Source organism: Bacillus massiliigorillae, from assembly GCF_000380245.2.
Classification (GTDB): domain Bacteria; phylum Bacillota; class Bacilli; order Bacillales; family DSM-1321; genus Bacillus_AD; species Bacillus_AD massiliigorillae.
In genome coordinates this window covers 216,252-273,737 of sequence record NZ_HG428743.1, presented here as the reverse complement: position 1 = coordinate 273,737, position 57,486 = coordinate 216,252, and the positions used below count along the sequence as shown (strand labels likewise).

Sequence of the window (57,486 nt, the reverse complement as noted above, 5' to 3'; positions counted from 1 at the left end):
GACCAACCCTAATAATCCTGACCTCCTTGAATTATCAGACCTACCTCATCCAGTGTTAGAAAAACTCATTCAAATTCTTCTTTTGGATAGATATTTATTGATATCGATCAAAGAAGAGAAGGAAACGAAGATTTATCCAATTTATCTCTTGCACCTTTATCATGAAAAAGGCTATTGGTTGATTGAGGGATTTGACTTAAAGGATAATAAGAGACAGATTTTCTCTGTCGATCATTTAACGGATGTCAAACCATACCTTACGGATAAAAGATTAAGTAAGAAACAAATTTTAGAGAAACTTAGTAAGCAGGAAGAAGTAATTAACCTCGTCATTGAACTTGGTCCGAAGGCGATAAATCAGTTCAAAAAATACCATCCGTTAAAACTATCAATTGCCTATACGAATCCTTACCAAACAACAGGTATTTTAAGGACTTATATTAATGTTACTAATCCTGAAGAATTGACCGAAATTATAAATTGGCTCCTTTTCCTAGGTCAAGATATCAAGTTTAAGGAAGTACCAAAAGAAGTCTTAGAAGGGATACAAGAGAGAGTATGTTTATCTTACCCATAAGGATTACTAATTATAGAGTGAATCAGTTTTGTTTGCCGGTTGCTAGTTACCCTTTTAAACATGTTTATTGTAATTAAAGGACTGCTATTTTACAGTCTTTTTTTGTTGCTAAAGGTTAGACTATTCAATTTGTATCATTTTGGGGAATGTAAGAGGGAGAAACACCATATAAAACTATGAAAGGAGGTTGGGTATAAAATGCAAATAATCAATGAACCTTTCCGTGTGAAGGCGAGTATGGTTTACATGATGACCAATAATGAAGTAATGAATCAAATCATTACTTTTTACAGGGATATGAATGGGCTGCTTACATTTGTTGGTTCCTACCCAACTTATGATAGAGGTACTGGCACAAAGGAGGTCTCCACCGCAACGACAAACGATGGTATTGATCCACTTACATCACAAGGGGCCTTAACTTTATCCCGTGATGGACGTTGGCTGCTTGCGGTGAATGCGGGTAACCATAGTATCAGCAGTTTTATCATTACTGATACCGGTGTACCCGTTCTTGCGGATGTGAAGCCATCGGGAGGTGCTCAGCCTAATACCGTAGATGTATTTGGTAATCTTGTCTATGTTGCTAATGTAGGCAATGAGGCTAATAATTTCTCCTCTAATATTACAGCTTTTCGTATAGATAATAATGGACGCCTTACTCAAATTCCTGGATCTACCCATTCTCTTAGTACTTTTAATGCTCAGCCTGCTCAAGTTCTCTTCACTCGTGATGGTAGAAAACTCCTTGTATCCGAGTTTACATCAAACTATCTCAGTGTATTCCGTGTAAATGAAGATGGTAAGGTTACAGAACCAATCGTTAATGACTCTTATGGTCAAGGACCATTGGGCGCTTATTTTGTATCCCCTGAAATCCTCTTAGTGACTGAAGCAAAATCAAATGCCCTTTCATCTTATTCAATGAGTGACAACGGGAGCCTTCATGTGATCAGTGGCTCTGTACCAAACGGATATCAAACCGCATGTTGGGTTGTAGCAACAAGGGATAAGCGCTTTGCATACATTACCAATACCTTAAGTGGCACCATTTCCGCCTATCAAATCACTCCCAATGGAGAACTGTCGGTAGTAGGGCATATTACCAGTACACCGCCAGGAACGGCTCCAGGACTGCCGATGGATGTTAGAGTGAGTAAAGATGGACGGCATTTTTACACCCTTAACGGAAACCAGGGTACGGTCTCTGTTTTTTCTATTCAAGATGATGGGAGTCTAGTTAGATTGCAGGTAGCTGCTTGGACTAACCTTTCTTACCTTGGATCGCAAGGGCTTGCTATTCTTTGATTTAAAGTAGAAGCAATCAAAGAGGATTTCTCTATTGAAGATTATCAATGTTAAACATATGGATTATTATAGAGAAGAAGGTAGTTGGATATTTATGTTAAAATATAATAATTGTGAAGGGAAGCTCCTAAAAAGAAGGGATCTAAAGTGTACTTATTACTTTGGTTAACTATTGGTTTCATCATAACCGGATTTGTGGTTCTCATTTTTATAAAAAGAAATATGGAAAGTAAGAAAAGTGCAACTACTCAATCTATAGTTTGGTGGATAATAGGAAATATAGCTTGGGGGGTAGTGAGTATCATTCTTATTGTGTGGTGCTTTAATACCATTTACTGAGTTTTTGCCAATGGTCTAAGAGGGACGTAGCTTGTTAGTGTGAATAAATGAATTTAACAAACAGGTGTTTTAGTAGAGGAGTAAGGCTGTCATTTAGACAGCTTTTTCTTATGCAACAAACGGCGCAGAATAGTGAAAGAAGATTTTAGGACATATTCTGAGGAAACAAGGGCTAAATATGAAACTTAAATTTCGTATGTAGGACTTAGAAGGATTGAAACTTATCAATTGTAAAAAAAGATGCTCCTTAGAAAAGGAGCATAGGAAAAGTTATAAATCTAAATTAAGGTAATGTTTCATATATATTTCATCGAATTCTTCAAGTGTAACACCGTATTTCTCTTGAATGGCATCTAGTATAATTGGTGTATCTCTTTCATAATCGTAATATTTCCCATTGCTAGTGATGAGATTATAAATATATTTTGCATAATCTATAATTTCAAGTTCATGTGCACTGTTAGGATCTTTAGCTATCTCATTGTGTATAGCCATCCTTAATAAACGGCTTGTTTTATTATATTTACCATTAATAAAAAATGTACTTTCACTCGCCTCGTATGCTTTTTTATATGGAACCTCATTCATAACTTGAAATTCATTATTCTTTGTGATTGTTTCAATAGTGATTTTTACATTTTGTGAAGATATAGTATCCATTCCAATATGGATAAAATAACGTAGTTGCTTAGCAAAGTATTCGAGTAAAATAAGTTTTTCATTTAAATCTAGATTTTCAAAAGAACCATTACTTTCTAGATTTATATGTATTGTATTTTCTTTGAACTTGTAAACACTTTTTGCACTATTTATGTACTCTTCAAATGATATTGATTTAGTGAGTCGATTAGTTATATTATCTACATTTTTAATATCTTTTCCTTTGTTAAAAATGTAGATTACGATTACCAAGACAAGAGATAATAAAATAAATAGCAGAGAAATTTTTAATTTCAAATAAACTCACCTCATTATGTTTTATCAATTTGCAATCAATTTTTAATTATATCAATGTGAAAAGTTATTAAAAATAGGTGAAGTATGCAAATATAAAAAAACAGCCACATAAATGGCTGCAAAATTTAGAATGAATATCTATCGGTGATTTACCAAATGAAGTTACAGCAACGTCTTCTACAACAGCATCTTCTTCTACAACAACGTCTTCTACAACAGCATCCATCAAAGCCAAACATAAACAACACCACCATTCGTTAGTATACTTTAGGGTATGTTGTTTTAATAGAAGGTGCATAGGTCTCTTTAATAGATAAAGAAAATGTACTTTTGTAATATGAACTTTCTGACAAACAAAATCTTTTTTGTCAGTAGAGATAAAATCTACGAAACACAAGATTTACTGGGTTGATTCACAAAGAAACTCCATTTTGATTTTTTTTCAAAATGGAGTTTCTCTTTTTTAGTATTTATCATGTTGTTTTGCTTGACGGATAATAGATTCAATCTCTTCTTTCGATCTATTCTCTGCCAACATTTGTTCCCTAGCCATTTGTTCCCACTGTGTTTTAAGATTTTCATTATTATACATTTTTGTTCCCCCTTGACGTATTAAGTAGTATTTATATTTATGTTCTAGATTAATTTCTGTTTGTTCTTGTTTTATTGGTTCGTTCTATCCTAAATATGCTTGAAGCATCCACATGTTTTTCTCTAGTGTAGCTTTAATGCCTAAGAATAAATCACCAGTTTCTTCATCTTGCGCTTCTTCAGCTGCTTCTAATAACGTTTCAATATCTTTAGCGATAATTTTAAAATCATCAAGAATGATTTGAACCATTTCATCTGCTTTTTCTGAGCCGTTTGCTTCTTGAATTGTTGCCATTTTTAATGTTTCTTTTAATGTACCAACTGGCTGTCCACCAATTGTTAATAAGCGTTCTGCAATATCATCAACATAAGTAGCTGTCTCTGTGTAGAACTCTTCAAATTTTTCATGTAGTGTAAAGAAATGTGGTCCTTTTACATACCAATGGAAGTTATGAAGCTTTGTGTAAAGCACCGTCCAGTTTGTTAGTTGTGTATTCATTAATGAGTGTAATTGATTTGACATAGTAATTCCTCCTAGATTTGGTTGTTCTGATAGGTTTTTAAATGAGTATATACAAGACGATATTAGATTTTCCCAACAAGGTCTAAACTTGGTTCAAGTGTCTCTTCACCTGGCGTCCATTTTGCTGGGCATACTTTATCACCGTGTTCTGCTACGAATTGTGCAGCTTGCACTTTACGAACTAGCTCTTCAGCATTACGGCCTATTCCCATATCATTAACCTCATAAGCCTTAATCATACCCTCAGGGTTCACAATAAAAGTTCCACGAAGTGCTACACCTTCATCTTCTACTAATACCCCAAATTGTTTTGAAAGAGTTTGGCTAGGATCAGCTAGCATTGGGTATTCGATTCTTTTGATTGTATCAGTCGCATCTGCCCATGCTTTATGAACATAGTGTGTATCTGTTGATACTGAATAGATTTCACAATTCATCTCTTTAAATGTTTCGTAATGATCTTGAACATCTACTAATTCTGTCGGACAAACGAATGAAAAATCAGCTGGGTAGAAAAAGTATACCGCCCATTTTCCTTTTGTATCTTCTAGAGTAACCTCTTTAAATTCACCTGCGTGATATGCTTGAACAGTAAAATTTTCTACTTGTTTATTTATATATGACATTATGTAAATTCCTCCTGATGTTGAAGTAATATTTATTACTTCTTTATAATAATTATAATTTAGTAATTAGTCAATAGTGTTTTTAAAAATAATGATCATTTTTTCACAAATGAATATGAGAGCTGAATGAAGCATTTATTTAGTTATAATAAGCAAAAAACGACTTCGGATGTATATATTCCCATTTCGATAAAATTTAATTCAAAAGTAAAAGTACATTTTACTTCCTATATAAATTCTCATGTAAAAATTATAATTGATAATTTTGCATTATACTTCAAAACAATATTACTCTCTCTACAGAGAATATACGCGTATTAATACAACAAAGAAACTATTGAACAAAAGAGAGAGAGTAAGACTACGAGAATTATTAAATTCTTGATGTTTGTTTTTAGTAAGGATAAGCGATGCTTTGATATAATGTATAAATGGAAGAGGAAGTAGATCGAAGGAATGCTTCTAGTGATTTTATACTTAAAGTGTAGGGGGATTGAACAAGTTGGGGAATGAACAAGAAATGAGTCCAGCTAAATTAATGTGGAAAATGACGCGCCCACATACATTAACGGCGACGTTTGCTCCTGTAATATTAGGGACAGTTGCATCACTATATGAAGCCGAAATTAATTGGCTTTTATTTATTGCGATGATGCTTGCATGTTTAGCATTGCAAATTGCAACGAACTTATTCAATGAATATTATGATTTCAAGCGTGGACTAGATACAGCTGATTCAGTAGGAATTGGTGGAGGAATCGTCCGTCATGGATTGAAGCCAAAAAACGTTTTAACGGTTGCGATTTTATTGTATATTGTAGCAGCATTTATTGGCATTTATATTTGCATGAATAGTAGCTGGTGGTTAGTGGTCATTGGGTTATTTGGAATGGCGGTTGGCTATCTATATACAGGTGGTCCACTACCAATTGCGTACACTCCATTTGGTGAATTAGTTTCCGGATTGTTAATGGGGACATGTTTTGTACTAATTGCTTTCTTTATTCAAACGAATACTTTAACAGTTGAAAGTATCTTAATTTCAATTCCAATTGGCTTTTTAGTAGGGGCCATCAACATGTCGAATAACATTCGAGATATTGATGAAGATATTAAAGGTGGAAGAAAAACATTGCCGATCCTCCTTGGAAGAGATAAAGCAGTTGCAACTCTAGCTACCATATTTTTAATTGCTTACTTATGGATTGCTGTGATTGTATTGATGGGTTATGTAAGCCCTTGGGCATTGATTATGTTCTTAGGTATGAAAAAGCCAATCTCAGCTATTCAAGGTTTTAAAAAAGGTGCAAAAGAACCTCAATATATGCGAGTAGCAATGAAATCAACAGCGATGACAAATACTGTTTTCGGCTTCTTGTTATCTGCAGGACTTTTAATTAATTACATGATTTAAATAAAAAGCATTCCCGATGGTAGAAGGGAATGCTTTTTTTATTTATCGATTCCCAGTCTCAAGGAAGTATGAGAGTTAATTGATGAAGGAATGTGAAATCCAATCGAGAGTTTAAACCCAAAAAATGCTGTCATTTAGGCAGCTTTTTCTTATGCTGCATGGAGGTTTCTTCAATAAGAAAAGATTGAATTTAGTAATGATCATTCCAAATTACCGTACTTTTTTAAATAAAGAAACCAGTCATTAGTTGACTGGTTTCTAAGAGAGAGAGTTATATGAAGAAGTTTTACCTTGTTTTAAATAATAAAGTATAAATCGTAAGAAAATATTAATGTTTCATAAACAAGCTGTTAAACTTTTTGCTCAATTTTATGAAGTAATTTCGTAGTTTATTCATAGGAAACACAAGGTTGAGAGAGTCGATTATAGTTAGAATCCTTATTAAATGGGGATTAATAAAGTAGATATTATCAATTTGAGGGGGATAATATTTTCCTTTCGTAGTTAAAGTAGAGAAAAAAGGTTACATTACCCGTGAACCTTCAGAAGATGATCGTCGCATAATGTCCATTGAGCTTACTGAAGCTGGCCTAGAAATTGCTAATGAAAATGAGAAGCAGGTTAGTAAATATACGGTTTTTGATGTTCTTACAGATGAAGAGAAGACACTTTATTCTGAGATGACTCAGAAGCTAATTGATGCTCTGGATCAGGATTTACCTCAAGACGAAGAGGCGTTTGTTAAACTTATTAAAAAACTGAGAAACCATCGTGGAGGGCATGGTCGTGGCTCCCGTGGTTTCGGACCTGGTCGAGGATTTGGGCGAGATCCTCGTAGTTTTGGCCATGAACGTGACTTTAGAGGATTTGGACCAGGTCAAGGCTTCCGAGGATTCGAAGGTGGTCACGATTTTGATGAACGTGGATTTGAACATGAAACTGATCATCGTCATTTCAAACAAGGTCAAAACAATTCAGCGACAAATTCACCTCAAAATGAAGATGGAGAAAAATAATATAATACATGATGTAAGGGAAATAGTTTAAATAATAGCTATTTCTCTTTTTATTTTCCACAAACAGAGCAGGTAATTCTGAAAATAATATGGAATTTTATTTTAGTATATATGCATAAAATGAATACATTTCAATGTTTATTGAAGGGGTGATAGAATGTTTCCAATGCTTGAAACGAAGCGATTAGTGTTAAGGGAATTAGTTGAAAATGATGCTCAAGATATATTAAAGTGTTTTTCGAATGATGATGTATTGCGTTATTACGGTCAGAAACCTCTAACAAGTATAGGGCAGGTAAAACAAATCATTAAAAATTTCGCAGGACAAGTTAAAGAGAAAAGTGGAGTGAAATGGGGCATTGAGCTAAAAGAAACAGGTACAATCATTGGAACAATTGGGTTGCAAGACTGGTCTATTGAACATAAAAGAGCGAACATAAGCTATGCATTTCTCCCAGAACAATGGGGTAAGGGATATGCTAGTGAAGCTGTTGATAAAGTGATTTCTTATGGGTTTCAAGAACTTGGATTAGAGCGTATAGGTGCAATTGTTTTTATTGAAAATAAAGCTTCGAGTCAGTTATTAATTAAATTGGGTTTTACAAAGGAAGGTACGTTAAAAAAGTATATGTATCAAAATGACATATCATATGATACGGATGTTTATTCACTATTAAAGTTGTAGTGAAATTAAATACAGCAAAAGCAAAAAAAAGATAATCGAGCAAATAATTATAGTTATATATAATTCTTGTTTAATAAAGTGTGTACCCGCCCCAAATCTGATATGAGTTAATCCAGATAACCAGAATCGAATATGAGAATTCTTTCTTTTTTGATTTTATATGTCCGCATTTGATTTTGTGGTATGAAGACCCACTCAAACCTCATTAGATTTCCATATAAGTATTTAAGAAGGCAGTAGTTCCATGTAAGGGGAAGATTCTATGGAGGAATATCAGAATGAAAATAAATGCTTGAAAACAATATTAGAAGAAATATTAAATAAACAAAGAGAAATGAGTAAAAAAAAGTGTGAATTAAATCTTTTAGGGATGCAATTAAACAATACACTCCCAATTATCCTTTATTGTGATATAGAACCATTTAAAGTTGAAGGTGTTACAACGTATTTTGATATTTGTTTAAAAAGGGAAAGGTTTGTTTGTTTTACAACATTTCTTTTTCAAGTTGTTAATTTAGAGGACGATTGTGTTGTTTTGAAATTACTAAAATTTAAAAATCATCATAAATGTGCTCAAGATTGCAATGATCATAAATGTTCTCCTTTTTGTCAGTTAAATAATGAATTTGTAGATGAAATAATTTCGACAAGTGTGTGTATTAAGGCCAAAATTTCTAGTTTTAGTTCAATTCAATGCTTACCCGCCGTTTGTTTATAAAACAAAATAAAGGTATTAATGGAGATAATCAACAGGGTACAAAAAGTCCAAGCAGTTTTCGATATTATACATTTAATAAAAGTAATCATAGGAAATTAGAGGTGAATTACTTTTATGTGTCAAAATTTTAATGGAAACAGTGGGAGTGGCTTTAGTTGTTGTGACCCCAAAAATTTTGTACAAGATAAAATTTGTAATGAATTTACAGTTGCTGGTGATACGGTAGCAACTGCAGAGGTTATTTTTGCTACAAACTCAAATGATGTTATTTATGCGTCAGGGTATATAAAAAATACGGGGAATTTCCCTATTACAGTACAATTCGTAAAGGGAGCCGATCCTATTGATGGGACAGGCGGTACTGTCATAAGACAATCAGTTGTTCCAATTGAAGGGACATTTAACTTTACTATTTCTCGATTTGATACAATTCGAGTATTTGCTACTGGGGCTACAGCAACTCTTCCAGCAGCAGGCGAAATTTGTATTTCTCCTCGTTATAGAATTCAATAAATCATACGAATACAATATACAAATCTAGTGAACAAATATTTTATAGAATTAATGGGGCGGCATTCCTGTAATGAATGAGCTGATTAGTTATTCAAAGTCAACTAAATTTGCGAAAAAATACTCTTAAACTATCAGGTGCTTTAGTAGAATAGTAAGGCTGTCTTTCAGGCAGTCTTTTTTATGCTGTTATTCGAAGTAATTAGTAGAATCCTTTTCTCTTTGTAGATAGGATAGAAAACATGAAATGACTAGCTCTTATATATATTCATGAATAGTATTTATCCTCTAATAAAAAAGACAGTATATTGACTAATTATCGAAATTTTCGTATTATTGATTTAGACAATGTACTGTCTAAATGGGAGGTGTGTATTTATGGATATATACAGAGATTTGTTTTTAATGCAGCAAGCTTATGGCACATTGTTTTCTCTTGCTAATAAGATTCAAATAAAAGGTGATAAAGACCTTGAGTTTTTAACATCTAGACAGTATATGGCAATGGTGGCAATTACTCATTTACCCGAGGATGAAACAACTTTAAATAATATTGCAAGAAAGCTAGGTGCCACGAAACAAAGCGTGAAACAGTTAATAAACATTATTGAAGCTAAGGGGTACGTAACGACAGTACCTAGCCAGAAAGATAAACGTGCAATCAATGTGAAAATTACGGAGTCTGGAAAACAAGCCTTACTAGTAGATGCTGAAAAAGGAACATTCTTTTTGGAAGACCTTTTTAAAAACTTCTCGCCAGAAGATCTTGAAACGATGTGGAGTTTATTAAAGAAACTATATCATTTTGATGGTGAGGAACAAGATGGATTTGAGGCAGATAGTAATTTAGAAATGAGTGAGATTGATAACCAAAATGAAACTCAAAAGAGAGTATTAAAGGAATTTGAAAGAAGAAGAACTGCAAGAAAAGGGGACTGGGAGTTATGAAAAATAAGTTTAAAAGACCCATTTATCTTGAAGAATATATTCCGATTAATGGTATTAAACAATTTTTGTTTCATTTAGGAACAAGTCATGATAACCCCGTATTGCTATTTTTGCATGGAGGACCTGGTTCAGTAACTTCTTTATTTACACGTGCCTTTCAGGAGAAATGGGAGGAAATCTATACGGTTGTGCATTGGGACCAGCGTGGGGCTGGAAAAACACTGACTGAAAACCCTAATGATCTCCCAACAATTGATTTGGCACTGCAAGATTTATTTGAGGTAATCCAATATTTAAAGAAAAAATATAATAAGCAAAAAATCGTTCTACTTGGTCATTCATGGGGAAGTGTTTTAGGTTCTGAGTTTATCAGAAAACATCCCAATGAGATTGCTTATTATATAGGCGTAGGACAGGTTGTCAATATGCTTGAAAATGAACAAGTTGGTTATCAAAAAGTAAAAGAACTGATTGAAGAAGCAGGGGATAAAAAATCGCTGAAAAAGCTTGAGATATTAGGAGAATATCCGGGCGAGAAAATCGTTTTCAACAAAGAATTCTTAAAGAAATGTGATGAGATTAGAAAGCTTCAAGGGAAATATAAATTAGGAATAAAGATTGATTTCAGAATATGGCTAACTGTATTTCAAAGCCCAATCTTTAAGTTTTCGGATATTATCGCCTTTATGAAGATTTTTAAAACAAATTCCAACCTTCATCGTTTTCTAGGTGACTTCAATCTACGTAATGAATCACCAGTATATGAAGTTCCCATGTATTATATTTTAGGTAAAGAAGACTGGCAGGTTCCATATGTGATTGCCGAAGAATACTTTGAAGAAATTAATGCCCCTCATAAAAAAATGTATGTCATTCCCAATGCAGGGCATATGACAATGATGGAAGAGCCAGATCTTTTCTTCGCGGCATTATCGGATATACATACGCATGAAGAGGTCAATCAATAACAAGGAGGTGTCTAGAAAGTCAGTGGAAATTGGCTTTCTAGACATCTCTTTATTTCTGTTCAAATAGAAATATTTTTATTCTCATTTCTTAAGCTATGATTAACTCTCTTGTTAAGTTTATTTAATATAAACATCGGAATAACACCCAATAATGGGCCTACGCTAAGGAATATAAAGACGAGTTGCCATCCTAGTATAGGTTCTAAGAAGGAAATGAGATAAATAGAGAATATAGTCAGGAGAAAACCGATTGCCATTTGAAATGTTAACGCAGTCCCAATATATTTCACTTTTGCATACTCACTAACCATTGCCGAGAATTGACCCGAATCAGCTATTATTGAGGCTCCCCATATGCATGCAACAATAATGGTTAGCCCTATATTTATATGGAACGTAAAGCCAATTGCTAGGGCAGAAAGGCCACTTAACGTCATGGCGATTATGGAGAAATTCTCTTTTCCAATTTTACTTGCCCAAATTCCTCCTACAATACAACCTATAGCTCCTGATACACCTATTGCCAAAAAGGCAACAATTGAGCTATATGACTCTATTCCATACTGACTAAAGCTGTAGTATAAAAATGTTGGTAACCAAGTCCACATTGCGTAAAGCTCCCACATATGGAACCAATATCCGTAGTTAGCGAGCATTACTTTCTTATCTTTCAAGACAGATTTTAAAGAATCTAAAGAGAGCTTGGTTTTACTTGTATTGTTTTCTTTGTTGGGGAGGAAAAGAAAGATTAATAATGATGAAATGAAAGCCAATGTTGAACTGAAAATGATGACAGTTTTCCAATTGAGTGAGGTTTCTAAGGATGCAATCATATGTGGTAATGCCGATCCTAATGTTAATCCAGCAATTAAGATGCCTACGCTAATACTCCGACTACCTTTAAACCATAAAGTAACTAGTTTAATAGCGATAGGGTAAACTCCTGCTAGTGAAACGCCTGTAAGAAAGCGTAAGAGAAGTGTCACTTCAATACTAGGAGAAAAAATGATAAAACAATTGAAGAAGCCTGCTAGAAAGCTAGATATGATAAAAATTTTCTTCGTATTAAAATGGTCTGGAATCCCAAATAACGAGGACAGAACAGCTCCAAAAATAAAACCAGCTTGCACAGCTACCGTAATAAAGGATTTCTGAGTAAGGTTTAAATGCCATTCAGCTTGTAATTGAGATATGACTGCAGATGCACTGAACCAAACACTTAAAGCAAATAATTCTGCAATTACAATCAGAAACAAAGCGACCCATTGGTTTAAGTTCTTTACCATAATATAACTCCTGTCGAAAAGAGATTTTTTTAGGGTTTTTATATGTGCTTTCAACGCTAGTCCTTAAAAATAAACAGTATTCCTCCTAACTAATTTGGTTTATTGTCTAATATTTTTAGAATGTACCTACCGTTTGGTACAGAAATTTTAACATAATCTTTTGTTCCATTTCAATAAATTTCCTAATTTTAAATCAATTTATAACGGCGTTGTATTTCTTCAGTAATATTCATCAAATATGTAATGTCCTCTTGATTTTTCATTAAAAGAATTCCGCCTTCAATCATGGAGACAATTAGTTGAGCTTCTGTCCTTGGGCATATAAATGGCGGTTCAATATCGTTATTTAGCTCTTTAATAGTCAATTCTAGATGGTTTATCCATTCATTAAAGATATATTGAATTTTCTCCTTAAAAATATCATCATGTTCACTCATCTCAATAGCCAAGTTTCCAATTGGACAGCCTGAACTATTTTTAGTTTTTTCATGGAACATAATTGTTCGATCAATCATTTTTTGTATTTTTTCCTTAGGCGTGTACTCTGCTTGAAATATTTCTTGAAATAATTCTTGCTCCCATTCACTTGATATATCTTCTACTACAGCTAAACCTAAATCATATTTTGAAGAAAAGTAATGATAGAATTGCCCTTTACCAATATTAGCAGCAGTTAATATATCGCTGATTGAAGTTGCTTGATACCCATTTTTATAGATTAATTCTTTTGCAGCTGAAATTATTTCTTCTTTTTTTGACATGTATATCACCTCTTGTACATTATAGCTTTGAATAGATTTTTGGGCCTAGGCTGTTTTATATCTTAATGTTTAATTAGAATTTTATATATGTCAATTTATTTTCAGTCAACTCTTAAGAATTTCTTTATACTTTTCTAAGTTTTTCTTCAAATATTATGGATATGATAGAAGTATTGATTACTAGAAGAAGTGCATTCATTTGATAGAGTGTGAGGAGAAAACAGCATGAAACGGGGAAATATCACACGTAGAAAAAAGATACGTGTACGAAAAATTATATTGATAGCTGCATTATTTTATGTCGCTTTTATTATTTGTAAATGGTCGGTAGGTTTTCTATTTACTGATAAGAAAATCAGTGAGTTAGAAAAGGTGTCAGCACCTGAATGGGTTGATGTTCAACTCCTTGATATTGGCGGTGTTGCTAGACGTGGCGAGAAATTAGACGATGTCAAAGATATCGTGATTCATTATGTTGGAAATCCAGGGACTACCGCACAGCAGAATCGTGATTTTTATAATAGCCCGCAATCGGAAGTTAGCTCTCACTTTGTTATAGGTCTTGAGGGAGAAATTATTCAGGCTATTCCACTTAGTGAAAAATCATCTGCGACGAACTGGCGCAATAATGATACGATTTCGATTGAGGTCTGTCACCCTGATGAAACTGGACAATTTACGCAAGCGAGCTATAATTCTTTAGTTAAGCTTACGGCGTGGTTAAGAGAGCAGTGCAATCTTGATGTGAATCATATTATTCGCCATTATGACGTGACCGGCAAGTTATGTCCACTGTATTTCGTTGAGCATGAAGATAAATGGGAGCAATTTAAGGAGGATGTTCGAGGTAACTCTCAATCGTAAATGTTGGTAAAGGATTGAGAATTCATTTTTGACCGTTAATCGTGGTCGGAGGTGCGTAAAGGGATTGTTAGCGCAGTTCCTTTTTTTTCTGGTATTGGGGAGGTAGTAGAAGAGGGAAACAGTAAAAAGATGGTTATTGTTCAAGCCTAAAGTAATATCTCCGAGTGAAGCTGTAATATTTTCAATATTCTGTAAAATATATATAATATAGTTGAGCAAACGTTCAATCATCATAGTAAAGTCATGGAGTATAAGGAGGGAAAGCTTATGAAACAATCCAGTTTCATTTTCTTCGAGAGGAAATTTCCAAGTGCAAATATGGTTCTGATTAAGGACCAGCTTCCAATTCTTATTGATACGGGCTTCGGAAGTGATGTGAAAGAAACAGAGCGATTCATAAAAGATGCAGGCGTTTCACCAGAAGAACTACATCTTATTGTGAATACACACTATCATAGTGACCATGTAGGCGGTAATTTTCACTTCCAAAGTAACTATGATATTCAGATTGCGGCACATAAATGGGATGCTGATTTAATTAATGGTTGTGACTCTGAAGCCTGTAGTGCAGAGTGGTTAGATCAGCCTGTAGAACCTTATCGAGTTGATACAAAGCTCTCAGATAATGATGAAATTATTACCGGAAGTAGAACCTTGAAAGTCTTGCACACACCAGGGCATACGTTAGGGCATATTTCCTTTTATGAGCCTGAAGAAGAGATATTAATCTGTGGTGATCTATTTCACAGCAATGATATAGGCTGGCTGAATATTTTTCGAGAGGGTGTGACATCTATCCAACGCTCGCTAGAAAGTTTGGATCGGTTGTCCAAGCTTCGGATTCAAAAGGTTTATTCAGGGCATGGACCTGCCGCAGAGAATCCTATGGCTTCCCTTGATGCAGCAAGGAAACGCTTTGAAAAGTGGCTTACAGCACCTGAAAAGGTTTCTTGGCATGCTTGTAAGAGGATTTTTTCATTCACTTTAATTATTAAAAACGGATTGGCAAAAGAAGAAATCGATCACTATCTACTAAATTGTGGCTGGTTTCAAGATTTTGCACGTTATTCCTTTCAACTTCAACCAGAAGAATTTATTCAAATTCTACTCGATGAAATGATTCGTTCCAAAGCAGCAAGCTGGCAAAATAATCATTTAATCGCCACCGCCCCATACGTAGCTCCACAGAAGGAATGGATAGGACAGAATATAAAGCCGAAAGATTGGGTATCCCAAGGTTTTATTGCCTATTGAAACTTCATAATGAACAAAGATTGTAAAATGCCTTTGAACATTTCTTTAGTGTTTGTTAGAAATGTCAAAGGCATTTTCTTTACCCGTCATAATTTAATTAAATAAAAAATAGTTAAAGAAATCGTTATTTTTTTGATACCTTCAATAACGGTGGAACTACTGCCATTGTTACAACTCCAGCAAGGGCTGCTTCAGCTAGTCCATTTGTAAAGAAAACAGTTAAAACAGCTTTATAAATCGCACTCGTGCTGCCAGCATTAATGGCTTCAGCATAGGCGTCTTGAAACAAGAAAGAAATAGAGCCCATGACTAAAAATGTATGAATAAAAGTTGTAAGTATACCAGTTATAAATAAAGCAGGTTTTTGATTGTCTTTTTTCTTAGATATCACTTTACGAATAGCCTTGAAAACATAGTAAGGAATAAAGCCAATGATTACTCTTGGAACAATGGCAATAAATAGCGCCCAAAAGCTTCCTTGACTTGATCCTAAAACAGGAATCGCTGGTGAAAAAGCAAATGATAGCAATGTTGGACTAATCGTATTTACAGCAATACTAGTGAATCCAAACACAAGCCCTAGGAAAGCACCAATTCTTGGCCCTAGAATAATAGAAGCTATAATGATGGGAATATGAATGATAGTCGCTTTTACTACACCTAAATGTATAAATCCAAATGGCGTGAAAGCACATAATAAAATAATAGATAAAAAAATTGCAGTTAAAGTAAAGTCTTTTATTTTCAACTTCTTACTCCTTTAGTAATCTGATTTCTTTAATTCACCCAAAGACTACCGATATAGCTTTTTCATTTAATCAAATTATATTGACAGAATAATCCGAAAGTAAAGGTGTCTACTTTGATGATTATACATCCTGTAATTCATAAAAATAAAGACTTATTCTTCAGATATTAAGAATTACTGCGTGGTAATATTCTTATTATTTTGGAATATTTAGTGTATATTACTATATATGGCATAATTTCTTTACATACAGACTGGGGTGACTGATATTTTTTTACTTAAAATCGTATTGGCTTTTGGTGCTGTGGTGTTGATTTCAAGTCTAATTGAACGGATTGTTAGAAGACGATTGGGGTTAGAAAAAAAGAAATGGCGAAAAAAATTTTATACAAAGTATGAAAGATGGGTAACTGTTAGTGTTTCTGTAATCTATTCGGTAATCATAGCTCTAGTAGGTTTTACATCGTTTTATAGTTATTTTCTTTTTCTAGGCTACTGTATATTTTCGTTCGGATTAGAAGCATGGTTTCAAAAGAAATATAGTGAACGCTCAAGAGAATATCTTGCGACAATTATAATGGGGTTTGTTATGAGTGGCTTATTGATTGCTCTTATTGCTTCTTTTAACTACTATGAATATCTTTAATTTCTTTTACAGCCGATTAGTTTCATGAAACTAATCGGCTTTTTAATATTTTGTAATTTATCAGGTTAATAGTTAAGGGGTGCGATTCCTTAGAAAGTATAAGCGTGCTTGATATTATAGAATTCATAGGGGGGAGATTAGATGAAGGACTTATTAGAAAGAGCAATTGAGTTAGCTGTCATCCACCATAAAGGTGGTAATCCATACATTCTGCATCCTCTTGCGGTTATGCAAAGGGTAAATACATTGGAAGAGAAGATTGTTGGGGTGTGCCATGATTTAGTGGAGGATACTCCTATCACATTTGATGACCTGCGTAAGGAAGGATTCCCCGAACATATTATAGAAGGTATTGCTGCCGTAACACGAGTGGATGGAGAGGACCATAATATCAAGATTTAATTCTTTATTCTGTCATTAATTTGTTAAGATTTGCACTTAAATTAACAGGGCAGGAAAATTGAATAAGATAATTTGTTCATTGAAAATTCAGTTTATTTCACTCGTGCAAGGGTATTAATCGATTATAAGACTTAAAAAGGTAGGAGATAATGGATACACATCAGAATGAACGTCTAGGTGTTAAATTAGGTGCTGTTGGTGTCATAACGATTCTAATTTAAGATGAAACGGAAAAAAGAGGTTCGATGGCGTATACGTCTTGTGCCTTATCAATAGCATCTTGTTGGATAAATACATAGAGATTGGAGCGAGAAGATTATGGAAAATATTATGGAAAACAAAAAGACAAACACATTTGCTCTTGTTGGTTTCGTATTAGGACTTTGCTCTTTTTTCATTTTTCTTTGGGGGATTGTTCCAATAGCAGGGATTGTATTTTCAGGACTGGCATTAAAAAATATTGATATAGAAAAGGGATATTATCTTGCTGTGATTGGCTTAATTTGTTCAATTACAAACTTCCTTATGATAATTATTGCTTTTATTCGATAATTATCCCTACATTTCCATAATGATAGGCTGTTTTCGTAAGAATTATGGCTTATGAAGTATGTGAGTAATCAATTTACTTTTGTTTTACTATACTAAGTCTTGAAAGGTGAGAATTATTTATGATTAAGGATGCGTTAAAGGATTTGTTAAAGAAGTCAATGGAAATTCCTTATGATGATATCTCTGTGTATCCTACCGTCAATATCGCAAAAAATGCAATAGTCAAGTATTGTGGCGAACAAGGACTGGATTATAAATTTCTTGATTCAAAAGAAGAAGGAAATATTATAGTTCAAATTGATGGTACTATTTATGAAATTTATCGTGGAGTAGTTGGAAGAGGTTATTATGGAATCAAATGTAGAGTATTGTAATGAAGCTAACGAATCATTTCGAGTGTTTTTATGAAATATTACATTGAAGCTAACAGGTGCTAGAGCTGAAGATCAAGGCTGTCATTTAGACAGTTTTTCTTATGCAACAAACGGTGCAGAATAGTTTAATAAGGATAATAGCTATTTATGGTAAAGGTTAAAGGGATGCTTGTTTATTTTACAGGGGGTGTTTATATGCAAGACAACAAAGAAACTTCTGAACAAAAAAGAGAGAGATTAAGACAACAAGAATTAAGAGGTAATCCGACAGGGAATATGAACGACGCTTTTAATAGAGCAAATAGTGGAAGCCTTTCGGATTTGGTAGGTAGTTTAGGTTGGAAAGGTACAGGGATACTCATTCTTGTTATTATAATTGGTGTTGTAATAGCTTCGATTTTTTTAAAGTAATGGATGCAATATTATTAGAAAGAGCTGTCATGTAGACGGCTTTTTCTTATGGAACAAGATAGTAGAAGAAAAATATTAAAAATCTCTTCACTCTGTACTAAGGTACAGGGTTTATACTTGATATGAGGTGGATTAGAGAATGTATCTTATTAGTGAACTTGCTAAAAAATGTGGTGTCAATAAAGAAACGATAAGATATTACGAAAGAAAAGGTTTATTAAATGAACCTTCTCGGACAAATGCTGGTTATAGAGTTTACTCAGAAGAAAGTGCTGATCGTATAAAGTTTATTAAACGAATGCAAGATTTAGGCTTTACTTTGTCAGAAATTATAAAGTTACTTGGAATAGTTGATAAGGACGCTGAGCGTTGTAAAGATATGAATGATTTTGTTAGTAATAAAATCGATGAAGTACAAATGAAAATTAAAGATTTAATGCGGATTGAAAAAATGCTTATTCATCTGCGAGAGAAATGCCCCACTGATAAATCTATGTATGAATGTCCAATTATCGAAACTTTAGTTTCTAAGAATGAATTGTAAAGGCGGAAGAATAATGTCAAATTGTTGTAGCAGTGAACATCAGGTAAATAGTGAACATAATAGTGTTTGTTCATCTTGTAACAAAAAAGCGAAAAGTGTAAAGTTAATAACTTTAAAATCAATGCTAGTTCCATCTGCATTAGAAACTTTAAATGCTGAGGAAAATTACTTTTTTTGCTCAACTAAAGATTGTGATGTCGTTTATTTTAATACGAATGATAAGAAGTATCTTACATCTGATATAAAAGAGGTTGTTCATCAAAAGGATGATTCATTAAGTACTCCAATCTGTTATTGTTTCGGTTGGACAAAAGAAAACATAAAATACTATTTAGAAAATGAACTTTCTCCTAATCCATTAGCTCATATTCGAGAGAATATACAAGAAAAAAGATGTGGTTGTGAAGTAAACAATCCTCAAGGAAGTTGTTGTTTAGGGAATGTTACGAAATATATAAAAGAATTATCCTGATTTTCTTAATGAACTTTCATATTAAATCTTTTTTGTGATCATAAACAAAGTAAATACATATTGCTATTAATAATAGTCGGGAGAGTGCATATAATTGCACTCTCTTTTTGTTTAATTATTTAGTTTAGGTATGTAATCTCTAGACAATCATCTATGCCATTTAATGTTTTTGCTCTCCTACATTTATCTATTAATAACATTTTGGGCATTGGAGGCATAATAACAAAATACATAGCTTATTTTTTAGAGGTGTTCTATGAAGAAGAAAACAAAACTAGTCTTAGCCATTATTGCTTGTATATGTATAGGTGGTGCGGTGGCTATTACTGTTCCGATATCTCAAACTGAGCAAACGGAGGTTGAAAAAGCACGTACATTTCAGGTCAAACCGGGGAATATTAAGGTTTATGTTTCGAGTAAAGGTTCTGTGGCTCCGATTAATAAATTACTGATTAATACAACTGAAGCTGGGAAAATAAAAGCGAATTATTTGGAGGAAGGTAAATACGTATCCAAAGGCGATTTATTGCTAAGCTTTGAGCCAATTAACTTATCAAATGAGAAGAAAAATGTCGAAATAGAAATTAAAAAGCTGAAATTAGAATTGAAGGTATTAGAAGATGTGAAAAAAAAATCTCTACAATCGTCGGATTTTCCAAACTCTAATTTTAGTCTTACTGACTTGGATACTCAAATTAAAAAGCTCCTACTTGAAATAGACAGTTTAAATGAAAGCCTTGTAATACTGAAAAAGAAAGAAAAAGCTCCTGCCTCTGTTTATGCACCTATAAGTGGACATTTAACGGTGGGGACAGATTTGAATGTTGGAAGTGAAATTGGTGCATATCAAACAATCGCTTCAATAACGAACTTCAAGGAACTGAAGGCTATATTGTCTGTTGATGAATTGGATATACCTCAGATTCAAATGGGGCAAGAAGTTCAAATTGTTGTACAGGCGTTTCCTGATGAGGCTTTTAAGGGGACAGTGATTAGCATTGCAAATGAAGGTGAATCTATGAATGGTGTAGCGACGTTCAAGGTTGAAGTATCTATAGAGGATCCAAAACAGATTAAATCAGGGATGAGTTTAAATGCAAAAATCAAAGTGTACGAAAGCAATAATCATTTAATTATTCCAATAGAAGCGCTCGTAGAAAAAGAGGGGAAGCAATACGTAAAGATTAAGACTGAAGAAGGTTCTAAAGAAGTTGAGGTGCTAACAGGGGTAAATGACGCTGTATCAATTGAAATTCTGAGTGGCTTGGAGGAAGGGCAAATCATTTTACTACCTACTCTCAAAAAATCTACATCCTTTAATCAATCAACTAAAATGAATGGCACTATGTTTGGCTTAGCTATAAGAGGAGGCCTTTGATGCTTATACAAATGAAAGACATTTGTAAAAAGTATGTCTTGGGAGGGGAAGAGATAAATGCTTTAAAAGATGTATCTCTTGAGGTGCAAAAAGGGGAAATGGTTGCTATTATTGGACCTTCTGGCTCTGGTAAGTCAACTTTAATGAATATACTCGGATGTTTGGATGTCCCTGATTCTGGTACATACATTTTAGATAATTTATTAATGGATACGGCTAGGGAAAATGAGTTAGCTGTAATCCGTAATCAAAAGATAGGATTCATATTCCAGCAGTTTAATCTATTGAATAAGCTAACTGCTCTACAGAATGTTGAATTACCTCTTATATATCGTGGAATTCCTGCGAAGGAGCGATTACAACGCTCTATGGGAGCACTTAAAAAGGTAGGGGTGGCTAATCGTAAGGATCATCTTCCTAATGAATTAAGTGGTGGACAACAACAAAGAGTTGCGATTGCTAGGGCTTTAGCAGGAAATCCGCCTATAATCTTAGCCGACGAACCTACAGGAGCTTTAGACACTAAAACATCACAAGAGGTGATGACGCTATTAAAAGAGTTAAACGAACAGCAAGGTCACACTATAATTCTGATTACTCACGATAACCAGGTAGCTGAGCTAGCCTCTCGAATTCTTCGTATTAGGGATGGCAAAATTACTGAGGTAGGTGTGAGAAATGACTAAATTTACAGTACTTCAAATGGCATTTAAAAATTTATGGTCAAGAAAGTTAAGAACATTTCTTACAATGCTAGGAATAATCATAGGTATTGCATCTGTCATAACGCTTATTTCACTTGGGAGTGTATCTTCAAAAGCAGTAACGGAACAAGTTAACTCATTAGGTTCTAACGCAATAATGGTGAGTATAACTGGTAGAGGGGCGGAGACGACTGTCCCGTATGAAGAAGTTTTAGAATGGAAGACCCAAGCAGGTGTAGAAGAGGTGTCTCCTGAATTTAGAGCCTTAACAAATATTCGAACAGAAGCTCTAAATAAACCATTGACAATCGAATGTGTGACTGAAGGTTATAACAAAGTAAATAACTTCTACGTACAAGCTGGTCGTACCATTAGTTATATTGATGTTAAAACAAGGCAAAAAATAGCTGTCATAGGTGTAGATGCGTCTGCTATACTGTTCCCGAATGAAAACCCTCTTGGTAAAGAAGTGTTTATTGGTGGAGAATCCTTTATTGTTGTTGGGCTGTTAGAAGAAAAAGGGCAGACGATATCAAGATCTTTTGATGACACTATTCTCATTCCTATTAGTACGGCTGAAAGGTTATTTGGACAAGCAGGAGTCTCACGAGTCAATGCAATAGCTGATTCCGAAGAACATGTGAACCTTGCAGTAAAAGGGATTGAAAAGCAGTTATTAGATAAGTTTAACGACGATAAAGATAGCTTTAAGATAACGACATCTCAAGATCTACTTGTGACTTTAGAGTTAGTCACTTCTACTATGAGTTTTCTTCTTGTAGGAATTGCAGGAATATCATTATTAGTTGCTGGTATTGGAATTATGAATATAATGCTTGTTTCCGTTTCGGAACGTATTAAGGAAATAGGTATCAGAAAAGCTTTGGGAGCAAAAAAACGAGATATTTTAGCTTTATTCTTAATTGAATCTATGGTCCTCACCACTATAGGTGGCATTATAGGTATAATAATTGGCATTTCAAGTGTTGTGGGGCTATGTCACTTAATGGGGGCAGTACCAGTAATCTCGCCGAATGTTATAGTATCAACTTTCGTTTTCTCACTTGTAATAGGATTAATCTTCGGTCTACTTCCGGCAAATCGCGCAGCGAAATTAAAACCAATTGATGCTCTAAGAAATGATTAAGATATAACAGAAGATTAAAGCTGTCAAAGTGACGGCTTTTTTTATTTTGAATTTGTACGTTAAGTCCTTTCTTATGTTTATTCATAATAATCTTCTTAGAGTAAGGTTTGAATTTTTGGGCATTCTTATGATTTTACCACAATTTGTATTTTATTTAAGGTAAGAAACTCAAGGTTGAGCTAGAGTCCAAATAAAAAAGCTCATCTAAGTTGATGGGCTTTAGTGATAATTGATTAAAGAAGTTATCCAAATTTACATTATATAGGTTGATAAAACGTTCTGATGTATGACATTGAAGTCTGCAGGGTTAAATTGAAAGTAATATTTCAGGTAGATTTTAGCGATTTCATCATTACTAATTAAGAACTTATTAGATATGACATTTAAAATTATTTTATGATCAGTTACAGGGTCGTAATATCTACCATAGTGGGTGAGTGAATTATAGAAATAATTAGTATACTCAATGATATCTTTGTTTTTTTGATCAATGTTAAGGTTAACTTTTTGTAAAATAGTCATGCTTTGATTTAAGTCAGTAGAAAAAATACGTTTATTGTTTTTTAGAAAGGTGCTTCTGGAATTTAAAATGCTTTCTTTACCAAGCTTATTGTTATTTAAAAGATATACATTTGAGTGTGTTTGCCCATTTATTTGTAGTTGAGAATTATATATTGGTTCACTAATTTCAGGATTTTTATTTTTAATAAGTAAAAGATATCTAAGCTGTCTATTTATGTATTCTAATACAGCGAATTGTGAATTTAAATCAAGATTATCGTAGTTATCGTTTAATTTAACTTTAATCAAAATCTTAGAATTTTTATCATACTCGCTTTTGATATTTTGAATTAAGTTTTTGGAAGGGTGATATAATCTTATTCCATTAGTAGCTTCAGCTAGAATTTCATTATTATTAAGTTCTGTTTGTGATTTATAAAAAATGAATATTAAAGCAAGCACCACTGTGATAATTGAGATGAAATACTTTTTCATTTTTAAATTCTCACTCCCAATACAAAAGAAGTATTAAACAGGTGATTCAAAAATCACGCTCTTAGTATTTATGTTTTCATATAGGTGTGAAGGAAATAAGAAAAGCAATTAAAAAATTGGAAACAAAAGAGTAAAAATATTTATTATTTCCCTTAAGCTGCTAAAGGGGCCTACTAGTAAGATTAGTAGCAGGACCAATTGTTGGAAAGTTACTGCCAAAGTTTATAGGACAGACTGACGGATTTAACGTTAGAATATTGTTAGATACACTATTAAATTGTAACGGTATTATCTCTCTTTCTAACCATAATAGGTTCTTGGATTGGTATGAAGCAAATAAGCTTAGCCCCATTTGGAAATTTCCTTCATAATTTGGCCTAGAAAATTTGCAATTGCATTTTGGATTGAATTATTGCTTGCTCAACCAATAGCAAGATATGCAATGAAACAAATTCATTTAAGGCAGGATCTTAAGAATGTGACTGTAAACCAATAACTTGCTGAAATATATATAAATACTTAGAGTGAGGCTGCTATTAAGTAGCCTTTTTTATTATGCAGCTAAAACAACTACTAGTATTTTTGTGAATAGATATACTTAAACTATCGAGCGTTAGTGAAGTGTTAGGAAACTGTGGATTTACAACGCTAAACATTCTGATGCTTTTTGATATTTGCCATTTTTAAAAAAGTATGTTATTCTAAGAAAGAATTATTTTTGTTCGGTTTGAGATTGAGAATAAATTTTGTTTTTCGTCTAAGGTATTTGAGCAAGAGTAGTAACATATGTGTGGGTATCCACACTAGGAGGCAACAATTATGGAACAAGGTAAAGTAAAATGGTTTAATGCAGACAAAGGTTTTGGATTCATCGAGCGTGAAGGTGGAGAAGACGTATTCGTACATTTCTCAGCTATCCAAAGCGACGGTTTCAGATCTTTAGACGAAGGACAAAGTGTAACGTTTGAAGTAGAACAAGGACAACGTGGCTTACAAGCTACTAACGTTCAAAAAGCTTAATATTAGCTGATGAAAGGCCCTCTTGTAGGGTCTTTTTTTATTTTTAATGAAGATTTTTATAAGCAAAAACCCTATTCAATTATTGAATAGGGTTTGAATGCAACAAAAAATGAAACAAGTAGTATTCAAAATGGTAGGGGTTAAGTATAACATAGTAAATTAATAATCCCTAATCAAACATTTGTGAGAGTAATATATAGTGTAAACAATCAATATCTTCTTATAGAGCTAACAGGTGTTGAAGAAGGAGCTTTAAAACAATCAATCTTTTTTATAAAAAACAGTTCTTAAAAATAGAAGAAAGCTATCGTTTTGATCAATCTTTATTCAAAACGATAGCTTTTTGTATGCGATGAAATTAAGCTTTAATCGTGTTTTTTAATCAAACTTTATTCCAAAGCTACAGGAAAACCTGATACACAAGTTATTTGTGATTGATTCTGAAAATTCAGAAGTTATATCATGTAATTTGAAAAAGTAGACTTATTCAATCCCGACCCTGATTTTCGTGCAAATATCCTTTGCATTGGAAAAAATCTTATGTTCAGCATATATGATTAGCAAACGAATTAATTCATCGTTTTCTTTTCTAGGAAGGAATTGTTTGTATTAATTTTATATGAAGTTTTCCCAGCGATAATCAAGTGGTTCTTTATAGGGGGGCGGGGTTCCTAAAAGTTTTGTGGCTTTTTGGAGGCCTTTATTTCATTGTTGTTTTAAGAACGTAAAGAGAATAAAATTTAATTTTACCTTACCGTAAAATATTTTGTCAATAATAAATTTGTTAATTTTTTAAAAAAATGTTATAATTATTTTTAATTGTATTTTTATCGTATTTCAAATTCCTCTGGACTTTTTTGAAGATAGAATTTGGATACGTTTTTTTTATATCTTTTTTTACGGAAGAAAAAAATTCAAACAGTTGTATGCCCTTTAAAGTAAGTTAGTCGAATAAAATTATCAATATATTATTTATTAGTAACCGATTTTTTATAGGAGGACTTGAATAATGAATCTAATTAATAAGAAAGTTACACACAAGCGTTTTGGCATGGGTAGTATAGTTAAGCAAAATGATTCTAGGATTGAAATACATTTCGCATCGGAAAATAAAATATTTGTTTTCCCTGATGTATTTGGAAAGCACCTAAAACTTCATGATAAAAGTGATGCTAAATCAATTGATGAAATTATACAAAAAAAGGAAAATGAACGAAAAGAGGAAGAGTGGAAACAAGAAGAGGAAAAAAAACTACAACGAAAAAAATGGGAACTACACTTAGAATACGAAAAACTTATGAAACATCATGAACTTCATCCAAAATCACAAATGGTTTTTTGGTGTGATGCAGAAGAACAGAATAGTTCTGTTTCAGAGTGGAAGGTTTTTTCAGGCGTAATAAAAAGTGGTAATAACAAGGGGAAGCCGAACAAGCCGATCCGATTGCGCCCAAATAGCGCTGTCCTGTTAACAGCAATAGATTCCAGCATGCCTGAAAAAGACAGACGTATCTTAGGTGTCTATATGGTGGATGAAGGTTTTGTCGGAAAGCTTTGTGAAAATGGATATATTCCTGCTCATTCAAAATACAGACTCCAACTTACAAAAGAGGAGTCTGATCAGTTGCTTTTCTGGAAATATTATATAAATGAAAAGTCCCCAGAAAAAATGACGTGGAATACAGGTAAATACCGTTATTTTGATAATTCTTGGATGGCTCAAATTTTGCTTGATATTATTTCTTTGAAAAGTGAACCAAATGAACGAGAACTGGCACAACAATTTTTTAAACATTTTTGTAAAATGAATCAGATAATAGAGCAAGAGTTACCAAAGCCTAATGGCGCAATAATGCGTATATAGACGTTAGCTCAAAGATTAATTGAAGACGAATAAGAAAAATTGGATTGATTTCATTAAAATAGGATACGAGCATGTATAATTAAACTAACAAACACCCCATTTGTTGCCACATACACTCAAACATTTAGAGTGTGTAACCAAAGGCAAATAGCGATGCAAACTCCATTGCATCGCTATTTGCCTTTCATTATTACATATCATTGTTCGCTAACTAAATGCAATTAGGAAATACGATGGTTCTAAAGATATTCGAGCTCATTGAACGATAAGACACCATCAGAATACAATGGTGTCTCTCGAATATATTAAGCTTGATTTTCCTTAATGTATGTTTTTATTGCTGGAGGATTGTATACTCGAAATTTCTCAATTAAACTTGCTGGACTTGTGTCATTCAAAAGCATTGATAAGTATCTGTCTTGAAGAAATTGTTGTTCATTCATATGAGTAAAAAAGTTGATTAATTGGTCAAAATAATGATCGATATTTAATATCCCGCAAGGTTTATGATGTAAACCTAATTGTCCCCAAGTAAATACTTCAAAAAACTCTTCCATTGTTCCTGGACCTCCAGGTAATGCGATGAATCCATCTGCTAATTCGGACATTTTTGTTTTTCTTTCGTGCATAGAATCGACAATAATTAACTCTGTTAAATTAGTATGAGAAATCTCTCTATCTTCTAGCATTTTTGGAATAACACCAATTACTTGACCGCCTGATTCTAAGACAGTATCTGCCACAGTGCCCATAATGCCAACACTTGCTCCCCCATATACGAGCGTAATATTTTGATTAGCTAATTCTTTTCCTAATGCGATTGCTCCCTACTTATAAGTAGGTAGAGCACCTATACTAGAACCACAAAACACTGCTAAACTTTTCATAAAATCCCTCAATCCCTCAATTTCTCAAATGTGTATTATACTATGAAAGTATATAAAAAATTCAAATGTTTTTGAACTAAAGGGGATTATCATATGGATGTTAACGAATTTCAGCAATGGGTTAAAGACTATTATGAAGAGAGGGGATGGTCTAAACTAGATATTTTCATTCGCATAGGATTTTTAGCAGAGGAAACTGGAGAAGTTGCACGAGCAATAAGAGCTCTTGAAATTGGACGAGATCGCCCAGATGAATCTGATGGTACATATAGTGAAAAAAAGCAGGAACTTGTTGGAGAGCTAGGAGATGTGTTAGGGAATATTATTGTTATTGCGAATAAATATGATATAAAGCTCGAAGATATTTTTAAAACACATCAAGAAAAATTAGACGATAGATATATGGAAAAAATGAAAAATAGTTAAGTTTGTGACTAAATGTATTTAAACAAACGGGTGCAATAGCAGAAGATCAAGGCTATCATTTGATGGTCTTTTTCTTATGCAGCTATCGGGGCAGGATAGTGGAATAAAGAAAAACTAGAATCAACAAATAACATTAAAGTAAATCAAGAAAGTAGTATATGTAAAATAGGGTTTCTACAGAAAGGGGATAATTCCCAAACTTGTGGAAACTTCAAAAACTAGAAGGTTGTCTCTGCGAAAGTCTAAAAAAATGCTCAATACTATGCAACAAGCTATAACAGTTCTATTGGAGAGTCACAAAGGATATGGATTACATTGAATCAAGGAAAAATATTTAATATTTCCTCGAAAGACTAGACAAAACACGAACGAAAGCTTTGGTTTGACGACATTACACAAAAAACAGAGCACCCTTCGATGTCCTGCTTTCTGAGCCAAGTCAGTAGGAAATGTCGCAACTTATGTGACAACAAGTTTTAAGGCAGAGCAATTCATTAAGCTCAAGGCCATACTTATTTTGAAACTTCGTAACTTCCTTTGGAAAGCTCGTGATAAACGGCTAGCTTTTCTTTTGTAAGTGAAATCATCTGATCTAATTCCTGCTGCTTGGCTACTAAATCCAACAGATATTTCGAAAGTATTTCGGTTCGCTTATTTAATGTGGGAGTAAACTTGGCTGGGTCTTCCCCTAACTGTACTTTTTCCATCACACAACCGTCGCGAGTAAATTCTGTGATCTCCTCAAGTGATAGACCTAACTTTTTTAAATGATTTAAACACTGAATATATGAAACCTCGCTTTCGGTGTAGGTCCGTGCCCCTCCTTCTCTGCGACTCGGGCTCTTCAGAACTCCAATTTTTTCGTAATAACGCAATGTATAAGGGGTTAAACCCGTCCTTTCTGACACTTGGCTAATGGTGAGCAAGGGATGCATCCTCCTTTGTAATCTTGGTTTGTGGTTATCATACACCTTAGAGTCGACTCGAAGTCAAGTATTTAGAATCCCATTTTTATAAAATCCCTCCTTGACTTCGAGTCGGCTCTAATTTGTATACTGCAGTCATAACAGTCTAGGAGGAACTGCCATGATATCTGAATGTATAGGTCATTGATCAATCAATAATATATAAGAGCTAATCAAGAAAGGATGAAATCAACGTGGAAATTATTCCTGAAAACCTTACGTGGAAAGACAGTTACAAATTATATACAGGCTCTATTTTGCCTAGGCCGATTGCTTTGGTCTCTACGATCTCAAAGGGAGGTATTCCCAATCTTGCGCCTTTCAGTAATTTTTGCGGCGTATGTCCTTGGCCATTTATGGTAGGTTTTGCCCCCATGATTCGACCCGAAGATGGTACGAAGAAAGATACCACACGCAACATTGAAGAGATGAGACAATTTGTTGTCAATATCGTTACAGAGGACATTGTAACGAAAGTGCACGAAACATCCATAGAATTTGCCCCTGATATAGATGAGTTTCAAGAGACCGGCTTAACACCTATTCCTAGCTCGAAAGTGATGCCGTATCGAGTTAAAGAAAGTCCCATACAAATGGAATGTGTGTTGGAGAACATGCTGACATTTGGGGAAGGAGCCGGATCATCAAACTTCGTTATAGGTCGTGTCGTTAAAATACACATCGAAGATGCACTCTACAAGGATGGGAAAATAGATTTGGCCAACCTTAAGCCGGTAGGTCGTCTCTCAGGGCCCTATTATGCGAAAATGTCGGACTTATTTACATTGAAAAGTCCCCAACGAAGCTGACGGGGGCTTAAGTAAGGAAGAAACCAATCATATATTGCCGGAAATTTGGAATAGGCGAGCATCAGCAATAGTATCCTTGCATTGTTCCGGCAACAACGTGGAAGATCAGAGCTGTCATTTAGACAGCTTTTTCTTATGCAGCTAACGGAGCAGGTTAGTTCAAGAAGGGATATAAGCAATTGATATTGAAATAATTACAGAAGATATTAAGGGGGAATTTAAAATTGGATATCATAGTTGGAGATAATTTAACAGTTGGGGACCCAAGAGAAGATTTAAAAAAGATATTAGAAAAATATAAAGTGTCACCTAAAACTTTTGGGTTAATTAGTGGAATTAAAGAAGAAGAAGTTCTAGGTTATGCGTATAAAAATTCTACTCTAAGCAACTTACCATTCGAGAAAGAATTAGAAATAGGAACTTTTATTGGGCTATTATCAGATGGAATGGAACTTGTAACGGCAGATGAAAGAGTTAAAGCTATTATTGAACATTTAAATACAAGTTTTCAAATTTCGAATGAGACATTGGCTTTATATTCTCACATAGAAAAAAAGGAGTTAAATGATTTTCTCAATGATAGTAATACCCTATCATATGAAAAACGATATAGATTAGCAGCAGTTGTTTTGTTCTTAGATACAATAACTACACGATATACTCCTAAAAAATGAAATTAACAATTAATTTACATTAGGGGCATTATAATCATTGTTTGTGAAACTTTACACTTAAACTATCAGGTGCTTTAGTTCAATATCAAGGGCTGGGAACAGCTCTTTTTTGTTATGCAACTATCGGGGCAGGTTAGTGAAAGAAGGATTGTTGATTCTATAAGTAGAATTAATTATTCTAAATGATAAAAATAGAGGTGCTTAATGGATATTTTGTATGACAGTAGATATCATCTACATTTAGGTTTTTACGAGGATAATTATGATTTTGAGTCAATAGCACTAAAAAGACAATTCGTGAGTATATAGGATATTTTCTTTAATTTAGAAGTATATGGAATTTGAAATAGCACTCTAGAAAAAGAATTAACATTAGAATCATTTGGGACAAGAATATTTTCTATTTACCGCGAAAAAATCGATTATTATGCTAGCTCCCAGCAGTTCAAGCAATGGTTATCAAATAATATAAATTTAAGATGTGTTAATTGTTCAGTTTAATTGAAAGAAAAATTTTAATTGAAGCATTTAATAAGTTGAAAGGGAGGAAGTTTATTGTTATATCATCCAAAATGGAGTAAAGCAAAGAAACTTTTAATGAGTTTTGTATGCGATTCTTTACGTTCAAGAGTAGATTTTCAAGTGATTAATTATCGAAAAGCACACGACCAGTTAGGTAGAGCTGTTATAACAGTTGATAAAGTAGAAATATTAAATATGTGTACCATAACTGCTGAAAGTGAAGAATATTATAGAGAGCGAGATATTCGAATTCAATTAAATGATTTTAGTTATGATAGTGTATATAATAATCGAGCAATCCAAGAACAAGCACAAGACCAACTAAGAATGGAAGGCATCTACGCACAATATGATTTCTTTTCTGCCCTGGAGACATATTTTAATTCACCAATTGAAAATTCTTTAAAGTCGAATGATAGTTTAATAAAAATATTGTGTTTGTTGGACCGGCGTGTAGGAAAAAGAACTTTACGTAAAATGAAAGAATCCATTTCTAAGGAAAATACATTAGTTCAGGAATTTTATAATTTACGTTGTGATGCAGAAAATATTTATTGATACAGTGTAGGTGAATAAATATAAAAAAATAACTTCTTGTTTTATGGAAGTTATTATTAAAAATCAACATTGAACTTTAACTGAGCCTTGCCTTTTAAATAACACTAATTATCCCTCTCTAATTAATATTGGAGTCGTATCGATTTGTTGTGGAGCATTTTTGAAGAAAAAAGCACTTTAGTGAGTTAAAATTTTTTATTCTATTTTTTATCTGTAAAATAAGCAAAAACTTTAGGTTACCTAAAATTGTGAAGAATTACACTTAAACAAACGGGTGCGTTAGTGGAATGACATGGAAGTCGTTGGCTGCTTTTTTATTTTAGGATTTAGTAGGAAAGTTTAATAAGCAGGAATTAATAAAAAGAAGTTATTAATAACGAATAGATGAGTTTTATATTAATTCAGGAGGTATGAAATGAGTAACCTTTATAACAAGGATGAAAAGTCTAATACGCAAGAATTAATATATGTTAGTAGTGAATTGGGAGTTGATATTGTTGTTCTGAATAGACTAGAATCTGAACAATATATTAATAAGGTAATTGAAATGCACAGGCCTTTTAAGATTACTGGACATCTACAGTTGGATGTAGATTCTCTTACTCTATCATTGGAAGAAAACGAATACTCATATTCAGAACATTTAAAAAGCGAACCTACTTACATTTTTTTTGATCAGGATGGACTTGATAGGAGATCAGTTGTTATAGTTAAGGACGCTAAGTTAGTTGGAAAACTAATGGAAAACTAATTTGGAATGGAGTACTTTGTATCTAATGAAAAGCCGATTATCTAATTGCAGTAAATTGGTATGTAATACATTTTGCTGGTTCTGCGCCCAATGACTTAAGTGAATTAATGTAAAAATAACGAGTTATTTATTTTCTATTGTCTAATTTGAGTTTTCTTATACAACATACGGGGGGGCTAGAGTTAAAGATAAAGACTGCTAATAAGTAGTCTTATTTTTGTTATGGTGCTATCGAGGCAGGTTAGTTGCATAAGCGTTTAAAGAATTAATTATGAGGAACCAGAAGGTTGATTACGCATGTCTTTTTAAAAAATATTCAGAGAATAATCGGTAGAATACTCCTTATTTAGGAGTATAGAGTTATTCAAATAAAAAGAAATATTTCTTATATATATTACTGTATTCTTGTTCAGTAATTCCGAACTTTTCTGTAACGAGGTCTAATATAACTTTCGAATCCTTTTTGTGATTGTAATAATTACCTCCTACTGTAAGTTTGTTAAACAATTTAGTAGCATATCTTATGATTTCAATATCTTGGTCTATGAAGTCAAACTGAGGATTTTTATGTAAGTATTGTTCCATTAAGATTTTGTGTTCTTTAGAGCCCAAAATCAATTTGTTATCAATGTATAGTTCACTATCGCTTTTAACTTCTACCTTTTTATCAGGAATACAATTAGTAAGCTTGTATGTTTGGTCTTTTGTTTTACATATAATATTAATTGATTTTGTTCGTAAATGTGGACTTTTCAATTCAGTTCTTAAATAGTACCTAAGATGTTTTACGTAAGATGATAGAAAACCAAATTGTTGAGCGTGATTAAGTTCAACAAAACTATTACTTACATCTGCTTTAATTAATATTTCTTTATATGTAATTTTAAATTCTTTAAAGTTTATTAATGGGGTAAAGTGAGCGTTTTCAGAAATAAACTGATTTGAAAACTCCTGTACATTTAATGATGTTGCTTTTGCCTTATCCAGATTTATTAAGGTAGATGATATAAGAATTGATAGTACTATAAAGGATAAAAATATTAGTTTTTTTGTCATTCATGTCTGCCTTTCTATAAGTTATCGACGTTATAGTATCAAAATACAATATAAAAAAACATAACCAAAAATATGAAGATTTTTATGGGGAAGTGACGAATAAAGAAAACAAAAGAGTAAAAATGTTTACTAGTTCTTACACAGAGTCCCTATAACAAGAGGATAGATGCTTTTGATAACAAAAATCACAAAGAATGTACTTAAACAAACAGGTGCTTTACTTCAATATTGAGAGCTGTGATCAGCTGAAAAGCCCGCCGGTAGTGTTTTTCCTAAATCCGATAATATAACAATGATACTCTTCCCAATTGTGCAGTGACAAAAAAGTTGTTGAAAGAATGCGAGTCATTCTTTCAATAATCGTCCAGATTGTGGAGTAAATAAACAAGTGCGCTTTTAGTTTTCTGAAAATTATGGGAGGATATAAAAACTGTGAAGAATCTTTTATTAAAATAGAATTGGTCCTATAATAAAAAAGAGAGCGCGCTGTATTTAATTGGAAGGAGCAAAAAAATGATTGCAAATCAACAATTAGTTATAAACAATCTTGAAGAAAAAATAAGAATATTCACTCATGTGGTTAATGGAAAGCTTATCAAAGAAGAAGATTTCGTTTTGGCGAATACAGAAATACCCACCGATACATTCAATGTACTTTTGCCGAAATCTTCACATATAAAAAATGCATTTAATATTAGAAGTAGCATCGAAAATATGTCTCTTAAAGAATATCCCTTTAGTACGTGGATTGACTCCCGGTTTTTGAACGCTGGCTGGCAAGACCTGATGCAAGAATACGGCCTAAAAGAAGCAGAACGTAATGTAATGATGAAACTTGAAAATACTCTTAATGTCGGTCAAAGAAAGTCCCATCAGCTTATGATTACTCATGTGAGAAATTTAGAAGAACTTAAGGAATATAAAGAGGTTTTTATAAGCCTATTTGAAGGTACACCAGAAAAAGATGCGTTAGAAAATTATTTTAATAAGTTTTCTGAAGTGAATTTAGGTTCTGAAATTCAAATGTTTATTGGACGCGTCGGTGAAATAACTGTATCTACTGGTTTACTAATAGATAGCAAAGAAAGTTATGGTATTTATGATGTTATGACAAAAGAATCATTTAGAAGTAAAGGATATGGTAGTGAAATATTTCAATACCTTCTTACTCAAACAAAAGATAAACAAAAACCCGTTGTCTTACAAGCATCAAAGGATGGGGAAAATATCTATAAGCGCTTTGGGTTTATAGAGGTCGGAGAAATGGTTGTATTTGAATAAGGAGATTTCTTATCAAGCTAAAGGGTCCTTTAATTCATAAATCTTCTTCGCTGTACTTATTAGGATAAGTCGCAGTTCATATTAGCTTAATTCTAATATAGAGCCAACTTTTCTATTTAACCATTGAAACTTTGTTCTGATTAGCTTCACTTCTATTGTTAAATAAGTCCCTGCAAAGATATGATTGGGAATTAGCGAAAATGGTCTTCCTAACTCAATCATATCTAATGCTCCACTTTTTTAATTGCATCAGTCACACCTTCTTCAAAATTTAATCCTCCAGTCACTACTAAAGAAGACCAGTCAATTATATAGAAGAGGCCCTCAAATCACTTCGTAATCTGCATTTAATCAACCCGTAAGTTTACTAATTTCCAAGTTCTACTCATTAAATAATACATTGTTTACGCCTTGTGATTCATTATCAGTTGGAGCATTATTTAGCATTTCGAAGTTTAAGTAATCATGGTCATTATACAACTAGATATTTTCACCAAGAGGAATGTCTACAATTTCAAGCATTATGGTAAATATAATATTTGAATGACGAAAATATAAATTAATAATATTAACCGTTAAATTAATATTATTAATTTATATGATTAAAAAAATTAATTTTGTTATTTATATTTTTAATTTCTTGTTGTATAATCGAGTTATATACAAAGAAAGGAATTTTATTATGGCCTATCAAGTAATCACCAACTGCCCTGTTTGTAGTAAAACATTGAAAATTACAAAGTTACATTGCTCACATTGTCACACAACGATTGAAAATGAGTTTGAACTATCTAAGTTGGCATCTTTATCAAAGGATCAGCTTCATTTTGTAGAAGTATTTTTAACATGTAGAGGGAATATTAAAGAAGTTGAAAAGGAACTAGGAATTTCGTATCCAACGGTTCGTGGGAAGTTAACAGACATCATTTCATCCCTTGGATATGAGACGAAGAAGAAAAATGAAGTAGACGAGAAAAAAGTAGTCACCATGTTGGAAAACGGCGAAATCACAGCAGAAGAAGCTATTAAGCTTTTAAAAGAGGAATAGGGAGGAATTTATCATGAAAGAGGAAATTGCAAGAGTGTTAACAATGGTTCAAGAAGGCAAGATTGATGCAGATAAGGCATCAGCATTGATTGCCGTATTAAAAGAGAAAGAAGAAACAGGTAGCCAGGTTATTGAAAAGCCGACTACATATTTAGATAAAACATTAAAAGTTCGTATTGTATCAGCTGAAGATGATAATGTCACAGTCAACCTACCTATCAAACTGGTTAAGGTTGTATTAATGGCTGGACACAGCATTGCAGCAAGTATTCCTCAATCGGAAAAATACGTGAAAGATATAGATATTAACCTTATTGTGGAAGCCATTGAAAACGAATTAGATGGACAAATTGTTGATATTAAATCGGCAAACGGGGACACCGTTGCAATCTTCATTGAATAGTGATTGACTTATGATTCGTGTAAAAGTGAAAGTAAAAGACGTTCGGTTAAACATACCAATTCCATATGCTAGTTTGCACATAGCTGTTTCCATTTTGTCGTCGGAATTATTCCAGCAAAAATTAAACAAATGGACAAAAGGGTACTTTGAAAGAAAGAAACTGGAATTTACCTTTCCACAAATAGACAAAGAAATGTTAAAGCCTATCGTCAAGGAATTGAAGAATTATAAAGGGCTCGTGCTAGTAGATATTAAAGCCAAGGATGGTACCGAGGTTAAGGTCAGACTATAATTTGTTATAGAATACATTGAATAATGATGAAATAACTTAATGCCTTGTTTACAAGATAAAAGAAAAAATAAATGCTTTTATTTCTTATCAAAAGGTCGTTCGAAAATCACTTTTCGAACGACCTTTTTCTACGAATCTGATAAACTCCACAAATGCATAGAATGATTCCAAATATAGTTAGAAAAAATCCCGGAGACACGACTCTTATAAATGATAATCCAATCATAATCATACCTACGAGTAAATAATGGCTTGTTACATGTAAGTGATAGGTTGCTTGTTTGGCATGCCAACCGCGAAAGCATCCTTGAAGAAAGCCAAGAATAACTTGTAGTACTAGAGCTATATAAGGTAATAATTCGATAGTGAAAGGCACACTTCCTACTGTTGTGTAGACCAGCCCCATTCCTATATAGATGAAAGGAATCATGAATTGATTTGCTCTATTAGTCGTTTGAAAAACTCGATAGCCCCACGCTGCTGAAAAGGAGAATGCCGCAAACATCCAAGCAAATAACATATAGCTTAACGAAACGTCTTTCAACCATAGTATATAGTAAGGAAAAATAACCACTTGCCCTACCGTTACCACAAGAGGGATATATTGAGCTGCTTTGTTTTTCATGTTTGCTCCTTTTACTTGATGTAGTGGTCATAAAATTGATTTACAAAAACGGAATTCGGATCACGTTTTTGTTTTTCAGTACGAAACTGCTCCCAATTTGGATAGGCTTTAGCAAATTGTTGTTTCGTTTGGTACGGATAATAAGGTAAGTAATATGTACCACCATGTTGTAATGTTAAGTCTGTCCATTTTTGGATAAGTGATTGGGCGTTAGCAATATCGTCTTTCTGTAACCCATGTTGGATGAGTACGACGAGTCCCAGCATATCTTCTTTCGCATAGGAAAGACTAGTTTGTGTATCTTTTGAAGCATAGCGCACAGTGATGTTATGCACTTTAAAGTCAGTGTTTCGATCATCATGTGGCAATATTTTTCGTAAATCGTGCATGTATTCCTCATATTGATGAACAGGGATGAAGAACTCCTGTAATACTTCTACTCTACCTGGTCTAGTAAATTCCATGAAGGTGGATTCTGAACGCATTACATTATTTCGAGTTATATTGTGATTATTAAGAGAGTCTATATACACTTTTTGCGTTTCCCAGAAGAAATCTTCAAACTTTCCGCCTTTTCTTCCGATATCAAGTGCTAATTTACTTGCACGTGTACCTGTCTCACCTTTTAGACTTGTAGTGGCACTTGCTTTTTTCGTTTTCTTATAATCAATTACGTACATTTCTTCTAAGAAGCTACTTGGAGCGACGCTAATTCTTGCATAATGCATTGCGATATCTGGCTGATCTAGCACTTGATGAAAATAGTCTTCGTATTGTTCGGTGCGAAGTTTTTTCGTATGTATTGTGTATACCTCGTTATCTGTTAAATCTAATGTAACGTCAATAATAATACCGAATAAGCCATATCCACCAAACATATATTTCATCCACTCTTCTTGATAATTACGTGTAATGTGCTTAATGTCTCCAGTAGGAGTTAATATCGTCATCTCGCGAACCGTGTTTGCCATCGGACCGAAGCGTATATCACGACCGTGAGCATTCACGGAAAGAGAACCACCAATTGTAAAAATCGATTGTGATTGAGTAACTTGCAAGGCTAAACCATAGGGATTAATAGCTTTTTGTACATCTTCCCAAGTAGCACCACTTTCTACATGAACGGTTTTCTCTTTTGGATTAACCTCTAAGATCCGATTAAATCCACGCATATCAAGGACAATCCCATCTTTATAATAGGTATGACCACCTTGAGAATGTTGCAAGCCTGCGATGGAAATATGTTGCTTATTTTTATTTGCTTCTTTAACAATTCTTTGTAGTTCATATTGATTTTGTACTTCGACTACTCTTTCAATTTTTTCAGGGAGAAGTCCAGTATAGTCGGTTGTTAATGCACTGGTTGATAGACCATATTTTCGTTTTTCTATCGGAATGTTCCAAATGACAAAGCTTGTAAATAGCAATACAAGGGTACCAAGAAACCAAGGTTTTCTAGATAGATTTGTAATGGTTTTCATGTCATTCTCCTCGTTCTTGAAATCTGTTTAGTTTACTTTACCATAATTCGACAATCATTCCTTAGGATAGAAGTCATTTCTTTTGTTAGAGGTGAATGAGAAATAAGGAATAGAGGATGTCTGATAAATCAGATGTATTATATTGAGTTGAAGAAATCATGACAAAAGAGCATAGTGTAAAACAAACTAATTCGCTAGAAAATAAAAACTCAAACTAATCTATACATATAGAATCAGTTTGAGTTTTTTAATATCGTACTCATTAAAAGTTGTTAGATTGATCTTTTCTCGGAACTATTTTTTGTTCGCAGTTCTCATAAAATCCTAGCAATTTCTTAATAGCAACACTTCTCGGTACGATTTGGTAACAGATGAATGCTGAAATAATAGCAATGATTGCTCCAGCTGTCACATCAAATGGATAGTGAACCCCCACCCACATACGAGAAATAGCTACAAGGAACGCTAGAATCAACCATATGTATTTAAATCTCTTATTGAATAAGAAGAAGGTGAAACAGAACGCAAAAAAGAGAATAGTGTGATCACTTGGAAATGAATTTCCTACCGTTTTTTCAATCAATTTGTTTACATTTTCTAACTCAGCAAACGGCTGTTGATTGGAATGGATTTTACCTGCTAGTTTTCCAAGAACTTCTGCAAGAATAAATGATATTCCAGCACTTATAATCATGATTCTATTTCGATTTGTTCGTGTGAACCAAAATAAGATTACAGCTATCAACAAGACATAAACCATATATTCAGCAAGAAATACAAAGACTGGATTTAAGAAACTATATTCTATCCCTAGATCATTTACTGCTCTAAATAACCGGACATTTAACTCTGAATTCATTAAAAATACCTCCTATCCTTTAAGAAGTATAATTTTAAAACTCAAAATCTCTTATCGAAAATACTTACATCAACATTACACTTCTGTAAGATTGATAATCACTATAACTCAAAAACAATACCCCTTAACAAAAAGGGGTATTGCATGACCTTGCGATTAGTGGAAGTCTAAGGTTGCTTTAAACTTTAAAAATCGTCACAGTCATCAGAAGCTATTGCTAAACCACTAAATGAGATTGGTCCTACAACCGCTGCTTCTGTGTCAGGTGTAATATTTTCAGCCGTTACTTGATAATGATGTTGTCCACGTCCTACATTCTTATCAATGGCTTGGAATGTCACAATATAATTAACTTCTGACGTAGGATCTGATTCTATTCCTTGTTGAGCTCTAAAGATTTCTTGACCATCGCGAAAGATTTTAAATAAAATTTGTGATGTTTCAACTAATCCCCGAAGACCTAATGTTGCAATTAATTGTACGTGATTATGGTGTGAATTTCTTCGAGGTATACATATACTGATAGCTGCTAGTACACTATGTTGTGGAGAATGAGCAATAGGTATTGGGTTATTATTGTTAACCATACTAATTGGTTCTGTTGCTTGATAATCTATAATTTTAAACATAATATCACCTCCTTGATTTCTATGCTATAAAGTATGTGAATAAGAGAAAGATAGATTGGACAAGGAGGTAATAATATAGAGTTTTATTGCCTTAATAGATATAAAACTTTCTTTTCCTCCTGGTGCTCATTCTTACGTTGTTTGTATTTACTTAACCAAATGTTATTCACTAGCAATGAAAAGTAGTTAGTTTTTTGACTTTTTATAATTACCATAAATTTATATAGTTTCTGAACTAGTTCACGTTTTCTACATATTTGGATATTTTTTTCACAAAAAATAAAAGTCAACTTGATTGACTACATTGCGAATAGTACAATGGTACTGTAATAAGGTCAACTTAGTTTACTATTTTTGGAGGTTTATGACCAATGAATCATCAAAGTGAAAAGAGTCTTGCTCTACTATTGGCACTATCTTTACATTCGTCTATAGATGAACTTCATAAAAGTTTAAGTGAAAAGGGATTTGATGATATTAGGCCTATACATGGTTATCTTTTTTCATCGCTTATTCCTAATGGAGCAACAGGTATAGAGCTAGCTAATCATTTAGGAATCACTAAGCAAGCTGTAAGTAAAATGATAGATTATCTTGAGAAATGTGGATATGTCATGCGTGAGCCTCACCCTACAGACAAAAGGGGAAAAATGATTATTTTGGCCGAACGAGGTTGGTTAGTAGTAAACGAAAAAAATCTGATTTTATCTGATATTGAAGGACGTTTGATTGAAAAGATAGGAAAAGACAGAATGAGATTGCTTAAAGAAGATTTATCAACAATAGTTACTGATAAAGATGAAAAGAGTATGCCTAAAGCAAGGCCTATCTGGTAAAGAATTGAACACCTAAAGATCTTTTTAGGTGTATGTAAACCTGTAAATCTTTGTGAATGTTTGAACTTGAATGTATGTAAATGAAGGTGATTGTTTGTATTATGATAATCGGGTGAAAATAAGTAAGTTAAAGCTTAGAAATAAAAGAGGCTAAAAGTCTTCACCGAGATAGTAGGTATAGTTTGGTATTAATATCATCTAATATGATATATCCAATATTAGATATATAAATATATGCATTAATACATAGGAGGAATTATTTATGATGAATTGGCTTAGGAGTAATATGTATGCGTCTGGCATTCTTGTATTACTGAGATTATATCTTGGATTCCAATGGTTCAAGAGTGGATTTGGAAAAATAACTGATGGTTTTGATGCATCTGGTTTTATGGGGTTTATCGCACAGAATCCAGTAAAGGGAGCAGATGGTAGTGTAGCGTATCCACTATATAATGCGTTTATTGAAAATGTCGCTCTTCCGAATGCAGAAATTTTTAACGTGTTAGTTCCTTGGGGAGAATTATTAATTGGTTTAGGACTTATTCTTGGAACATTAACTACAGCAGCAGCATTCTTTGGATTACTGATGAATTTTACATTTGTTTTAGGCGGAACTGTATCGACTAATCCAACTTTCATTTTACTTGGATTCATTATTCTTGTTGCAGGTGCGAATGCAGGACGCTTTGGTGGAGACTACTGGGTAATTCCTTGGATTCGTAAAAATCTATTTAAGAAAAAAGATTTACAATTTACATCTGAAACACATAAATTATCTGCTTAATTTTACTGATTACTTTCTTTTTGATAACTGTAAAGATTGAAGATCGAGACTGTCATTTTGACAGTCTTTTTTTGTAGCAATCGGGGTAAGTTGATGAATATAGATCTTTACTACATAGCCAAGCTTTTTCTGCTTCTTATCTAGATGCCTAAAAAAAGTTTATTTTCTCTCTTGACCTGAAATGGATTTCATAAATTAGAGTAAAAGTAAGCTAATTTTCAACTCAAGGAGGAATAGAAAATGAACAGAAAAATCGCCCTTCAACCAGATGAAAATATACTATCTACCCTTTCAGGGCTAATGGAAAGCTTCGATGGAACACACAATGTTTACTTTGGAGATTTGGTGTTAACAAATAAGAGATTGTACGTAGTTGGCAAGAAACCACTACCTGTGGAAGAGTCTTTATGGTTTGAAGAAGAAACGAGAGATGTTGGACCATCAACACTCATTGTAGGAGAACAGAGTGTTACGGTAAAATGGACATACAATGGAAACCTCAAAAGCTTGATGAAAGTATTTCAGCGATTGGCTGCGAGTACATAGGTTTCCGAGACTTCATATATAGGAGCCATTGTATGACAAATATTAACGATATTGCTAGATTAGCCGGTGTATCCGTCTCTACAGTTTCGAGAGTCCTGAATAATTATAAGTATGTGGCGGAGGAGAAACGAGAGGCTGTCTTAAAAATCATTGAAGAAATGAATTATACGCCAAATAAAAATGCGATTGATTTAATTCGAGGAGAAACGAGAACTATCGGTGTCATTCTCCCTTATAACAACAATCAAGCGTTTGATCAGCTATTAAATGGTATTTTGAATAAAGCTGTAGAACATGATTTTTCGATAACGGTACTTCCTTCAAAATATAATAAAGAAAAAGAGCTAGAGCATTTGCAAAGGTTAAAGAGCAAGCCGTTTGACGGCATCATTATTACGTCCAAAGCGAATGATTGGGAGACAATCATTCCATATAGTAAATATGCTTCCATCGTGGCTTGTGAATATACGCATCATTCTGAAATTGGTTGCTCCTATATTGATCGGTATGCTTCGTATATAGATGCCTTTCAATTATTAAAAAACAAAGGGCATAGCAAGGTAGCATTCACAACTGTTCGACGAGAGAGTCTTAGTACAGACCAAATGATTACGGCTTATAACGAGATTTTTGGAGAGCTTCCACCTGACTATCACATTTCAGGTTGCCAATGCTTAGAAGATGGCTATGAAGCAGCTAAGCAATTCTTACAACTACCTGAAAGGCCAACAGCCATTTATGCGAATGGGGATGAGGTAGCTGGTGGGATGTATTTATACGCTAAGTCACAACAACTGAAGATTCCAACCGATTTAGCGATTATTGGTCAAGAAAATCAACCAATTGGGATTGGTTTGGGACTATCTACCGTTGACCACCAGCTAACAAAAGTCGGTGAACAAGCGTGTAGCTTAGTGATAGAGAAATCGAGAGACAAAGTGAAAATACCTTATCGCATTGTGGAGAGAGATTCTGTTTGATTAACACAGCTAGATGACTAGGAGGAATGGATTATGTTTACAACGATTATATTTGACGTAGATGGAACGATTATTGATACAGAGGAAGCCATTTTAAAATCTCTACAACGTACGCTTAAAGAAGAATTGAACATGGAATACGCCAAGGAAGAATTAACATTTGCATTAGGTATTCCAGGTAAAGAAACATTAAAAAGACTAAATGTAGTAGAGATAGACCGAATATTATCAATCTGGTCACAAGCGATGCTTGCATTTGTGGACGATGTAAAGGTGTTTGAACAAATGGAAGAGGTCATTAAACAACTGGTAAGTAAGCAAACAAAGCTAGGAATCGTGACGTCTAAGACAAATCAAGAGATGACCGATGAATTTGAACAGTATGGCTTACATGACCATTTCGCTGAAATTATTACGGCTTCTCATACTGAGAAACATAAACCGCATCCAGAACCTCTTCTTGCTTGTATGGAAAAGCTAGATGTTCAAAGAGACCATGTGATTTATATAGGTGATTCTATTTACGATTTACAATGTGCTAAAGGCGCTGGCGTTAAGTTCGCACTAGCTTTATGGGGAAGCAAAACAGAAACAGGATTTGAAGAAGCTGACTATGTATTAAGGGAACCTAAAGATATTTTAAAGCTAATTCAATGAGAGATATGAAGTCTCATTCAATAAGTTTGGGCAAGAGATTAAACTAAAGACTGCTGATAAGCAGTCTTTAGTTTATGTAACAAATGGTAAGCGTTTTAGATAAACAAGTTTGATTATGTTAAAAAGAAAACCAGTAGTTAAAATAACTACTGGTTACAGTACAAATATATATTATACTTTTTCAGGTAAAATCCAAGCGATACCTATAAATAACATTCCTAAAATAACTCCACCTGAAGTAGATAAAGTAAATAGTGGTTCTGTATCTGAAACAATAGTAAATAAAGTACTTTTACCATTAAATAATGGCTCAAACCAACCTAAATTCTTAAAGAATGAGAAAGATAAGGCAAGCGTCAACGCGCCTAATAATCCTCCAACAAGGTACACCCATGCGTCTTTTCTTCCACTACCTGCCGCACTTATAGAAGTTCCCGGACAGAATCCTGCTAAACCAAAGCTTAAGCCGAAAATCAATCCTCCTACAATGACACCGATATGAGCCGTCTTGATATCAAGATGAGCTTCAGGAATGATTCCCAACTTCGTAGAAAGGAATAATAATACGGAGCTAAGACCAATACCAAACAAGATTGTTTTCATTAATTGTAGATTTTTTAAGCTAAGCATTCCCAAAATGTTTTTTGGATTGGCTGCACCTATAAAATGAAGTGTAAATCCGAATAAACCACCAATTAATAATCCTAGAATAAGATCCATTCCTTATTTACCTCCTTCTACTTGGCGATACAATATTACCGCAAGGGGTATTGCTGAAGCGAAAACAGCTAATGCAAATAAGTATCCACTTAACGCTGTTTGCATCATTCCACTCATCATATGTCCACTTGTACATCCGCCTGCTAACCTTGCACCGAATAAACCAATAAATCCTGCAACAAAACTAATTAAAAATCGTACTTTCATTTGATGTTTGCTACTTATATTCGATAATTGCTTTGGTAATACGATTTCTTCGTTATCTTCTTTTGGTGTTTTGCGAATTCGGCTTGAAATAAATCCACCTAAAAACATTGCACCTGCAAAAATCATACTATATGTTAATGGCTTTTTAATATCGCCTGCCATCTTACCATCTTTACGATCATAGTATTCAACTTCACTAGCATACCCACTAGCGTTTTGATTACTTTCTACAATAACACTCTGGTCTACTGCGCTATGCAAAATACCAGCCGTTGTACTGAATTGCGTTGATATGCCTAATGGCTTAACTAAAAGTACAGCTACGAAAGCTACGAAACCTAATAAGATTCCATTCTTTAACCACTGATAAGATTGTTTCTTCATCATATCCCCCATTATAATTATTCGTCCTCATTTTTAATGTACAAAAATAATGTGATTGATTACCTTTTTCTTGAAGACTAGCTTATTTTATACCCCGTTAGGTATGTAAACAATTATATATTAATACCATTAAATGAAATATAATCCAGTTCTATTGCTTTTCTACATATATAATACCCAGGATTTATATTTATAAAAAAAACTATCTAAAATAGGAGAGATCATTCCTGTTTGGACAGTTTTCTTTTTGTATTAAATGTTGGGAGCTTTGAGGTAGTGTGTACGAAGAGTTTAGCGAACTATCAAAATCGGAGCAGAAAGAGTCTCTAAGAAGGAGAAGCTGTTGTAAGAAAGTACATTATTATAAGAATTACCACAATGGCTATCACTACTTTTTTTATGGCTAATACCTCCTTGAAAAGAGTAATAAATTTTTTATTTTCATTACTGATACTCGTTTTACCTAATATTGGTATACGTTACTATCTGTTCCTAGCAATAAACAATGCGAAAACAGCTTAATGAAAAGATTTTCTCTTAATAAGAAAAAGAATATACGGGCATTTCTATAAGTAAAAGAGCATCAATACGATTTGATTTTCACCATTAACTACTAAGGATAAATAATCGAATTGGAAAAAACTATCATTTGAATATTTAACGTCTGTAAGTTTATAATACCCTTACAGGTATCTAAATGCCCGTATAGGTATTGAAATGTCTGTTATGAATCATAATAAACTGAAAGTAGGGAGTCATTATGAGTAAAAAAATTGTTATTGTTGGTGGCGTTGCGGGGGGCGCAACTGCAGCAGCAAGATTACGTAGATTAGATGAACAAGCCCAAATTGTGTTATTTGAACGTGGTGAACATATTTCATTTGCTAATTGTGGCTTACCTTATTATATAGGCAATGTCATTCAAAGACGTGAAGCATTACTAGTTCAAACGGTTGAAGGCATGTCAAAGAAATTTAATTTAGATATTCGAAATAATAGTGAGGTTGTATCCATTAATCGTGATCGTAAAAGTGTTACAGTTACGAATTCTCAAAGTGGTGAAACATACGAAGAGTCTTATGATGTACTTGTTCTTTCACCTGGAGCAAAACCTATTAAGCCACCTATTCCTGGTATTGAAGAGGCGAAGGATTTATTTACGCTTCGAAATATTCCAGATACTGATAGGATCAAGAAATATGTTGATGATCAAAAGCCTGCTTCGGCTGTTGTTGTTGGCGGTGGTTTTATTGGTGTTGAAATGGCAGAGAATCTTCAAGAACGTGGTGTGGATGTAACATTAATTGAATTAGGTAATCAAATCATGGCACCAGTTGATTTCGAAATGGCCGCAATCCTTCAGCAACACATGGAAGACAAAGGTATGAAATTGATTCTTGAAGATGGTGTAAATCGTTTTGAGAATGATGGTAAAACTGTCGTACTAGGTAGTGGCAAAACGATTAATACAGATATGATTATTTTAGCCATTGGAGTTCAACCAGAAAATAGTTTAGCTAAAGATGCCGACTTAGAATTAGGTATTCGTGGCACAATTAAAGTAAATGATCGATTAATGACTTCTGATGAGTCAATCTATGCGATTGGTGATGCTATCGAAGTAACTGACTATATTAATGGTCAACCAACAATGATTCCACTTGCATGGCCTGCTAATCGTCAAGGTCGTTTAGTGGCAGATCATATTAATGGATTTGATGTTCGTTATCAAGGAACACTTGGAACATCAATTGCAAAAGTGTTTAATCTAACGGTCGCTGCGACAGGTAATAATGAAAAAACGCTTAAACGTGTAGGAATACCTTGTGAGGTAATTCACATTCATCCAAATTCACATGCGGGCTATTACCCAGGAGCAACACCTGTATCTTTAAAATTAATTTTTGATAAGAAAACAGGCAAGATTTTTGGTGCTCAAGCTGTTGGTAGAGATGGTGTAGATAAACGAATTGATGTCATTGCAACGGCTATAAAAGGTAACTTAACAGTAATGGATTTACCAGATTTAGAATTATCATATGCACCGCCATATTCTTCAGCGAAAGATCCTGTAAATATGGCTGGATATGTAGCTTCTAATATTGTGGAAGGGGCAGTCGAAACCGTACAATGGCATGAAGTGAACGATATTGTGAATGCTGGAGGCTTACTAGTAGATGTCCGTGAGCCAATCGAAAGAGAAATGGGATATATTCCTGGATCTATTAACATTTCACTTGGTGAAATAAGAGATCGTATACATGAATTCCCGAAAGATCAAAAGGTCTATATTTCTTGTCAAGTAGGATTAAGAGGGTATTTAGCTGTTCAAATACTCAAGCAAAATGGCATTCATGCTATTAATGTTGATGGCGGTTATAAAACATATTCTAATGTCTTTAATAGCCAACCAATCGTTCAGAGTCCTACATCAGATATAAAAGAGACGAATGAAGTTATTAAAAAAAAAGCCCTGAAGACAACCATCACAGTTGATGCTTGTGGTCTGCAATGCCCAGGACCTATTATGAAAGTGGCTGAGAGTATGAAATCTTTAGAAGATGGAGAAGTACTAGAAATTAAAGCGACTGATCCAGGCTTTGCGAAAGATATTGATACATGGTGCTTGAGAACAGGTAATACTTTATTAGATTCAACATTTGAATCAAATGCTGCAGTGGTTAAAATTCAAAAGGGTACAGAAGAAAATGCGCTAACAACATCTGAAGCTTCAAATGTAAAAGATGGTGCGACGATTGTTGTGTTCAGTGGTGAACTTGATAAAGCTATGGCTTCTTTTATCATTGCTTGTGGAGCAGCAGCAATGGGTAAGAAAGTAACGATGTTCTTCACGTTCTGGGGCTTAAATATTCTTCGAAAAGCAGATGCACCTGCTATTAAAAAAGATGGTATGGAAAAAATGTTCGGAATGATGATGCCAAAAGGTGCAAGTGCGCTTCCTTTATCCAATATGAATATGATGGGCATGGGAACAAAAATGATGAAATCAGTAATGAACAATAAAAATGTGGATGATATTGAAACATTATTAGAAAACGCGAAGAAATCTGGCGTTAATCTTGTTGCTTGTGCAATGAGTATGGATGTTATGGGAATTAAAGAAGAAGAACTTATTGATGGTGTTGAAGTAGCAGGCGTAGCAACTTATTTGGGTAAAACAGACGACTCGAATTTGAATCTATTTATTTAAATTAATAAACAAAACAGAACTGACAATATCAGTTCTGTTTTGTTTTAGTTAATTATTTCTGTTCTTGAAAATATATAAAGCAAAAGTGATAATACTAGAAATGAAGAACGAAGAAACCCCTATCATTAAAGACATTTGAGTAAATATGTAGTTGAATCTCACAGGCGTGTGTGAAGATAATTCAAAAACAAAATTCACTAAAGTACATAAAGCGATGCCTAAAAGAAACGTTAAAGCAGGTGCCATCCAGCCTTTCTTGATTTTACTAGATAGATAGGTTGATACGATAATACTTATAATAGGTATATACAAAATATATAAATCCATCCCGATATTTGCTAGCCAATTCATAGAAGACACTCTCCGTTATTGTTTATTTAAAAGTGTAATATTACACTTAATTATAACATATACACTATTTTGGAACATAGAGATACTTTTGAATAACTACACGTCGAATGAACGGGTGCAAGGGCTGATCAAAATTTTCGCATATCAAGATGGAATAAGAGTTAAATTAAGAAATTAATAATAAGAAAAAGCTTTTTGAATAAAAAGGGGTTAATGCGAAAAGGGGCTGTGATTCAAAGTTCCTTTTTATTATGCAGCTAAAAGAAAAAGATAGAACAACAAGGCATCTCTTTCTATTATTAAAATCTTAATATTTACTTAAGATTTATAATGCGAGATTCTTAAGATTTTTCTGTGAAAATAATAGTAGTGAGATTAGAAAGAAGGCATTTATATGAAAAAAAGCTTAGGAATTATATATTGGCTTATTTTACTGTTTTATATTTTTTTACTGGTTGATACCGTATTTTTTTCCAGAGATAGTCTAAGAAGTATTAATATGATTCCTTTTCATTCTATTAAGGAATATATTATGGTGGATAATGGATTTGGTGAGTATAGATTAGTTGATATGAATATTTGGGGAAATGTATTAATGTTCATTCCAATCGGGATTTACATCCTGGTTCACAGTAAAAATCTCTCTTTAACGAAATGTATATTATTGATTATTGGTTCAAGTATTTTTATAGAGGTTATGCAATTTATTTTTGCTAGAGGTGCAACAGATATAGATGATGTCATACTGAATACATTAGGTGGCGTATTTGGTATAGGGATATACAAGATATTTGCTAAGATTCTTAAAACGGATGAAAAAATAAAAATGGCAATCTCTACATTATCAATGATTGTTGGAATTCCCATACTGTTATTAGTCATCATCCTAGTGATTGTTAACTAATCTTAATCCTATTTTGAAAGATTTGTTTATTAAAAATGAAATAATAAAAACAGGTGTAGAAAAACAATTTGTTTTCCTACACCTGTTTTTATTTTCGGAACTTATGAGACAGCCCCATTTTGACTTGTATTAGTATTAGGCACTAGTTATTTTTTCGATGGAAACTCTCCCTGAGAAGAAAGTGGCTCCACCGCCCATATCTGCGATACGATCGGGAGTAAGGGAGTTAACCAGTTGCTTTGTGTCTTTGTCTGCTCCCCAAAGACCTTGGGTAACAGCGACTCCTGGAAGAACACTGTCGCCAACATTCGCTTTAAGTATGCATTCTCCTTGGTCATTCCAAACTCGAACATGCTCTCCATTTTTTAGTCCTAATTGATCGGCATCATTGTCGTTTAAAAACACTTCAGGTTCTTTTTCAAGTCTAGTATGCTTCGCCTGATTCGCAAATGTTGAATTTAAAAAGTTATGATTAGGCGCTGCTATAAATTGAAAAGAATGATCAGAGTCATTTTTCAAAGGTATATAGGTTGGTAATGGAGGATGTCCATCTCTTTTCATTTTTTCTGAATATAATTCGATTTTTCCACTTGGGGTTGAGAGGGTGGCAGGAAATTGTACCTTCGCCTTAACATAATGATGTTCCCTCAAAGTTTCGTAATCTATTTCTTTAATATAAGGATTCCTAGGATAATCAAGCGATTGATTAATTAATTCTGCTTCTGTATCATCAAAGGCTGTTTCGGTGAATCCCATTCCTTTCGCTAGTAGTCGAAACACCTCAACGTTTGACTTTGCTTCCTCGAATGGCTCGATTACAGGCTGTTGAAGCTGAATATAGTGATGCCAATATGACGCGTAAAAATCCGTATTTTCAAAGGAAGATGTCGCTGGTAGTACAATGTCTGCATAAAGTGCTGTTTCCGTTAAAAATAAATCATGGACAACTGTAAATAAGTCTTGCTTTTTCAATCCTTCTCGAACTTTATTGCCAGCTGGCGCAACAACGGCTGGATTAGTTCCATATACATAGAGCGATTTAACAGGTGGCTCTAACGTAAGCAAGGCTTCTCCAAGCAAGTTCATATTAATTACTCGTGTTTTTTTGTTTTTTAACAAATCAGGTCGCTGTAAATTACGAGAATTGTAAGACAGGTAGGAGGAGTTTCCTTTAATCGCTCCGCCTCCTTTTACTAGCCACTGTCCGGTTAAAGCTGGAAGGCAAGAAACCGTTCTAACGAACATACCGCCATTGTCGTGGTGCTGTGGACCATTCCCAATTCGAATAAACGATGGGGATGTTTTTCCATACATTCTAGCAAGTTGAACAATATCCTCCGCCGGTATCCCAGTAATTTTTGAAACAGTAGTAGGGTCATACTGTGCAACATGTTCACGCAGCTCTTCATGCCCGATTGTAAATTGCTCTAGAAATGAGGAATCAATCATGTTCTCGGCAAATAAAACATGCATAATCCCTAAAGCTAGAGCCGTATCAGTCCCTGGTAAAATAGGAATAAACCAATCTGCTAATTTAGCTGTTTTATTTTTATGGACATCAATAACAATGATTTTAGCTCCATGTTGTTTCCGAGCTTGTTGGGCAATAGTGACTTGATGCATGTTGGTACTAACCGCATTAATGCCCCAAAATATAAATAGCTTCGCGTGGATGGTATCCTCAGGGTCGGTGCCATAACTGCCACCCATTGTATAGTTATAACCAATGGAGCCAGCTGAGTTACAGATAGCTCTATCAAGCCGTGAAGCTCCTAATCGATTGAAGAAGCGACGGTCCATGCCTTCAGCAGTAAGGTTTCCCATATTTCCATAGAAGCTGTAGGGTAGAATACTTTCGGCACCATCGTTTTGTAACAACGACTTCCAACGGGTAGTAATCGTTTCAATAGCTTCTTCCCAGCTTATTCGGGCAAATTTTCCTTCTCCTTTCGCACCGATGCGCTTCATGGGATATTTTAATCGTTTCTCATCATAGATTCGTTCAGTCATATTTCGTACTTTGTTGCAGATAAAACCTTTCGTAACTGGATGATTTGGATCACCCTCGACCTTAACAATTTTTCCATTCTTTTTATGTAGGAGTAACCCGCATTGATCCGGACAGTCTAGTGAACAAACTGAAGGGAAAATACCATTTGGGCTATCAACAAAAGAGGACATAGTCGGTCTCTCCTTTCCATTTTTACTTGGAACTATTTTGTTAGATTGTAACTTAATTCTAATATCATAAGTATAGATTCAATCATTTCGCAAGTGTTACTAATATGAACTGTATCCCAAAAGAATGGAGATATGTCGCTTTTTTTTGTTGTACAAACGGTGCTAGTTCTAGTAGAATCTTTGGGAATATGAATTATATGTTATCTTCTTAACATCTTAAGAAAGGGGTATGAATATGGAGGAAAACAAAAAAATTTATTATGAACGAGGTACGGAAGAACTCAAGCTACAAAATATGATTGCGCATAAGCTCGTTCAGGAGTATAACTATTCTTCTCCTGACGAAATCGATAAAAAAATAGAAATCATTAATGAACTATTTGGGAAAGTTGGAATAAACCCAAGTATTGAGCATAATTTTCATTGTGACTTAGGTTACAATATTCATGTTGGTGACAATTTCTATGCGGGCTATAATTGTACGATTTTAGATATGGCAGAAGTGAAAATCGGAAACAACTGCATGATTGGTCCAAATGTAGGCTTATATACAGCTGGTCATTCAATCGAGCCAAAGGATAGAAACAAGAGTGGTTACGCAATCCCGATACATATTGGAAATGATGTTTGGATTGGTGGTAGCTCTGTAGTCTTAGCTGGGGTGTCTATTGGTGATAATTCCGTTGTGGCAGCTGGGTCCGTTGTTACGAAAGATGTTCCTGCTAATACAGTAGTAGCTGGGAATCCAGCAAAAGTAATAAAAAGTATATCTTAAGGCCGGTTTAGATAAAGATGAGAACTGATATAAGTCAGTTCTTTTTTTGTTATACAAACAGAGTAAAGTTATAGCTGAAAAAGCTGCCTCAATGACAGCTTTTTCAGCTATTGCATCCGATGTTTAAAGAATGAAAGTAAAGCCTTTCTTCATGTGATAGGCTCTTTTAACTGTCTATCCAAAAACTAAACTCTCAGCGCACCACGAAAACCTCTTGCAGCATAGTAGGAGTCTGCTCCATTATGGTACGTAAAGACCGTATCGTAGCGACGATCACAAAAGATGGCACCGCCGAGATTTCTAATATTGGCAGGTGTTTGCACCCAGCTCGACGTTTTCATATCGAAATTTCCAAGTTGCTGTAGCTCTCGGTATTGTTCTTTTGTTAAAAGTTCAATGCCCATGGCAGTTGCCATATCTATAGCATTGTTTTCGGGCTTGTGTTTTTTTCTTGATTCTAGTGCTTCAAGGTCGTAACAAACACTTCTGCGACCTTTAGGGCTTTCTGCTGAACAATCATAAAAAATGTATTCGTCTGACTCTTCATCATATCCCACAACATCTGGTTCGCCGCCGGTTCCTTCCATTTTGTTAAGCGACCATAGTTTTTTAGTATTAGCTTCGAGCTTAGCTTGTACGTTAGCCCATTCAAGACCTTCATGGCGGTTCATGTTTTTCTCAAAACGAGTATTTAAGGTACTGAGAAGTTCTTCACGTTGTTCTATTGATAACTCTGTATGTGGATTTGTCATATCAATTTCCCCTTATTCATAATGGTATAGTGTCCTAAATACTTCGAATGTTTAACATCTTACATATTTACGTTTGAAACCAATCTTTCCTCTATCTACTTCTTTTTGAATACTTTCATAAGCGTTTACGAAACTACTTTTTTTATTGCCACGTTTGATTTCTACTGGACCTACTTCTTTGGCAGTTTCGAGTGCTTTTTCATGAAGTGGTAAGTATGAAAAACCAACAGTATATAAAAAATTATTCATAGCAGATTTCGTTCGTTCTGGTGAGTCGTGAATCGTATTTTTCACCAATTCAAGCATATTAGCAATCTTGCTTTCCGAAAACTCATCGTCTTTACGATTTCCTAAAAGCCAACAGTAGCAACTCCAGCCTGCTGACATTCTCAGCTCTTCGCCACTTGCAATCCATTTATCAGCAACTTCTTGTGCAATATCTGCTTCAGCTAAAGTTACGGCTACCACATAATCAGACAGCATATAAAAATAGGCAGAATCGATCCAACGATCAAAGTCCGACTCAGTCATTCCTTTTGGATCAGCGATAATTCCTGCAACGTACATGGCGTCGTAGTTCCCTGTAGCATAAAGCTCTTCAGCTAAAGGTTGATTTATTTTAATTTTCTTAGCTATTGGCTTCATTGCACCTGTAGCCACGCCAAAAAGAGGCTCGTGTGCACCATTGGATATGTATATTTTTTTCGTTCGTTCCTTGCCAAGGGCTTCTAGTTCCTGCATAACCATATCGAAATTCATCGTTTACACTTCCTTCTTTATGGATTTTTTCCCCGAAAGTTTTATGTGCCAGGTGTATTTCCGGTCACAACTCTAAATCTTCAATTTTCAAAAAGTAATCAATGTAGTTATATTTTACCTTAAGAACAAGTGTTTCGCTATGTATAAAGCAGATTCATTTTCCAAAGATAAAAAACGCAAGGATATTGATGTTCATTACGCGCAAACAAGGCAAATAGGTCAATATATAAATCGGATATATATGTTAAAATGTGTGGGTGAGGAGGGATTTACTTGGTATACCTTGCAAGAACTCAAAGAGGAATTTTACTATTATTGGCATTTAGTGTGTATTCTATTCTAGTGAAAGGTATTCCTGAGTGGCTAATTTACCTTCAAATGGTACTTGTTATATGCATTATTGGATCATTATTCATCAAATATATATTTGAGATAAAAGAAGGTTATTTGACGTATCAAATCATCTTTTTTGGATGGCCCCTCTATAAAAAAGTAATAGACCCTAATCAAATCAATGGAATTAAGTTTAAACGAGTTGGCTGGGCTTCTAAATGTGCCGTCATACAAGTTAGAAAAGGAATAAACATTCGAATTTTTCATTTCGCACCAGAAAACGTATATATAGACTTGCTTGATTTTGCTTATAAAAATGATATTTCAATAGCTAAATCGAAAGATTATCTGCTTTTAGAAAGATAAATGTCATTCTTAATTAAATTTTTATAAGGCATTAGAGCAACCTTAGATTATTGAAATTACATTGTATACATAAGGCTGTCATTTAGGCAGCTTTTTTTTATGCGACAAACTGTGTTGGATAAAAAAGAAAAAGACCTTCAGCCAATAGACGATGCCTATTAGGAAGAGTCTAAAAGAATGTTGCATCATGTTTTCTCAAGAGGTGCTTTCGTGTTTTCTACGTTTCTGTGATATAGAATCACGGTAATGAGTATAATTCCAGCTGCTATCCAGATGGATGTGTTTCCGAGATAGGTACTAAAGAATGTTCCGATTAAAGCACCACAGATAAAGGAGGTAATGATAGCTGTAAAACCTATAAATTTTCTCCGGGATTCTGGATCATGTCCGACGAATGCAGCATAGGAAGCTTGCGCTGCAGTCCGGAGATTTCCTGTTGTGATGGTAGAATTATAGCTCCATTTATCTAATTTATTGAAGGTAGCAATTTGTAAGGAAGATACAAACGCAATACACATGGTGATAAGCATATTAGGTACACTGTTAGGTAACCATCCGACTATAAATAAAATCGAGAATTCTAATAGTAGGACAGCTCGTCTGTGGCTAGTATGTTTATCCTTTATATATTCTGCTGCTAAGACCCCAGCGATAAAAGCTACAAAAGGCGGTATGTTTTGGATGGCTCCACTATATTCCGTACTGGCAGCCCTCACCGCAAACAATACTGTATTCCCCGTTTGTGCCGTCGCAAACACTCCATCTCTAGTGATATACGTATAAGCATCTAAAAATCCTCCCACTAATGCTAAGATTATGGCCATCATCAGCGAGTTAGGTGATAAGGAGAAGTATTTCCTGAAGTTATGTTCCATATGGTTGAGCTCCTTGTCCAAAATACATCTACTTTCGAATATGAAAAAGATGAGGTATAAGAGTATTCATAGCTTTACCTTACAATTTTCATTTATTCTGTCTAGGAAGTATCTTGGGGGCGGAAAGGTTGAGCTCTTTGAAAATAATATGAATGGCGATATAGAAAATGTAGAAAAAAGAGATAGAATTATAGCCCAATATGCTCTTCTAAAAATCCAAATTAACTATCCCTTGATATATAAAACCTTAGTTATTCTCCTAAAAACAGTCTTTTTCTTTTTAGACTAATAAATTGATGATATAGTCAGACAACCTATATCAATCATTTACAAAATCATATGCTATAGGGTCAAGTTATATATTTTTTTCAACTTGACTATTTATTGAGAAAGAAGGTTTCTGGATGAGTAATTGTATATGTAGATTTTGTAGATGCAAATGTGAAGATCTAGAGAAAAATTGTAAACGATGCAATGCTTTTAAGCCATGGATAATTGATATATGCAACGATGCAACTGCGACAGCTGATGCAGCTTCAAAGTCAGATGCAAATTCAAAGTCAGACGCAGATTCAAAGTCAGATGCAAATTCAACCTCAGACGCAGATGCGACATCAGACGCAAATTCAACATCAGATGCAGATGCCACCTCAGACGCAGATGCGACATCAGATGCAAATTCAACCTCAGATGCAGATTCAACATCAGATGCCGATGCGACATCAGATGCAAATTCAACCTCAGACGCAGATGCGACATCAGACGCAAATTCAACATCAGATGCTGACTCAACCTCAGACGCAGATTCAACATCAGATGCCGATGCGACATCAGATGCAAATTCAACCTCAGACGCAGATGCGACATCAGACGCAAATTCAACATCAGATGCAGATGCGAATGCGACAGGAGATGCCGATTCCACGTCAACATCGGATGCGGATGCGAATGCGACAGGAGATGCTGATTCCACGTCAACATCAGACGCAGATTCAAGATCAGATGCGAATGCGACAGGAGACGCAGATTCCACGTCAACATCAGATGCAGATGCGAATGCGACAGGAGATGCAGATTCCACGTCAACATCAGACGCAGATTCAAGATCAGATGCGAATGCGACAGGAGACGCAGATTCCACGTCCGCATCAGACGCAGATTCAAGATCAGATGCGAATGCGACAGGAGACGCAGATTCCACGTCAACATCAGACGCAGATGCGAATGCGACGGGAGATGCCGATTCAACATCAACATCAGACGCAGATGCGAATGCGACGGGAGATGCAGATTCAACATCAACATCAGATGCGGATGCAAATGCGACGGGAGATGCCGATTCCACGTCCACATCAGATGCAGATGCAACTGCGACAGGAGATGCCGATTCAACATCAACATCAGACGCAGATGCGAATGCGACGGGAGATGCAGATTCCACGTCCACATCAGATGCGGATGCAACTGCGACGGGAGATGCCGATTCCACGTCCACATCAGATGCAGATTCAACATCAACATCAGATGCAGATGCGAATGCGACGGGAGATGCCGATTCAACATCAACATCAGACGCAGATTCAAGATCAGATGCAAATGCGACGGGAGATGCCGATTCAACATCAACATCAGATGCAGATGCGACCGCGACGGGAGATGCAGATTCAACATCAACATCAGATGCAGATGCGACCGCGACGGGAGATGCCGATTCAACATCAACATCAGATGCCGATGCGAATGCGACGGGAGACGCAGATTCCACGTCCACATCAGACGCAGATGCGAATGCGACGGGAGATGCCGATTCAACATCAACATCAGACGCAGATGCGAATGCGACGGGAGATGCCGATTCAACATCAACATCAGATGCCGATGCGAATGCGACGGGAGATGCGGATTCCACGTCAACATCAGATGCAGATGCGAATGCGACGGGAGATGCCGATTCAACATCAACATCAGATGCGGATGCGAATGCGACGGGAGA

At 34.3% G+C, this 57,486-nt stretch carries 64 protein-coding genes and 2 pseudogenes (1 of these 66 cut by a window edge); 42 read left to right on the top strand and 24 right to left on the bottom strand.

Annotated features, from left to right (window positions below):
• Positions 1-577, top strand: partial view of a helix-turn-helix transcriptional regulator gene (locus TX86_RS20020; protein WP_042351602.1) — the 3' portion only. It extends 386 nt beyond the left edge of the window; only the last 577 of its 963 coding nucleotides appear in the window; its start codon lies off the left edge, out of view; it ends in the stop codon at positions 575-577.
• A 198-nt stretch (positions 578-775) separates the two neighbouring features.
• Positions 776-1,885: a lactonase family protein gene (locus tag TX86_RS20015; protein WP_042351601.1), complete on the top strand. Its 1,110-nt coding sequence runs from the start codon at positions 776-778 to the stop codon at positions 1,883-1,885.
• Between the two features lie 609 nt (positions 1,886-2,494).
• Here the strand turns inward: TX86_RS20015 and TX86_RS20005 are convergent.
• The 5 genes from TX86_RS20005 to ahpC all read right to left on the bottom strand — a co-directional run bounded on the left by TX86_RS20005 (position 2,495) and on the right by ahpC (position 4,921).
• Positions 2,495-3,181, bottom strand: coding sequence for a hypothetical protein (locus tag TX86_RS20005; RefSeq protein ID WP_042351598.1), 687 nt, complete (start codon positions 3,179-3,181; stop codon positions 2,495-2,497).
• A 67-nt stretch (positions 3,182-3,248) separates the two neighbouring features.
• Entirely contained in the window at positions 3,249-3,416 is a 168-nt protein-coding gene (locus TX86_RS26825; RefSeq protein ID WP_154663181.1) for a hypothetical protein, read from the bottom strand.
• Positions 3,417-3,644: 228 nt separating this feature from the next.
• Positions 3,645-3,773 carry a hypothetical protein gene (locus TX86_RS27500; protein ID WP_268258266.1) on the bottom strand — a complete coding sequence of 43 codons (129 nt, stop codon included), beginning with the start codon at positions 3,771-3,773 and terminating at the stop codon, positions 3,645-3,647.
• A gap of 84 nt (positions 3,774-3,857) precedes the next feature.
• Positions 3,858-4,295, bottom strand: a complete 438-nt coding sequence (locus tag TX86_RS20000) for a Dps family protein (RefSeq protein WP_042351597.1) — start codon at positions 4,293-4,295, stop codon at positions 3,858-3,860.
• Positions 4,296-4,357: 62 nt separating this feature from the next.
• Positions 4,358-4,921, bottom strand: a complete 564-nt coding sequence (gene ahpC / locus TX86_RS19995; protein ID WP_042351596.1) for an alkyl hydroperoxide reductase subunit C — start codon at positions 4,919-4,921, stop codon at positions 4,358-4,360.
• Between the two features lie 502 nt (positions 4,922-5,423).
• Here ahpC and TX86_RS19990 point away from each other — a divergent pair.
• The 7 genes from TX86_RS19990 to TX86_RS19960 all read left to right on the top strand — a co-directional run bounded on the left by TX86_RS19990 (position 5,424) and on the right by TX86_RS19960 (position 11,180).
• Positions 5,424-6,335, top strand: a complete 912-nt coding sequence (locus TX86_RS19990; RefSeq protein ID WP_042351594.1) for a 1,4-dihydroxy-2-naphthoate polyprenyltransferase — start codon at positions 5,424-5,426, stop codon at positions 6,333-6,335.
• A 563-nt stretch (positions 6,336-6,898) separates the two neighbouring features.
• Positions 6,899-7,351, top strand: coding sequence for a hypothetical protein (locus tag TX86_RS19985; protein ID WP_052343791.1), 453 nt, complete (start codon positions 6,899-6,901; stop codon positions 7,349-7,351).
• Between the two features lie 157 nt (positions 7,352-7,508).
• Positions 7,509-8,036, top strand: a complete 528-nt coding sequence (locus TX86_RS19980) for a GNAT family N-acetyltransferase (protein WP_042351592.1) — start codon at positions 7,509-7,511, stop codon at positions 8,034-8,036.
• A gap of 262 nt (positions 8,037-8,298) precedes the next feature.
• Positions 8,299-8,754: a CotY/CotZ family spore coat protein gene (locus TX86_RS19975; RefSeq protein WP_052343789.1), complete on the top strand. Its 456-nt coding sequence runs from the start codon at positions 8,299-8,301 to the stop codon at positions 8,752-8,754.
• A 114-nt stretch (positions 8,755-8,868) separates the two neighbouring features.
• Positions 8,869-9,267, top strand: coding sequence for a DUF3992 domain-containing protein (locus TX86_RS19970; protein WP_052343787.1), 399 nt, complete (start codon positions 8,869-8,871; stop codon positions 9,265-9,267).
• A 375-nt stretch (positions 9,268-9,642) separates the two neighbouring features.
• Entirely contained in the window at positions 9,643-10,212 is a 570-nt protein-coding gene (locus TX86_RS19965; RefSeq protein ID WP_042351591.1) for a MarR family winged helix-turn-helix transcriptional regulator, read from the top strand.
• Positions 10,209-11,180: an alpha/beta fold hydrolase gene (locus tag TX86_RS19960; RefSeq protein WP_042351589.1), complete on the top strand. Its 972-nt coding sequence runs from the start codon at positions 10,209-10,211 to the stop codon at positions 11,178-11,180. Before TX86_RS19965 ends, TX86_RS19960 begins: the two co-directional genes overlap by 4 nt.
• A gap of 59 nt (positions 11,181-11,239) precedes the next feature.
• On the opposite strand, the gene TX86_RS19955 is transcribed toward TX86_RS19960, so the two are convergent.
• Together TX86_RS19955 and TX86_RS19950 are read right to left on the bottom strand one after the other, a co-directional pair.
• Positions 11,240-12,466, bottom strand: coding sequence for an MFS transporter (locus TX86_RS19955; RefSeq protein WP_042351588.1), 1,227 nt, complete (start codon positions 12,464-12,466; stop codon positions 11,240-11,242).
• A gap of 188 nt (positions 12,467-12,654) precedes the next feature.
• On the bottom strand, positions 12,655-13,227 hold the full coding sequence (locus tag TX86_RS19950; RefSeq protein ID WP_042351586.1) for a TetR/AcrR family transcriptional regulator: 573 nt from the start codon (positions 13,225-13,227) through the stop codon (positions 12,655-12,657).
• A gap of 225 nt (positions 13,228-13,452) precedes the next feature.
• Between TX86_RS19950 and TX86_RS19945 the strand changes: the two genes are divergently transcribed.
• Positions 13,453-14,091: a peptidoglycan recognition protein family protein gene (locus TX86_RS19945; RefSeq protein WP_042351585.1), complete on the top strand. Its 639-nt coding sequence runs from the start codon at positions 13,453-13,455 to the stop codon at positions 14,089-14,091.
• A 267-nt stretch (positions 14,092-14,358) separates the two neighbouring features.
• Complete coding sequence (locus TX86_RS19940; RefSeq protein WP_042351583.1) at positions 14,359-15,345, top strand: MBL fold metallo-hydrolase; 987 nt, start codon at positions 14,359-14,361, stop codon at positions 15,343-15,345.
• 124 nt (positions 15,346-15,469) lie between these two features.
• Here TX86_RS19940 and TX86_RS19935 read toward each other — a convergent pair whose 3' ends face one another.
• Complete coding sequence (locus tag TX86_RS19935; protein WP_042351581.1) at positions 15,470-16,093, bottom strand: ECF transporter S component; 624 nt, start codon at positions 16,091-16,093, stop codon at positions 15,470-15,472.
• Between the two features lie 310 nt (positions 16,094-16,403).
• Here TX86_RS19935 and TX86_RS19930 point away from each other — a divergent pair, with 310 nt between their 5' ends.
• From TX86_RS19930 to TX86_RS19885, 10 genes are all read left to right on the top strand, one after another.
• Positions 16,404-16,739 (top strand): DUF4181 domain-containing protein, encoded by a 336-nt coding sequence (locus TX86_RS19930; RefSeq protein WP_195892931.1) that lies wholly within the window; start codon positions 16,404-16,406, stop codon positions 16,737-16,739.
• A 141-nt stretch (positions 16,740-16,880) separates the two neighbouring features.
• A complete protein-coding gene (locus TX86_RS19925) occupies positions 16,881-17,141 on the top strand; it encodes a hypothetical protein (RefSeq protein ID WP_042351579.1) in 261 nt (86 codons plus the stop codon).
• A gap of 318 nt (positions 17,142-17,459) precedes the next feature.
• The gene (locus tag TX86_RS19920; RefSeq protein WP_042351578.1) at positions 17,460-17,693 is read left to right on the top strand and encodes a hypothetical protein; all 234 of its coding nucleotides are present in this window, start codon (positions 17,460-17,462) and stop codon (positions 17,691-17,693) included.
• A 119-nt stretch (positions 17,694-17,812) separates the two neighbouring features.
• Positions 17,813-18,067, top strand: a complete 255-nt coding sequence (locus TX86_RS19915) for a DUF4318 domain-containing protein (RefSeq protein ID WP_052343786.1) — start codon at positions 17,813-17,815, stop codon at positions 18,065-18,067.
• A 195-nt stretch (positions 18,068-18,262) separates the two neighbouring features.
• A complete protein-coding gene (locus tag TX86_RS19910) occupies positions 18,263-18,478 on the top strand; it encodes a DUF6366 family protein (protein ID WP_042351576.1) in 216 nt (71 codons plus the stop codon).
• Positions 18,479-18,617: 139 nt separating this feature from the next.
• Positions 18,618-19,022, top strand: a complete 405-nt coding sequence (gene merR, locus TX86_RS19905; protein ID WP_042351573.1) for a mercury resistance transcriptional regulator MerR — start codon at positions 18,618-18,620, stop codon at positions 19,020-19,022.
• 13 nt (positions 19,023-19,035) lie between these two features.
• Complete coding sequence (locus TX86_RS19900) at positions 19,036-19,494, top strand: putative iron-sulfur cluster-binding metallochaperone (protein WP_042351572.1); 459 nt, start codon at positions 19,036-19,038, stop codon at positions 19,492-19,494.
• 256 nt (positions 19,495-19,750) lie between these two features.
• Complete coding sequence (locus tag TX86_RS25930) at positions 19,751-20,872, top strand: efflux RND transporter periplasmic adaptor subunit (RefSeq protein ID WP_052343784.1); 1,122 nt, start codon at positions 19,751-19,753, stop codon at positions 20,870-20,872.
• Positions 20,872-21,558: an ABC transporter ATP-binding protein gene (locus tag TX86_RS19890; RefSeq protein ID WP_042351570.1), complete on the top strand. Its 687-nt coding sequence runs from the start codon at positions 20,872-20,874 to the stop codon at positions 21,556-21,558. The genes TX86_RS25930 and TX86_RS19890 overlap by 1 nt, the downstream gene beginning before the upstream one ends.
• Positions 21,551-22,723, top strand: coding sequence for an ABC transporter permease (locus tag TX86_RS19885; protein WP_042351569.1), 1,173 nt, complete (start codon positions 21,551-21,553; stop codon positions 22,721-22,723). The genes TX86_RS19890 and TX86_RS19885 overlap by 8 nt, the downstream gene beginning before the upstream one ends.
• Before the next feature lie 252 nt (positions 22,724-22,975).
• Here the strand turns inward: TX86_RS19885 and TX86_RS19880 are convergent, their stop codons facing one another.
• Positions 22,976-23,719 carry a hypothetical protein gene (locus TX86_RS19880; protein WP_042351566.1) on the bottom strand — a complete coding sequence of 248 codons (744 nt, stop codon included), beginning with the start codon at positions 23,717-23,719 and terminating at the stop codon, positions 22,976-22,978.
• Between the two features lie 819 nt (positions 23,720-24,538).
• Between TX86_RS19880 and TX86_RS19875 the strand changes: the two genes are divergently transcribed.
• Positions 24,539-24,739: a cold-shock protein gene (locus TX86_RS19875; RefSeq protein ID WP_042351565.1), complete on the top strand. Its 201-nt coding sequence runs from the start codon at positions 24,539-24,541 to the stop codon at positions 24,737-24,739.
• A gap of 1,009 nt (positions 24,740-25,748) precedes the next feature.
• Entirely contained in the window at positions 25,749-26,603 is an 855-nt protein-coding gene (locus TX86_RS19870; RefSeq protein ID WP_042351563.1) for a hypothetical protein, read from the top strand.
• 305 nt (positions 26,604-26,908) lie between these two features.
• Here the strand turns inward: TX86_RS19870 and TX86_RS19865 are convergent.
• Positions 26,909-27,490, bottom strand: a pseudogene (locus tag TX86_RS19865) (LOG family protein).
• Positions 27,491-27,583: 93 nt separating this feature from the next.
• Here TX86_RS19865 and TX86_RS19860 point away from each other — a divergent pair.
• Entirely contained in the window at positions 27,584-27,916 is a 333-nt protein-coding gene (locus TX86_RS19860; RefSeq protein WP_042351561.1) for a MazG nucleotide pyrophosphohydrolase domain-containing protein, read from the top strand.
• Positions 27,917-28,428: 512 nt separating this feature from the next.
• Here TX86_RS19860 and TX86_RS19855 read toward each other — a convergent pair.
• Positions 28,429-28,842, bottom strand: coding sequence for a MerR family transcriptional regulator (locus TX86_RS19855; protein WP_042351560.1), 414 nt, complete (start codon positions 28,840-28,842; stop codon positions 28,429-28,431).
• Positions 28,843-29,075: 233 nt separating this feature from the next.
• Between TX86_RS19855 and TX86_RS19850 the strand changes: the two genes are divergently transcribed.
• The 5 genes and pseudogenes from TX86_RS19850 to TX86_RS27315 all read left to right on the top strand — a co-directional run bounded on the left by TX86_RS19850 (position 29,076) and on the right by TX86_RS27315 (position 32,195).
• On the top strand, positions 29,076-29,690 hold the full coding sequence (locus TX86_RS19850; RefSeq protein WP_042351559.1) for a flavin reductase family protein: 615 nt from the start codon (positions 29,076-29,078) through the stop codon (positions 29,688-29,690).
• A 224-nt stretch (positions 29,691-29,914) separates the two neighbouring features.
• On the top strand, positions 29,915-30,364 hold the full coding sequence (locus TX86_RS25925) for an HTH domain-containing protein (RefSeq protein WP_052343782.1): 450 nt from the start codon (positions 29,915-29,917) through the stop codon (positions 30,362-30,364).
• Positions 30,365-30,568: 204 nt separating this feature from the next.
• Positions 30,569-30,865, top strand: a pseudogene (locus TX86_RS27915) (DUF3986 family protein).
• A 54-nt stretch (positions 30,866-30,919) separates the two neighbouring features.
• Positions 30,920-31,444, top strand: coding sequence for an SF0329 family protein (locus TX86_RS19840; RefSeq protein ID WP_042351557.1), 525 nt, complete (start codon positions 30,920-30,922; stop codon positions 31,442-31,444).
• A gap of 415 nt (positions 31,445-31,859) precedes the next feature.
• A complete protein-coding gene (locus tag TX86_RS27315) occupies positions 31,860-32,195 on the top strand; it encodes a hypothetical protein (protein ID WP_042351555.1) in 336 nt (111 codons plus the stop codon).
• A gap of 360 nt (positions 32,196-32,555) precedes the next feature.
• Here the strand turns inward: TX86_RS27315 and TX86_RS19830 are convergent, their stop codons facing one another.
• A complete protein-coding gene (locus TX86_RS19830) occupies positions 32,556-33,251 on the bottom strand; it encodes a hypothetical protein (RefSeq protein WP_042351554.1) in 696 nt (231 codons plus the stop codon).
• Positions 33,252-33,764: 513 nt separating this feature from the next.
• On the opposite strand from TX86_RS19830, the gene TX86_RS19825 reads away from it, so the two are divergent.
• The 4 genes from TX86_RS19825 (at position 33,765) to TX86_RS19810 (ending at position 36,275) form a co-directional block, all read left to right on the top strand.
• Positions 33,765-34,532, top strand: coding sequence for a GNAT family N-acetyltransferase (locus TX86_RS19825; protein WP_042351553.1), 768 nt, complete (start codon positions 33,765-33,767; stop codon positions 34,530-34,532).
• Between the two features lie 682 nt (positions 34,533-35,214).
• Complete coding sequence (locus TX86_RS19820) at positions 35,215-35,580, top strand: DUF2089 domain-containing protein (protein WP_042351550.1); 366 nt, start codon at positions 35,215-35,217, stop codon at positions 35,578-35,580.
• A gap of 13 nt (positions 35,581-35,593) precedes the next feature.
• Positions 35,594-35,983, top strand: coding sequence for an SHOCT-like domain-containing protein (locus TX86_RS19815; protein ID WP_042351549.1), 390 nt, complete (start codon positions 35,594-35,596; stop codon positions 35,981-35,983).
• Positions 35,984-35,993: 10 nt separating this feature from the next.
• The gene (locus tag TX86_RS19810) at positions 35,994-36,275 is read left to right on the top strand and encodes a hypothetical protein (protein WP_042351548.1); all 282 of its coding nucleotides are present in this window, start codon (positions 35,994-35,996) and stop codon (positions 36,273-36,275) included.
• 106 nt (positions 36,276-36,381) lie between these two features.
• Here TX86_RS19810 and TX86_RS19805 read toward each other — a convergent pair whose 3' ends face one another.
• The 4 genes from TX86_RS19805 to TX86_RS19790 form a co-directional block, all read right to left on the bottom strand.
• Entirely contained in the window at positions 36,382-36,900 is a 519-nt protein-coding gene (locus TX86_RS19805; protein WP_042351546.1) for a hypothetical protein, read from the bottom strand.
• 11 nt (positions 36,901-36,911) lie between these two features.
• Positions 36,912-38,381: an FAD-binding oxidoreductase gene (locus TX86_RS19800; protein ID WP_052343780.1), complete on the bottom strand. Its 1,470-nt coding sequence runs from the start codon at positions 38,379-38,381 to the stop codon at positions 36,912-36,914.
• Between the two features lie 262 nt (positions 38,382-38,643).
• Entirely contained in the window at positions 38,644-39,240 is a 597-nt protein-coding gene (locus tag TX86_RS19795; RefSeq protein ID WP_042351544.1) for an undecaprenyl-diphosphatase, read from the bottom strand.
• A 185-nt stretch (positions 39,241-39,425) separates the two neighbouring features.
• Positions 39,426-39,869: a hypothetical protein gene (locus TX86_RS19790; protein ID WP_042351543.1), complete on the bottom strand. Its 444-nt coding sequence runs from the start codon at positions 39,867-39,869 to the stop codon at positions 39,426-39,428.
• A gap of 371 nt (positions 39,870-40,240) precedes the next feature.
• Between TX86_RS19790 and TX86_RS19785 the strand changes: the two genes are divergently transcribed.
• The 5 genes from TX86_RS19785 (at position 40,241) to TX86_RS19765 (ending at position 43,675) form a co-directional block, all read left to right on the top strand.
• Positions 40,241-40,705, top strand: a complete 465-nt coding sequence (locus tag TX86_RS19785) for a MarR family winged helix-turn-helix transcriptional regulator (RefSeq protein WP_042351541.1) — start codon at positions 40,241-40,243, stop codon at positions 40,703-40,705.
• A gap of 262 nt (positions 40,706-40,967) precedes the next feature.
• Entirely contained in the window at positions 40,968-41,492 is a 525-nt protein-coding gene (locus tag TX86_RS19780) for a DoxX family membrane protein (protein WP_042351540.1), read from the top strand.
• 240 nt (positions 41,493-41,732) lie between these two features.
• Positions 41,733-42,038 carry a PH domain-containing protein gene (locus tag TX86_RS19775; RefSeq protein WP_042351537.1) on the top strand — a complete coding sequence of 102 codons (306 nt, stop codon included), beginning with the start codon at positions 41,733-41,735 and terminating at the stop codon, positions 42,036-42,038.
• Positions 42,039-42,070: 32 nt separating this feature from the next.
• Positions 42,071-43,018 (top strand): LacI family DNA-binding transcriptional regulator, encoded by a 948-nt coding sequence (locus TX86_RS19770; RefSeq protein ID WP_042351535.1) that lies wholly within the window; start codon positions 42,071-42,073, stop codon positions 43,016-43,018.
• 33 nt (positions 43,019-43,051) lie between these two features.
• The gene (locus tag TX86_RS19765; RefSeq protein WP_042351534.1) at positions 43,052-43,675 is read left to right on the top strand and encodes an HAD family hydrolase; all 624 of its coding nucleotides are present in this window, start codon (positions 43,052-43,054) and stop codon (positions 43,673-43,675) included.
• Between the two features lie 171 nt (positions 43,676-43,846).
• Here the strand turns inward: TX86_RS19765 and TX86_RS19760 are convergent, their stop codons facing one another.
• Positions 43,847-44,395 carry a YeeE/YedE thiosulfate transporter family protein gene (locus TX86_RS19760; RefSeq protein WP_042351533.1) on the bottom strand — a complete coding sequence of 183 codons (549 nt, stop codon included), beginning with the start codon at positions 44,393-44,395 and terminating at the stop codon, positions 43,847-43,849.
• A 3-nt stretch (positions 44,396-44,398) separates the two neighbouring features.
• On the bottom strand, positions 44,399-44,989 hold the full coding sequence (locus TX86_RS19755) for a YeeE/YedE thiosulfate transporter family protein (RefSeq protein WP_230203692.1): 591 nt from the start codon (positions 44,987-44,989) through the stop codon (positions 44,399-44,401).
• A 757-nt stretch (positions 44,990-45,746) separates the two neighbouring features.
• On the opposite strand from TX86_RS19755, the gene cdr reads away from it, so the two are divergent.
• The gene (cdr, locus tag TX86_RS19750; RefSeq protein ID WP_042351529.1) at positions 45,747-48,197 is read left to right on the top strand and encodes a CoA-disulfide reductase; all 2,451 of its coding nucleotides are present in this window, start codon (positions 45,747-45,749) and stop codon (positions 48,195-48,197) included.
• Positions 48,198-48,245: 48 nt separating this feature from the next.
• Here cdr and TX86_RS19745 read toward each other — a convergent pair whose 3' ends face one another.
• Entirely contained in the window at positions 48,246-48,548 is a 303-nt protein-coding gene (locus TX86_RS19745) for a hypothetical protein (RefSeq protein WP_042351528.1), read from the bottom strand.
• A 394-nt stretch (positions 48,549-48,942) separates the two neighbouring features.
• Between TX86_RS19745 and TX86_RS19740 the strand changes: the two genes are divergently transcribed.
• Positions 48,943-49,452 carry a VanZ family protein gene (locus tag TX86_RS19740; protein WP_042351526.1) on the top strand — a complete coding sequence of 170 codons (510 nt, stop codon included), beginning with the start codon at positions 48,943-48,945 and terminating at the stop codon, positions 49,450-49,452.
• Between the two features lie 135 nt (positions 49,453-49,587).
• Here TX86_RS19740 and TX86_RS19735 read toward each other — a convergent pair whose 3' ends face one another.
• Complete coding sequence (locus TX86_RS19735) at positions 49,588-51,633, bottom strand: molybdopterin-containing oxidoreductase family protein (RefSeq protein ID WP_042351524.1); 2,046 nt, start codon at positions 51,631-51,633, stop codon at positions 49,588-49,590.
• A 235-nt stretch (positions 51,634-51,868) separates the two neighbouring features.
• Between TX86_RS19735 and TX86_RS19730 the strand changes: the two genes are divergently transcribed.
• Positions 51,869-52,408: a DapH/DapD/GlmU-related protein gene (locus TX86_RS19730; protein WP_052343776.1), complete on the top strand. Its 540-nt coding sequence runs from the start codon at positions 51,869-51,871 to the stop codon at positions 52,406-52,408.
• Positions 52,409-52,593: 185 nt separating this feature from the next.
• Here the strand turns inward: TX86_RS19730 and TX86_RS19725 are convergent, their stop codons facing one another.
• Entirely contained in the window at positions 52,594-53,160 is a 567-nt protein-coding gene (locus TX86_RS19725) for a DUF4256 domain-containing protein (protein WP_042351521.1), read from the bottom strand.
• A 51-nt stretch (positions 53,161-53,211) separates the two neighbouring features.
• The gene (locus tag TX86_RS19720; protein ID WP_042351519.1) at positions 53,212-53,919 is read right to left on the bottom strand and encodes a DNA alkylation repair protein; all 708 of its coding nucleotides are present in this window, start codon (positions 53,917-53,919) and stop codon (positions 53,212-53,214) included.
• A 273-nt stretch (positions 53,920-54,192) separates the two neighbouring features.
• Here TX86_RS19720 and TX86_RS19715 point away from each other — a divergent pair, with 273 nt between their 5' ends.
• A complete protein-coding gene (locus TX86_RS19715; RefSeq protein WP_042351518.1) occupies positions 54,193-54,618 on the top strand; it encodes a hypothetical protein in 426 nt (141 codons plus the stop codon).
• 185 nt (positions 54,619-54,803) lie between these two features.
• On the opposite strand, the gene TX86_RS19710 is transcribed toward TX86_RS19715, so the two are convergent.
• Positions 54,804-55,445 (bottom strand): YoaK family protein, encoded by a 642-nt coding sequence (locus TX86_RS19710; RefSeq protein ID WP_230203691.1) that lies wholly within the window; start codon positions 55,443-55,445, stop codon positions 54,804-54,806.
• A gap of 403 nt (positions 55,446-55,848) precedes the next feature.
• Positions 55,849-57,486, bottom strand: a 1,638-nt coding sequence (locus TX86_RS27495; protein WP_439096861.1) for a hypothetical protein, incomplete at its 5' end; no start/stop codon positions are given.

Coding starts and splice junctions, on each gene's coding strand:
- TX86_RS20015 (WP_042351601.1), top strand. CDS start 776: ATGCAAATAATCAATGAACCTTTCCGTGTGAAGGCGAGTATGGTTTAC.
- TX86_RS27500 (WP_268258266.1), bottom strand. CDS start 3,773: ATGTATAATAATGAAAATCTTAAAACACAGTGGGAACAAATGGCTAGG.
- TX86_RS20000 (WP_042351597.1), bottom strand. CDS start 4,295: ATGTCAAATCAATTACACTCATTAATGAATACACAACTAACAAACTGG.
- ahpC (WP_042351596.1), bottom strand. CDS start 4,921: ATGTCATATATAAATAAACAAGTAGAAAATTTTACTGTTCAAGCATAT.
- TX86_RS19985 (WP_052343791.1), top strand. CDS start 6,899: ATGTCCATTGAGCTTACTGAAGCTGGCCTAGAAATTGCTAATGAAAAT.
- TX86_RS19980 (WP_042351592.1), top strand. CDS start 7,509: ATGTTTCCAATGCTTGAAACGAAGCGATTAGTGTTAAGGGAATTAGTT.
- TX86_RS19975 (WP_052343789.1), top strand. CDS start 8,299: ATGGAGGAATATCAGAATGAAAATAAATGCTTGAAAACAATATTAGAA.
- TX86_RS19970 (WP_052343787.1), top strand. CDS start 8,869: ATGTGTCAAAATTTTAATGGAAACAGTGGGAGTGGCTTTAGTTGTTGT.
- TX86_RS19965 (WP_042351591.1), top strand. CDS start 9,643: ATGGATATATACAGAGATTTGTTTTTAATGCAGCAAGCTTATGGCACA.
- TX86_RS19960 (WP_042351589.1), top strand. CDS start 10,209: ATGAAAAATAAGTTTAAAAGACCCATTTATCTTGAAGAATATATTCCG.
- TX86_RS19955 (WP_042351588.1), bottom strand. CDS start 12,466: ATGGTAAAGAACTTAAACCAATGGGTCGCTTTGTTTCTGATTGTAATT.
- TX86_RS19950 (WP_042351586.1), bottom strand. CDS start 13,227: ATGTCAAAAAAAGAAGAAATAATTTCAGCTGCAAAAGAATTAATCTAT.
- TX86_RS19945 (WP_042351585.1), top strand. CDS start 13,453: ATGAAACGGGGAAATATCACACGTAGAAAAAAGATACGTGTACGAAAA.
- TX86_RS19940 (WP_042351583.1), top strand. CDS start 14,359: ATGAAACAATCCAGTTTCATTTTCTTCGAGAGGAAATTTCCAAGTGCA.
- TX86_RS19925 (WP_042351579.1), top strand. CDS start 16,881: ATGAAGGACTTATTAGAAAGAGCAATTGAGTTAGCTGTCATCCACCAT.
- TX86_RS19920 (WP_042351578.1), top strand. CDS start 17,460: ATGGAAAATATTATGGAAAACAAAAAGACAAACACATTTGCTCTTGTT.
- TX86_RS19915 (WP_052343786.1), top strand. CDS start 17,813: ATGATTAAGGATGCGTTAAAGGATTTGTTAAAGAAGTCAATGGAAATT.
- TX86_RS19910 (WP_042351576.1), top strand. CDS start 18,263: ATGCAAGACAACAAAGAAACTTCTGAACAAAAAAGAGAGAGATTAAGA.
- merR (WP_042351573.1), top strand. CDS start 18,618: ATGTATCTTATTAGTGAACTTGCTAAAAAATGTGGTGTCAATAAAGAA.
- TX86_RS19900 (WP_042351572.1), top strand. CDS start 19,036: ATGTCAAATTGTTGTAGCAGTGAACATCAGGTAAATAGTGAACATAAT.
- TX86_RS25930 (WP_052343784.1), top strand. CDS start 19,751: ATGAAGAAGAAAACAAAACTAGTCTTAGCCATTATTGCTTGTATATGT.
- TX86_RS19890 (WP_042351570.1), top strand. CDS start 20,872: ATGCTTATACAAATGAAAGACATTTGTAAAAAGTATGTCTTGGGAGGG.
- TX86_RS19885 (WP_042351569.1), top strand. CDS start 21,551: ATGACTAAATTTACAGTACTTCAAATGGCATTTAAAAATTTATGGTCA.
- TX86_RS19880 (WP_042351566.1), bottom strand. CDS start 23,719: ATGAAAAAGTATTTCATCTCAATTATCACAGTGGTGCTTGCTTTAATA.
- TX86_RS19875 (WP_042351565.1), top strand. CDS start 24,539: ATGGAACAAGGTAAAGTAAAATGGTTTAATGCAGACAAAGGTTTTGGA.
- TX86_RS19870 (WP_042351563.1), top strand. CDS start 25,749: ATGAATCTAATTAATAAGAAAGTTACACACAAGCGTTTTGGCATGGGT.
- TX86_RS19860 (WP_042351561.1), top strand. CDS start 27,584: ATGGATGTTAACGAATTTCAGCAATGGGTTAAAGACTATTATGAAGAG.
- TX86_RS27315 (WP_042351555.1), top strand. CDS start 31,860: ATGAGTAACCTTTATAACAAGGATGAAAAGTCTAATACGCAAGAATTA.
- TX86_RS19830 (WP_042351554.1), bottom strand. CDS start 33,251: ATGACAAAAAAACTAATATTTTTATCCTTTATAGTACTATCAATTCTT.
- TX86_RS19825 (WP_042351553.1), top strand. CDS start 33,765: ATGATTGCAAATCAACAATTAGTTATAAACAATCTTGAAGAAAAAATA.
- TX86_RS19820 (WP_042351550.1), top strand. CDS start 35,215: ATGGCCTATCAAGTAATCACCAACTGCCCTGTTTGTAGTAAAACATTG.
- TX86_RS19815 (WP_042351549.1), top strand. CDS start 35,594: ATGAAAGAGGAAATTGCAAGAGTGTTAACAATGGTTCAAGAAGGCAAG.
- TX86_RS19810 (WP_042351548.1), top strand. CDS start 35,994: ATGATTCGTGTAAAAGTGAAAGTAAAAGACGTTCGGTTAAACATACCA.
- TX86_RS19805 (WP_042351546.1), bottom strand. CDS start 36,900: ATGAAAAACAAAGCAGCTCAATATATCCCTCTTGTGGTAACGGTAGGG.
- TX86_RS19800 (WP_052343780.1), bottom strand. CDS start 38,381: ATGAAAACCATTACAAATCTATCTAGAAAACCTTGGTTTCTTGGTACC.
- TX86_RS19795 (WP_042351544.1), bottom strand. CDS start 39,240: ATGAATTCAGAGTTAAATGTCCGGTTATTTAGAGCAGTAAATGATCTA.
- TX86_RS19790 (WP_042351543.1), bottom strand. CDS start 39,869: ATGTTTAAAATTATAGATTATCAAGCAACAGAACCAATTAGTATGGTT.
- TX86_RS19785 (WP_042351541.1), top strand. CDS start 40,241: ATGAATCATCAAAGTGAAAAGAGTCTTGCTCTACTATTGGCACTATCT.
- TX86_RS19780 (WP_042351540.1), top strand. CDS start 40,968: ATGATGAATTGGCTTAGGAGTAATATGTATGCGTCTGGCATTCTTGTA.
- TX86_RS19775 (WP_042351537.1), top strand. CDS start 41,733: ATGAACAGAAAAATCGCCCTTCAACCAGATGAAAATATACTATCTACC.
- TX86_RS19770 (WP_042351535.1), top strand. CDS start 42,071: ATGACAAATATTAACGATATTGCTAGATTAGCCGGTGTATCCGTCTCT.
- TX86_RS19765 (WP_042351534.1), top strand. CDS start 43,052: ATGTTTACAACGATTATATTTGACGTAGATGGAACGATTATTGATACA.
- TX86_RS19760 (WP_042351533.1), bottom strand. CDS start 44,395: ATGGATCTTATTCTAGGATTATTAATTGGTGGTTTATTCGGATTTACA.
- TX86_RS19755 (WP_230203692.1), bottom strand. CDS start 44,989: ATGATGAAGAAACAATCTTATCAGTGGTTAAAGAATGGAATCTTATTA.
- cdr (WP_042351529.1), top strand. CDS start 45,747: ATGAGTAAAAAAATTGTTATTGTTGGTGGCGTTGCGGGGGGCGCAACT.
- TX86_RS19745 (WP_042351528.1), bottom strand. CDS start 48,548: ATGAATTGGCTAGCAAATATCGGGATGGATTTATATATTTTGTATATA.
- TX86_RS19740 (WP_042351526.1), top strand. CDS start 48,943: ATGAAAAAAAGCTTAGGAATTATATATTGGCTTATTTTACTGTTTTAT.
- TX86_RS19735 (WP_042351524.1), bottom strand. CDS start 51,633: ATGTCCTCTTTTGTTGATAGCCCAAATGGTATTTTCCCTTCAGTTTGT.
- TX86_RS19730 (WP_052343776.1), top strand. CDS start 51,869: ATGGAGGAAAACAAAAAAATTTATTATGAACGAGGTACGGAAGAACTC.
- TX86_RS19725 (WP_042351521.1), bottom strand. CDS start 53,160: ATGACAAATCCACATACAGAGTTATCAATAGAACAACGTGAAGAACTT.
- TX86_RS19720 (WP_042351519.1), bottom strand. CDS start 53,919: ATGAATTTCGATATGGTTATGCAGGAACTAGAAGCCCTTGGCAAGGAA.
- TX86_RS19710 (WP_230203691.1), bottom strand. CDS start 55,445: ATGATGGCCATAATCTTAGCATTAGTGGGAGGATTTTTAGATGCTTAT.